The organism is Endozoicomonas sp. GU-1 (assembly GCF_027366395.1).
In the GTDB taxonomy this organism is placed as follows: Bacteria; Pseudomonadota; Gammaproteobacteria; order Pseudomonadales; family Endozoicomonadaceae; genus Endozoicomonas.
In genome coordinates this window covers 4,554,151-4,611,821 of sequence record NZ_CP114771.1, presented here as the reverse complement: position 1 = coordinate 4,611,821, position 57,671 = coordinate 4,554,151, and the positions used below count along the sequence as shown (strand labels likewise).

Below are 57,671 nucleotides of genomic sequence, written 5' to 3'. Positions count from 1 at the left end.
CTGCAGCATATTTAACGTTTGCCGGACCGGATCTTTGGATGGAACAGGCCGGGAACCCATACCCGCAGAATTCATCAGCCCTCTGAACTTGCTCCATTGTCGTCCCACCATAATCAATAATGCAGCAGTTTCATTCGGGTTCATGGAACGAAGTACGGGAATACCAAAATACAGCGACACTGTGACCAGAGCCCCTTGAATAGACTCTCGTCGTATACCCGATGAACACAACATGTCAGTAGTGCCCTCAATCAATAATACTTTGCGATAAGGGAAACAAAAATGGCTCAGTTGCCGAAATAACCGACCATCAATAATGGAGGCCGCCAGATCGGTCAGCGTTTTTCTCTCAACCAGCCAGTCGTTGTTGATTTTATAATCCCCACTATCAAGAGAGACGGTGTTCACAACAATCCCTTCCCGCCCCTGCAGTATGTCAACAATCCCTGAAGCCCTTTCCCGATAATCAATGTCAATCACGATATTATGCATGGTATGAGCGTTATTCTGATCATTAGGACAGGCAGCAGTATAGCTAATTGTGTATGCTTGCTACTGCCATGCAGAGAAATAGAGGGATAAGCAATGAAGTCAGTGGCAATCTTCTGCGGTGCCCGGTCTGGTCGTAAGGAAGCGTACCGTCAGGCTGCTGAGGCATTGGTGGACTCGCTGTTAGAGCAAGGCATCACCATCGTTTATGGCGGTGGTAATGTTGGACTGATGGGCGCTATCGCTGATCGAGCCATCGCCGGAGGTGGCACAGTGGTTGGGGTGATTCCCCACGCCCTGGTCGGCCAGGAGCAAGCCCATAAAGGCTTGAGCGAACTGATCCATGTGCAGGACATGCACCAGCGCAAGCAGACCATGGGGGAGCTGGCGGATGGCTTTATCACCTTGTCTGGTGGTGTTGGCAGCATGGATGAACTGTTTCAGGAAATTGCCCATAAGCAGGTTGGCTACCATGGTAAACCCTGCGCCATTCTGAATACGGCAGGCTATTATGATCACCTGGTGGCCTGGCTGGAGAATGCCGTGGATGAAGGCTTTATCACCCGCTATTGGTATGACCAGCTGGTGATTGACCACTCCCCGGCAGAATTGGTGAATAGATTGCTGAATAGAATGATAGGGGCAAAAATATGAAGCCGCTGCTGGTCTATCTGCATGGCCTGAACAGTTCATCCCAGTCAAGCAAGGCTATCCAAACCAGCGGGTATGTCCGGGATAACCAGCTGGATATTGAATTATGGATACCAGATCTGCCGGTGTTTCCATCGGATATTGTGCAGTGTTTACAGAGCCACCTGAAAAAGTCGCTGAACCTCAGGGATATCTACATCATTGGCAGCTCCCTTGGCGGCTTCCTGGGAACCTGGCTGCAATGCTGGCTACTGGATAATGGCCACCGGAAAAAGGCAAGACTGGTGCTGATTAACCCGGCCGTTGTTCCCCATGAACGATTCGAAGCCTTTCTCGGCCCCCAGAAAAACTTCCATACGGGAGCCGACTGGGTGATGACCGAAGAGTATGTTGAACAGCTGCTCCTTCTGGAAACAGAGCCACCAGCATCACCGGACAACACGCTGCTTATGGTACAGACGGGCGATGAAACCCTGGACTACCGCCTGGCGGTGGAAAAATATCAGCAATGCAGAGCGATCGTACAGGAAGATGGCAGCCACACCTTTGATCATTTTGAGACAATGCTGCCAGAAATCTTTGCTTTTCTGGAACAGGATTTTCCGACATCCGTTTGAACAAATCACCGTCGATTCGTTACACTCTCTATTTTCACGCTTTAAGTAGCTGGCCATATGGAATCATATATTTCTGGCTACTTGGGCAGGTGCTATGCGAGGCACAACGGAGGGAGCATAGCCGTAGCTATGTGACCGGAGTTGTAACGAAGCAGAGTACCTGAACAAGGAGTCAGAAATGTATGATTTCATATGGTTAGCTACTTACATCATAAAGCGATCAGTCAGCAAGGACTCATGGTAAAGAACGACTACAATGCCGAGGCGATTGAGGTACTCAGTGGCCTCGACCCGGTGCGCAAACGCCCCGGAATGTACACCGACACCACCCGGCCAAACCATCTTGCCCAGGAAATCATCGACAACAGTGTGGATGAGGCGCTGGCAGGGTTTGCTTCCCATATCAAGGTCACCCTGCACAAAGACCAGTCTCTGGAAGTAGTGGATGATGGCCGTGGCATGCCCACCGATATCCATCCGGAACATGGCATCTCGGGTATTGAGCTTATTCTCACCCGCCTGCATGCCGGTGGTAAATTCTCCAACAAGAACTACCAGTTCTCCGGTGGTTTGCACGGGGTGGGTGTCTCTGTGGTCAATGCGCTCTCCAGCCGTCTGGAAGTGACCGTTCGCCGTGGCGGCGTTGTTTCAGCCATCAGCTTTAAAGATGGCTACAAGGATGAAGACCTTCACGAAACCGGCACCTGCGGACGTCGCAATACCGGAACAATGGTTCGTTTCTGGCCCGATGCCAGCTACTTCGACTCCCCACGATTTTCCGTACCAAGACTAATGCATATTCTCCGGGCCAAGGCCGTCCTTTGCCCTGGCCTGCGGGTTGAATTTGATGACCGGATTTCTGAAGACGTGACCGAGTGGTACTACGAAGATGGCCTGAATGACTATCTCAAAAGTGCCACCAGAGGCTTTGCCGTGCTCCCCACTGAACCCTTTACCGGTTCCCTGAAAGGGGAAAGTGAGGCGGTAGACTGGGCCGTCCAATGGTTACCCGAGGGCGGTGAACTGCTGACGGAAAGCTATGTCAACCTGATTCCCACCCCGCTGGGCGGCACCCATGTGAATGGCCTGAGAACCGGTCTTCTGGAAGCCATCCGGGAATTCTGTGAGTTCCGGAACCTGTTGCCCCGTGGGGTGAAACTCGGTGGCGATGACCTGTGGGAAAACTGCGCCTACGTATTATCTGCCAAGCTGGCAGACCCACAATTCTCCGGCCAGACCAAAGAACGCCTCTCTTCCAGAGAGTGTGCCGCCTTTGTCTCCGGTGTGGCAAAAGATGCCTTTAGCCTCTGGCTGAACCAACACACCGCTGAAGCTGAACTGCTGGCAGAACTCTGCATCAGCAACGCACAGAAACGGATGCGCAAAGCCAAGAAGGTCGCCCGTAAAAAAGTAACCCAGGGGCCAGCACTGCCGGGCAAACTGGCGGATTGTGCCAGTCAGGACCTGAGCATGACCGAACTGTTCCTGGTGGAAGGGGACTCGGCGGGCGGCTCTGCCAAGCAGGCCCGTGACCGTGAGTACCAGGCCATCATGCCGTTGCGGGGTAAAATCCTCAACAGCTGGGAAGTGGACTCCTCAGAAGTACTGGCCTCCCAGGAAATACACGACATCTCCGTAGCCCTGGGGGTTGATCCGGCATCGGATAACCTGGATGGTTTGCGCTACGGAAAAATCTGCATCCTGGCCGATGCGGACTCCGATGGCTTGCACATCGCAACCCTGCTCTGCGCCCTGTTCGTTCAACACTTCCGCCCGCTGGTGGAACGCGGCCACATTTATGTGGCCATGCCTCCGCTCTACCGGATTGATGTGGCCAAAGACGTCTATTACGCCCTGGATGAAGCGGAGAAAGAAGGCATTCTTGAACGCATCCGTGCCGAGAAAGAGAAAGGCAAGATCAATGTGCAACGCTTTAAGGGACTGGGCGAGATGAACCCTCTGCAGCTTCGTGAAACCACCATGTCTGCTGACACTCGTCGTTTGGTTCAGTTGACTCTCGACGATGAGCAGGAGACGACTCAGCGGATGGACATGCTGCTGGCCAAGAAGCGCAGTTCAGACCGTAAGACCTGGTTGGAGTCCAGGGGGAATCTGGTTGAAATTGCTTAATGATCTTGAATTTCATCGTTAAGTTTGGCAATTCGTCATAAAGCTTGTCAATATTTTAATCAGTAAAATTGACAAGCCTTAAAAGCCTCCTATTTTTGATACTAAGGTATCTGTGTAGGGGGCTTTTTTTGTGAGTCGGAGATTTCAACCAAAAGATAAGCACGGCAGAGTAATTAAAATGTCGGCTGTGAACTCTAACTGGATGTTCGCAAGCAGAAAGAATAACAATGTGCTGTTCCTTCAGACTGAAGATGAATATAAGTTCTGTCATTTTCTGGAGTTTGATACGCGAATTCAGAGTTACATTTCACAGCCGCCAAGGATAATGTACCACATAGATCAGGAGAGTCATGAATACACAGCCGATTTTTTTGCTTATACATTTTCAGATGGAGAATGGTATTTTGAAGTGAAAACTGATTCTTTTGATATAAATACCCATAAGAGTGATAAAGAGAAATATGGATCTATTGAATACGATTTAAAGAAGCAAGGTTTTAATTTTTTAATTATTGATGAGTTTCTTGAAAAGAACCGCGTGCTTTATCAAAATATGTTGCAATTTAAAAGCTATCGAAAATCAGATATTGATGAGCAGTATATGAATCTATTTAAAAATATCTTCTCTGGGTATGAAGGAAATTTCGTAAGGTTAAAAGAACTTCTGAAAATAGCATGTAGATTGACTGGTAACGAACCAGAGGTTGTAAACTATCATGCATATACATTAATTAGCAAGGGGATTATAGAGTTTGATGTTCATAAAATGTTTTCCACAAATATGTATGTGAGGTTCGCAGATGAAGGTAACACTAACATCTGGAATGCAGTTTCATTATAATGATCGGCTGTGTGAAGTTATTTCATGGAATAGCAGAATAGTTCTAACTTTAGATGTACTCTCTAAGACAGAGATCAGGATTCCTGAAATAGAGCTTTTAGAAGGTATTGAAAATGGAAGTATTAAATTAATTAATGAAGAAACTGTTGGAAATGAAAGGCTTCAGTCTAAGAGTAAAGATTTAAATTCATATAATAAATCAGAAAAGGAAAGGGCAGAGTATCGACATAAATTTATAAAAGGTTTAGAAGAAGAAGGAGTTTTTTCTATTTCTCCTAAAACTCAAGTGATAATCGATAGCATAGCGGAGAATAATAATCTGAAGCCACCCTCTTGGAGGTCTGTGAGTCGTTGGAGAAAAGAGTATATAAAAAATGGAAGATCTATAAGGGGGTTGATTGATCATCTGGATAACTGTGGTAGCTATGAAAGAAAAAGGGGCAAACTGCAAGAGTTGATTGATGAAGTTATTAAAGAGGTTTATTTGACTAAGGAAAGGATTAGCTTGAGTGAAACTCATCGACAATTAGAAACAGCGATAAAGGAGTACAATAAACAGAATGATGATGATATTCCGGTTCCATCTTATTCAACAATGCAGAGAGAAATTAAGAAAATTCCTCCTTATGAAATAAAAGAAAAGAGGGAAGGAGTAAGACAGGCCAAAGAAGAGTTCAGGGTTACTAAATTTCATGCACCCCCAAAGCGTGTGTTACAAAGAGCGGAAGCAGATCATACAACCTTGGATTATTTTTTGCTTGATGATGAAACCCTTCTACCACTTGGGAGACCTTATATAACAGTGATTATTGATAAATACTCAAGAGTGCCACTAGGTGTCTGTATCTCATTTTATGAGGGGAGTTATCTAACTGTTGCCAAAGCGCTTAAAAGTGCACTTTTGCCAAAAACATATTTAAAATCACAGTTTCAAAATATAAAAAATAGCTTTCCATATTTCGGCAAGATGGATGAGCTTACAGTTGATAATGCCAGGGAATTTTGGTCTGAAGACTTAAAGTTTGCCTGTCTTGATCTTGATATAAATCTTCATTATGCAAGAGTGAAAAAAGGGTGGGAAAAAGGCAGTATCGAAAATTTCTTTAGACGACAAAATGCAAGACTTATTGAGAATATAAAAGGTAAAACATTTTCCAGTATTTTCAAAAAACAAGAATATGATCCTGAAAAAGAAGCAATTATGACCTTTAATGAGTTTCTTTCAGTATTCTATAAATGGCTGGTTGATATCTATCCTTATGAAGAAATTAGGATCAGTAATGGTCGAGTACTTGTTCCGCATAAAGCTTGGGTTAGTAGTATTAATGAAGTTCCCAGAGAGATTTTTTCTAAAGATAGTCTGGATATAATTCTTGGAAAAACAGAAAAGCGTATGCTGAAAGTTGGCGGTGTTCAGATAGATTATCTTAAATATGATTCAAGAGAGTTATCTGAATATAGAGCAAGATATCAAAATAATGAAAATGTACTGATTAAATACAATCCTGAAGATATGGGTTGTATATATGTGCTTAATAAGTTTAGTGGTGAATATTTTTCTGTTCCTGCAATTGATATTGAATATGCTGGAGGGTTGACTTACTGGCAGCATAAAGTGATTAGGCGTTATGCAAATGACTTTATGAAACTTTCAAATAAAGAGGGTGAGAATTTACACGCAGCAAAGGTGGAGCTAAATAAATTAGTAAAGACCCTTGTTGATGGTAAGAGTAAAAAAGCCGCTTCAAAAGCTATAGCAAAATATAGAGGAATATCAACAAAAGAAGGTGCTTCTGTCAATGAAAGTAGTCGTAGAAAAGATCATCAAGACTTGGAGTCTCTATCAACTCAGACAATGGGGAAGCGTAAGCTAAGGAACTTTGATGATGAGTAGCAAAAATAATAAAATATACGGAAAGATTTATAATGAATATTTTATTTGGCATGAATCAGCTAAAGGAGTCAAAGAGTTATTGCAATTCTGCTTCGATAGCTTTGATGGAGCTACTGAACCTACATGCTTTTTGCTTATCGGTGACAGTGGTCTAGGAAAGTCACTGGTTGCAGAATTGTTTCATAAATCTTATCCTGACTATGAAGAAGATTTAGGTGACAGAATTAATTCAATTAAACCTATTGTACGTTTTTCTCTTCCTTCCCATGCTAAAAGATACGAAGCAATTCGAGCCTTTTTAAAGGCTATAGGTGATCCTCGTTGGGATTCAAGTGATTCATTTGATCTCAAAAATGCGCGTCTTATAGATTATCTTAGAGACACCTGTAAGACTAGGATGATTATCATTGATGAGTTTCATCATTTAACACAGGCAATGAGCAGTGCTGAAATTGTTTTTACTGCTGATTGGTTGAAGCTTCTAATAAAGGAAACTAAGATCCCGATCGTTGGTATTGGTATGCCTTGGGCGCAACGTATCCAAAGTAATAATCAGCAAATGGGGACAATATTTACAATAGTCGAAGAGTTGTTTCCTTTTAAAATAAGTGATGAAGATAGTCTTGAAATATACTGCAGTTTTTTAAATACATTATCCTCAAGATTGAAAAAAGAATTTTCAATAGATGCTGGTTGTTTAATTGAGCCAGAAGTGTTGTTTCCATTATTTATATCGAGTAATGGCTGCCCCAAGCTAATCATGAAGCTAATTGCTCATGCGTCATCATTATCCGAAGTGAGGATTTTAAATGTAAAAACATTTTATAATCTATATAGGTTTCATTTTGGTTCTTCTAAGCCAAATCCATTCGTGCCTGAATATAAGGATATGAAAGCTGTTCAGATTGAATCAAGCCCAGATTGGGATAAGTCTAAGAAGAAGATAGTTCTACCAAACTCCAGAGAGTTGAGTGTACGAGACATCTTTACCTTAGGTCGATCAGCAGGTTTTTTTTGATTGTTTTTTTATGTTGGTATTTAAGTGGATAGAGAAATTGGTTGTTCGCCATTCTTAAGCAGGCCTAAAGTCTTCCCAGATGAAACACTAGAAAGCTATTTGATAAGAGTTGCAAGATCAAATAGTATTTCGCTGAGAAGTTTGATTAGATTCATATGCTTAGGTATCGATGGCGTAGCAGATAGTTCTGTCCCTGGATTTGATGAATTTAATCTGTTTCATGCTAATTTGCACCCCGAGATTCGTTATAGAGGTGTTGATCGGCTGGCAGCCAGAGTTGGCATTACAAGTCAATCGCTACGAGATATAACCTTGAGCAGATCGATAACCAAGTGCTCAAATAATCTATCAAACTTTATTTACCAAAATGTAAAAATACCAAATACTCTGTATCGAAGGTATTTCGTTCCGGTTTGCCCTGCCTGTTTGGCTGAAAGTGGATATATACGGCAGTATTGGCACGTATCTGTCAATATAATCTGTCCGACACATAAAGTTTTTTTAATTGATAAGTGTCCAAAGTGTGGGGTCTCTATTTCTTATATAAAAAGCAGGAGCATCTCTAACTGTTCGTGTGGGTTTGATTTGAAAAAAGCCACTTCAACCTCTCTATCTATAAATCTTGAATATGATTTGTTACTTGAAACCTCGAGTTTAATTGCGCACGCTTTTAATAAAGGTATTGTATTTGAATCAGAAAAATTATCCTGCCTGGGTAGTAATGTATTTCATCTGTTCTGCTTTGCGCTTTTTTACTTTCGCTATATTGATGATGGCAATTCTATTAGCGAATATGGTGTTGACTCAGATAAGATACTAGCCTTTCATGATTTTCTACGCGACTGGCCAGTTGCTTATAAAGACTTCTTGGAAAATAAAGTGATAAAAGGTTTACGGCTGTTGGTTAAGCCGGCATATAAAACAGGATTCAATAAGGTATTCGGAAGACTAATACAAGAAGTTCAAAATCTTCCAGATAATTGTTTGAAACACAACGCAGTCCTCAGAGAAACTCTAGAATTTTTTCAGAAAGTATGTGCGAGTGAGAAAGAAACTAAAAGCCGTCACGCAGTGTCAAACTTACTGCTTACAAAACAGGAGACTGCATTGATCTTGCAGGTGAGTACAAACACAGTTGCTCAACTGACGGCCCAAGGTCGCTTATTGGCTTCACAAAAAAAGCTCGAAGCCTATGTTCCTTTATATCCACTAAGTCAGGTTTTTGCAATTTTGCTAACTCGCTACAAGAACAAAGAGCTTGAGTAAACTATCATACTAGCTACCTATAAATTATCTGTAATGTTTAAATGGTATGGTTAGCAATAAAAGTGATAAATTTTTGACATCAATATTGGCTATTCCTAATGATGTAACCGGGAAAGAAAAGAAATTCTTTACTCAAATAATCAACCAGTCAGCCAAGTATAAACCCAAAACATCAGGTGCAGGCACTGCCTTACAAGCTGCAAAGAAATTGTTAAAAGACAGTCATTTCATCACTGAAACCTGCAAAGCCTTGAGGGGGTTTTTAACCCACAACCCTAAAATATTCGATGCAAAAGTAAAAGCTCGAGTATTTTTACCAGAATCCAATTTTGTAAAAGATACTCCTTACATTTACAACGACTCGGTTAAATATCACCACCAGTATGACTGGGCTGGCAATGCCAAATACATGCCAAAGAGGTACTTCCTCTGTACTGAGTTCATTCATAACGGTAGACAAACAACTCTTTATCATGAATTCATTAAGGAGTCGTCTGATCTTATTGGTATTCTGACAGGAATGGGGCTCACCAAAGCTCATCATGAGCTTATCAAAAGCTCTTGTCAGATTCATAGAGATCATGCTTTTCCAGACTCGGTGCCTCCCTATCAGGTTCAGGTGCTTATTCCTTATACTTATGAAAATGGTAACACCGATTATATTTCTCTTTCGCCTGTATCGGCATCAAAGGTTCAGGCAGCCATTCATACCTTGTGCCTTAGCGATAATGGAAGATTAATTGGCCGAGCTTTCCATAATCCAACTCGCCCAGAAAATATTGGTGCATTCGCAGTCTCTACCGGTGGCAGTATTGGAGTTTTGGCACCGGATATTAATTTACGATCAGAAGTAGCTTTAACCACATCTCAAATTATCAAAGAGCTGAGGAACAAAACGACCTGTTTGACACATCTGGTCTGGATTTTAGCGATTTCCTGAAACTTAGAAAGAGGGCGGAATTTGCCTCTAACTGGTACATTCCCTCTCCGAAGTCACCGGAAAAGGCAGCCTTCCTCAATTTGATACACAAGAACATTGCAAGAATGTTTGCCAAGCTCGATCAGCTTAGATTCACCTATCAGATTGGAGACCTTCAGAAGGAAAATATCAAGGGATTAAATGCAACCCAGGTAAGCTATGTGGTTGAGGCGAAGCTCTCTGAGCAGGCGATGCAGCATATCTGGAAACAAGCGAATGCAGTTATTCAGAAATACATATCAGGAACCCGCTACAAGCAGCTTACTTATCACCCCACGCTTACCAGGTACATCAGCGAAAGTGTCCGGAACCATCTCAAGCCTTTGTTCAGAGGAAGTATTGAGTTAGCAAAGCCGGAGATCGTAACCGGTGAGAGCCCCGTAAGTAAAAACAATGAAGAGGCTTCCTTTCATGCGTCCACCGTTTATATGCTGATACCAAAATTGACGGTTATGCATGCTCATGCCGACAACTCTCCATACACCACTGGCCTACCTGCAATTACTGCTTTGGTTGGGTTTGCAGATCGGTTGTGCAGAAACATTAAAAGCCAATTCCAGTTTGAAATTAGCAATATAAAAGTGGCTTGGTTAATTCACAGTTTTCAGCGTGTAAAGGGTATCAAAAAGCATGAGCCAGCCCGCTGGAATGGTAAAACCAAAACAGCCCTGTCCGATGTCGTGAGTCTTAAGTTTTGTCATCTTACATTTGATTTAGTTCTGGAATGTTCTTCCGATTATGAACAACTAATCTCAGTCAGACATTTACTGGCAGAATGCCTCCCTGTTAAATTTGCCTCGGGCATGGTCAGCACTGCTGAAGAGGGTTTTGCCAGTGACTACCTTGCAGAATCATTCCAGATCTATCAGTCAACGCAAGAGTTGCTTTATGGGTTGCAGGTTGAAGGAACTCCCAGATGGATGGTCCTGGATTATTCGTCAAAATTTACACGAAAGTCTGATGATATTCTTGAAGATCTGGTAGATGCTTTTTCTGCATACAAGGACCTAGCCCCTGATAGGAGACAACTCACTTTTTCTGGCATTGGTTATAAACTGCTGGAAGAGCCTGTACAGCGTCTTGGTAGTCGTCTGGAGTACCATGCATACTGTGAGCCCGTCGTTGGAGTTCAGGAGCTTAGACTGATAACGGAAATCTCCTTCGAGGAGTTCCACCTATTACCCTTATTTTGGTCTTACAAGTCGGCAGGAAAAACAATTTTGTGCCAAGCTGAATAACATTCTGTTGTTGAGGTTCACGATGGCTGTTCCCCCTATTCCGACGATTCTGACTTATGAAAAGTCATCTGCCCCCTCACTCGGCTTGATGAGTGCCAGAACGTTTAAGGGTGAAGTGCTTCCTGTAGCAGTTGACATTCTAAATGGTCGCGGTGCGCAATCTACACATAGTGCCGGGCACGGGGAAGTGGATACCGAACTAGGGGAGTGGATGCCTCTGCGGATGGATATATGTCAACTACCCCATAACGCTGATAATTTAGTCATACAATTCCCCCTCAAATACTTGCCAAGATCTCTAACTCCACATTCTTGCAACAATCCTGAATGGACAGAACTCCTAGAGGAGTTGAGTCAGGTTTATGGAGAAAAGGGGGTACTTGTATCAGGCGTACTGCCAAATAGATGCTCTTTTCCAAGGCCTGCCATTCTGGCGCAATAATCAGGAAAGTGATGCTATGACACTGAGCATCATTAATGTTAGCGACAAAGTATTCCCACCCTATGAATTCCGTGGCCTACCATGCGCAGCTGATCAGCTGACAGGGACGAATAAACTTCAGTTTGACTCACTAATTAGAAACATTGAAAAGGCTCTGATTGGTGAACGAAGATTGCTTCGCCTTTTTATAACTGCGGCACTTGAGATTGGACGACTCGAAGAGGTCCATCCAAGTGAGGAATTTATAGAAAAGTTGCCTGAAGCTAAAAAAGAGTTTCTCCATCGACGTGGTAAATACCAGAAATCTCGGCACTACGCCTTTTACAGGTTGGGTGATATTCGTCAGGCCATGTTACACCCAACAAAGATTGGCGCTGGATTGCGGTGGGATCGTTGGAACAAACTCGGGGTAGACATTCCGGTAAGTGTTTACGGCCTGGACAGTAAATCCCACAGGGCTATACGAGGGCGTGGAACCAAGCAGGACTTCTATTCGTTGATTAGTAACATAAAGGATCATATATTGACCCTTAAAAAATTTAGCGGCGATATATTCAGTAAAGAATCAATACTGGAACTAGGCGATATTCACTTTTGTATGGCTAACTTGATTAAAGGAGGTGTTTATAACCGCGAAAGTTCTAAAAAAAAGAAAAAAGATAAATCAGATAAGACTCAAATTGATTTAACTAATCCATGAGATTGTACTTTATGAATCATCTGTTGTTTAAAATTATTACTGAAGATGCTGATCCACAGTTCTTGCTGAGCTATATCTTGCAAGAATCGCATCCTGTAATTGCTCATTATGGTAACAACCAAATAGGTACTCTATTTCCTGAATGGAATGTTGATGACCCAGGCCGTTCGATTGCTTTCTATGGTGATTCGACTGTTCTTAATAAAATAATGGAACGCGAGTATTTTAGAGATATGCTTGATGGTGAGATCCTGGAATCAAAGCTTCTGGAAGTTGATCCAGAAAATGCCCAGAAAGCCATATTTTTAAGGAACCAGAGGATCACGAGTAATTCACCCAAAGGCCAGCAACGCAAGGTTAAACGTATAATACGCAGACAGATTGACCGTGGTGAAATTAGTAGCCCAGCTGAGTATAAGCCGAGGAGTGACCAGCATCAGACAGAAGTCCAAGATATTTTCTTCCATCTGTTTTTTCCAGACAGCATGAGTACGGGGCAAAATATGCCTCTTTGTATTCAAATGGTGCCGGTTGATGAGAGTGAAGAACTTGAAGGTTTGCAGACTTTCGATCATTACGGGTTTAGTACTCTTCAGGAGCACAGGGCTTCAGTGCCTCTAATCACACCAATATTTTGAGAGGGTATGCATGTGGTATTTTTCTTTATTATTTTCAATGAGTTGTTTTTTGATCAGGAACTATGAAGAAAAAGGGTATTTCTTTTAAGTTGGGGGTAAGCCTTATTCTTTCAATGGGCTATAGTTTTTTTCTCTACCTCACTGCCGCATACGCAGCTGAAAATTAACACATCACAATAAGGATGATCGATAACTGCCTCACTGCCGCATACGCAGCCATATAAGCTTCTATCCTTAAAACTAAGGAATCCAAAACAGGTCAGCATGGATGCTGCTACTTTCAAGGCCAAAATCCAACAAGCTTGAAAGTCTCCGAGGATATATTCTCCGACTTTCTCAGGCGAACAGTTACCATACAACCCAGTACGTACTGGAGATGGCCGATCTCTGGACTGGCAGAAATTATGACACGGCCAGTAAATACGTTCTGGGTGATGCGGATCTCAGCAAACTGGCAAAAATCACCAATATGCCTTTGCAGGATTTGGAGTCATTGCGCTATGGCTTGAATGATCAAAAACAGTCAATTATCCACAATCATCACATAGCCAATGAGCATTTAAGACTCGACTACCCTCGAATTTGCCCCATATGCCTTGAATCCAATAATATGGCTCTTGCAGTCTGGGATATCCCGGCTATAACTGTTTGTCCTACGCACCATATTCACCTTTTTGACCACTGCCCAGAATGCGATACCCGCCTTAGATGGAATCGTCCTGGAATTCACCGGTGTCACAATTGTGAATGCGACTATCGTCATTACACTGGTGATAAAATTCTACTAAAGGAATACCGACTTTCAAGATTCATCTATCAGCTCTGTATGAATAAAGAAGCCAACAATCGCTTAATTCCAGAAGTACTCAGGAATCATAGCTTGGCTGATGTTTTGGAACTGGTCAGTGCTTTGGCCCTTTTTGACTATCAATTACTTGATGATGTGGAAAAGACCAGAAAGTTCCTCTCATTGAAATCTGCCCCTAATCATCAGCTCCATGAGCACTACAGCAATGCCATGAGCTACCTCGATAACTGGCCTCATAACTTCTGCCAGTTGCTGAGTGACAGTCGAAAAGTACGGCGAGATAAGGGAGCAAATGACGGAATCAGCAAAGAGATAGGAGCTCCTTTTTATCTGATTAATGCAAACCAGGAAAGGGCTATTTACCAGCCTCTTTGGGAGGCATATAACGCGTACCGTAAGCAGTCTATCAGACAGACGATAGAAGACCTCAAGCAAAAACGCATCAATGCAGATCAGGTTGCAGTTAGAGTTGCAGCTAAAGAGCTTGATGTTCGGCCTGAACAGCTCCAGCGCTTCTGTAAGCGCCTGAAGATCCCTTTAAAAAGCACAAATAGCAACATAAAACTAATCTCAAGAAAGCACCTCCCAGCTCTAAAGGAGTTACTGGAAAAACTACTGACCATTTCTGAGTCATCAGAAAAGTTGGGCATAACCGTTTACCAGCTACGAGGAATGATTCGTAAAGGTGGCATTATTCCATTCCGTGGTCCGACAGTAGACAAATCTAGGGGCTGGTATTTTGAACCAGAAGCCATCGATACTCTTCTCCATGAAATTAATAAACGATGTCTGTTTAAAGAGTATAAACGAACTCATTGCCTGAGTTTACAACAGAGCATCGAACAGCTTTCATATCACAAAATAGGGTTGCCAGAAATTGTGGACGCTATTTTGAGTGACCAGTTACAGCCAGCTTCTGCCAGTAAAGCACCTGTCTTGGGAGATCTACTGTTTTCTGAGGCGGAAGTAAGAGCTTTACGTCCCTCGATTCAGTCGTCATCTGAGTATTGGCAACCGCTAGATATCCAGAAACACCTTGGCTGTAATAAAGACATCGTTTATGGGTTACTTAATGATGACCACTTGCCTATGGAAAAAATTCATCTATCTGGTAGATCTCGGCCTGTCGTAGCCTGTAAAAAATCAGCTGTGATGGCCTTCAAAAATAAGTTCTACCTTCTCCGAACCTTAAGTCAGCAGACGGGTATTGTCAGTGAAAAATTAAGGAAGCTGCTCAAAACCAAAAAAATCAACCCCGTTTCAGGGCCTACAGTTGATAATAGCTACTGCCACTTTTATCGAAAAAACAAAGCCATAAAAAAGGCTCTGAAGGAGCTGATACCTGGTTGAACTCTTCTATCGCTATGATTATGATGCTCGCAAGTCTTTATCACAGGCAAAACTGTCTGATAGCTGCATTAATGCCCAAGGCTTCAAACGAGGCTTAAGCAAGGCTGGCCGCCTTTGCAGTTAGTTACAAGGGATACCCTGTAAGGTGATAATAAATTTTAGAATGGTTCCCAGAAGGGACTATTCTGCTTGAAAACGGTGGGCCATAACCTCTTTCGGGCATTGAATTTATTAGTGTCCCTATGCCAGTTAAACATATTGTTCGCACTGCCCCTGCCCAACGTCACTATAAAGAAATCTCCTACGAATCTCAGGCCGCCAGCTGGCTTGTATCCGATGGCTGGGAAGTTTTCCTGCCAATGATCGACCACGATATGAAAACCGACTTACTGGTGGCGGATAAACACAATTTTTACCGTATTCAGGTCAAATTTCTGGATACCAATCAGGAAGATGTCATCGTTGAGAATAAGTGGGGAAGTGCTGATCTGGATTACATCATCTATTTTTCCCGGCGCTCCCCTTGGGGATATCTGGCTCGGCCATTCCAGCAAAAAAGAAAAAGACTGAACTCCAAAGACCATATTCGCTTTCATCAGGATCGAAAGCCATTCCTTAAAGCTTTTGAGCAGATTTAAAAATAAAAACCGGGCATTCTCCTCAACAGAAGAATACCCGGTTTCGCCCACCCCAATCCCTATTGGTAGAGAGCCTTTCGAAACCAGTTCTGAACACAGAACCTTCATCTAGCCAAACGATATGGCAAACTCCTGCTACCCCTTCAAATTGGCCTATTTCAAGGCGTTACCGGCGGCATAACGACGGACTGCGTCGGTCGAGCTATACGGCACGTCATTCAAGACAGGTAACAAGGGTATGTCTGAGTGCCTGTCAGACGGGTTTTGAGCCTTCAGCTCTTGGCTTTGGGTTTCTTTGAATTATATCAAAATGCTGCAAATTTTCTGACCCCTTTTATAGGAAAACCTGCTTCAATTAGAGCCTTTTTCAATAAGAACAGAACAACCTCCAAGTCATGCAGTCGGATATTGATAACTTCTTTCATCCCTTCTACGAGCTTTTCTGTCCTGGCAATCAGATCATCAGTGGTCTTCAATTCATCCAGATCAGTCAACCAACGACCCGCCTCATCATTGCTTCCACCTATTAAAATGTCAGGGAAGCTGGCAATTTTTGGGACCTCCACACCACTTTCACTGAACTGCTGCCTACGCCTGTTTTCCGTCTTAGATTGTTCACCAGAAAGCGTGCGCCGGTATTGTCTCGCCAGTATGAATCCTCCCCTACCCATGTTATGTAATAGCCAGCGATGAGTTGAAACCTTTCTGATTTTTTTATGAACAATTAACTCGCACTGAAAGGTAAATCGGAAAATGATGGGGGCATCAACCTGGAAAATTTCTTCCCTTTTTTCTGACACCAATGCGGCAGGAAGTCTTACTTCCTCTCCGGTTCCCGCCTTAATCAATGTTCTCAGCTCTATGGAAGAAATATAAGATGAATTATCAGGGAGCGGGATATCGATCTTTTTCAGATAGTTGGTCAGGTTTTGATCGACTTCATAATACTTTTCTGCATGACAGTACACATGGCAGGAGCCATTTCGTAGCCGGTCGCCATACTCATCAAGCAGAAACTGAATTTGGTTTTCTTTTGCCTTAGTCTTACCGGTAGCCCATCCACTAACCACACTTTGTGTTACACGGGCTTTTTTCGCAATCTCTGTCTGGGTCCAACCATCTTCAAGAGCCATCCGTATCAGCTTTTTGGTTTGCCGGAATGGTTTATTCTTCTCTTTAGCCTGTGTCATCGGTACTGCTCCTGAAGAAATGGCATCAGGTTATTTAACTGAGCCTGACGCCACAGGTTCCTACTTTTTCTTTTCAGTCTGATTAGGATTCATCTGCTTGCCACGATTCCCCTGATTCTTGTCATAGGTTGTGTTAGTACCAGAAGTACCTTTGTTTGCATTTACCATGTCAGCTTCGTGGTTTGCTTGCTTACTCATAACAGTTACCTGCCTTTGGTTTGTGGTGCCGGAATGGCCCGGTAAATGTTAGAGATTGCAGAAAATCACGCTACTGATATATCCATGATAAAAAGCTGATAATTACTGATATTTTGTAACTGCGCATCAGCTGATACTTATTTTTGCTCATAGAGACCCTCTAAACCTGGCAAATCGAAGAATTCTGACGGGCTACCACCCTTAACTTCATCTCTTGAGTTGAATCTCTGTAGGCTCGTCAACAAGTAGCAAGCCTTTCTGGCTCGAGTGATCCCCACGTAATGCAGATTTTTATCCTCTTCCAAATCAACATAAACAGCTGGCGTATTCCAGCCATCTTGAGGCCTTTTGAGAGGAAAAGACCACTCATAAAGGTCGAGGTGAAAGACAACATCAAACTCAAGTCCTTTGGCCTTGTGTAGAGTCATAATCTGCACTTCGTCTTTGTTGACCGGGTAGAATTTTGCAAGAAGCTCCGGGTTACCCAACACAACTTGTAAAGTATCAGCAACGCTACGGGAGATAGGCCCAGGAAACATCTCTGTGGTTACTGAGTGTATTGCAGAACATAGTTCTTCATCTTCGCAGCTCCTGACATTTTTGATCAGTTGCCTTAGGGACGTGGACTTAGCTTTGCTGGACACCTCCATCAGATTTTCTGAAATAACTCCTTCCGCGGTTAACTGTTTATCAAAGCGGTAGTGTAAAAGGTTAATGCATAACTTTGCATGCTCATCACCAATATCCGACAATGGGTCATCTTCATGGACTCGATGCAGAACAGTCATCCCTTCGGCAACTTTTCGTAAGCTTCTCTTGGCTCTGACCAGAATGGCTATATCTGAGTTATGAGTGATATCTAACCTTTCTTTTATATTCGGTATAGATTCAGAAATAGTTCTGCCGAGATCAATGACAGTACCTCTTCGGCTTGCGCGGTAAACTCGCAGATCATCAGCAGGAGCGAGTTCACATTCTGGTCGTATCACCCTTCGCGCATAGTTTGAAATAGATGGATGACAGCGATGATTTATCAAAATGGGGAAGGTTTCAAAATCATTACTATCTATCAGCCGCCTGATGAACTCTTTGTTCCCATCCCGAAACCCGTAGATAGCTTGATCCTCATCTCCAACAGCAATACCCGTTAACCCCAAAGACACCAGCTTCAGAAATAGCTCGTGCTGAGGCTGTGAAGAGTCCTGATACTCATCTATAAAAACAGTTTTATATCTTGCCGTGATATATCTGGTACACGCAGGAGAATGATCAAGAATATGACAAGCAAGGGCTCCAGTAGCAGCCATGGGAATTTTGCCTGAGTGATACCACTGTTTCAGAATATTTTCATAATCCTGAAAATGCTCAGTTGCCCAGTCCCATCCACCAAAGTCAGCTTTTTCTTCATCACTCATTTTTAGGACAGGTTTAACTTCGCACTCAGCCCTCCCCCATAGATGACTTGCAAACGGGAAAATAATCTCTTTCAGACAGAAGCTATCAATGGTGCCGAAGAAGCTTTGCCTGGTGTCGAAGGCATTTTTTTTACACCGTTTCTTTAATTCCTCGCTGGCTTTCACCGTAAAGGTTATACCGATAACTCCTTGGTAAGACTTTAGTTCTGGAACAATTCTGCGAATTTTCTCAACAACAACGGTCGTTTTACCACTTCCCGGACAGGCTGTGATAACCATGTTGCCATCATGTTCTATTGCTTCCAGCTGCTCTTCAGTGAAAGTAAGGTCACTCATCACCAGTAGCCCCCTCCATAACCTTGTTCAGACAGAACAAAAGTGGCTTTGCCAGTTCCCCACCACGGATGGTTTCCAAGGCCTCACCATACTGCCCCAGAAACTTTCTCATCCTTATTGCTTTTTGTTTCTGGAGATATTTCACAGCGGCAGAAATATCAGCCAGCTCTTTATTTGCGAATGTGCAAAGCTCGACAGGAAGTTCAAGAGAGAGATCGTACTCCAAGTCTTGTTTTGACAGGTATATACCCAAGGCGTTCACGCTTCCTGACACAGTACCCCAAGTGTCATCACTCACAAGGGAGTGAGATGTTGTCTCTTTAGGTCTATGGGGTAGCTTCTCAATCCCTGCAATTGCATAACAGCGATTAACACCAGCAAGCTGCCTTAACTCTACTTTTTCGGCTCTTCAGGGATAACTGTGGGTAGAAATCAACAAATTTGAAAAAAAAAAGCACCAGCGGCTGATTTCAGGTATGTTTTTATTTGCAGACAAAAACAAGAAGAAACGCCGCTGATGCTGATAAAAACTATCCTCAATAAAGTTCATAAACTCAAGTCATTTGTTTATCAGGATGTAAAACTCGGTCTCTATCAAGGCTCTGAAGTATTCAATGTCATCGTGGTCCCACGCAAGAACGGCCATGCTATTTGCTCAGGATGTCAGCAACCAGCTCCGGGCTATGACCGTCTTGCTGAACGTCGTTTCGAGTTTGTCCCTCTCTGGGGAATCAGGGTTTTTCTGCTCTACAAAATGCGTAGGGTTGAATGCAAGACATGTGGCGTAAAGGTTGAGCAGGTTCCATGGGCTGAAGGCAAGAAGGAACTCACCAAAGTTTACATGCAGTTTCTGGCAAACTGGGCTAGAAAGCTCTCCTGGAAGGAGGTCGCCCGTACTTTCAATACCTCGTGGGAGAAGGTCTTCCATGCTGTTGAGTATGTGGTTGAGTGGGGCAAGAAGCATCGTTCACTTGATAATATCAAGGCCATTGGTGTTGATGAGGTGGCGTATCAGATCGGCCATAAATACTTGACTGTTGTCTACCAGATTGATCGCGACTGTACACGGCTACTATGGGTTGGTCAGGAGCGTACCGAAGCTACGATTCGCAGCTTCTTCGCTTTCCTGGGTACACAGCGTAGCCAGCGGTTGGAGTATGTCTGTTCTGATATGTGGCAACCCTACGTAAAAGCGATTGCGGTGTTTGCCAGCCAAGCATTACATATTCTGGATCGCTTTCATATCGTTGCCATGCTGAATAAGGCCATTGATGAAGTCAGGACCACGGAACACAAACAGCTTCAGGCAGATGGTTATGAACCGGTGCTGAAAAAAACACGCTGGTGTCTGCTCAAGCGAAAAGAGAACCTGACCGAGAAAGAAGAGATCAAGCTGAACACAGTGCTTCAGTACAACCTCAAAAGTGTCAGAGCCTATCTTCTCAGAGAAGAGTTCCAAGTGTTCTGGGACTACATTTCACCACACTGGGCAGGAAAATACCTGGACCGGTGGTGTACAAGAGTGATGCGATCAAAGATAGAACCGATGAAGAAAGTTGCTAAAACTGTTCGACGACACAAGCCACTTATCCTGAACTGGTTCAAGGCGAAAAAGGCGTATTCCAGCGGTATCGTTGAGGGTCTGAACACCAAGATAAAACTCACTACGAGAAAATCATACGGTTTCAGAACCTACAGATGTGCGGAAATTGCGTTATATCATGCGCTTGGCAAGTTACCTGAACCGGAAATGACCCACAGATTTTACTGACGAGGCACTTTTTCTACCGTAATCTTTGAAACATCATTATCCGTCCGCATGGCCCATGGGATACCCATGGCATTCAATATTTTGGTATACACCTCAAACTGAACACCATCCACAGCAAGAATGGATATGTTGTAGAAGTCCAGATCAATATCGAGCTTTTCTGCCAGTGTACTATAGAACAGCACCTCCGATGGACCCTCAACGAGCAGAACTGCACTGGCAAAGAAAGCTTCTGCAGGAAGAATGCTCATCCGGTAACCCATATTATCCCAAGCGGTACTGATACAGTCTGAACAACCCTCACTGGCAGCCCGAGTTGCACCATCTTCATTAAGCAAGCGGATAATCGAATCCGGGCTGTATTTAGCAGTTATCTGTGGGGAGTGGGATGTAATGATAGATTGGCCAGGAAGCGAGGTGTTCAGGTACTGAGCCAGTTTACGCTGTTGGTGGGGGTGAAGATGCGCTTCAGGTTCTTCTACAACATAGAAGGTCACCTGGCTGTTATGATCATGTTCGCGTTCGCTCTTACTCTTCCAAAGTGCCAGCAAAATCTGGTTATTACGCCCGTCACCACCCAACATTACCTGCGAGCCGTTGGTATTCGCACCCAGTTCAAGTTTTTCGATGAACTGATTTACCTGGATAGCGCCGGAGTCCAGCTGAACCCTGTAATCCGCATGGTGGTGAGCAAGCTCTTTCAGCTCATCGTTAACCTGGCGGGTTGCATTGGCTACATATTTCAGTTGGCTCACATCAGCATTAATCACTCCCAGTGATCTGGTGATAGCTGCAAGCTTGTCTGTATCATGCGCCTTTTCTTCATCACTCAAGCTCTCTTGCGCAAACTTCAGCAAGTGGCGTTTTTCTCTCTGGATAAACTTCTGCAAATCTCGTTGTGAGTGAACGTATTTCAGGTTGATATGCTTCAGATAGAACCGGCTGTCTATCTCTTCCAAGTCAGCCAGTGAGTGCCCCATATAGAGTTTAAAGCTTGATCCGTTTCGTTGCCCAACGTACCGGAAAAAGGTTTCACCTTCGTCGCTGACATGCCCTTTCAGCACAGAAAGAACAGCATCCTCCTCAACCTTTGAAAAAGCGATAGTGATCTCAAAGGTATCAGCCTGATTACCATCCTTATCGATATGAAAATCCAGCTCAGTCGGCTCGATATCCATATCGGAAAGGCTTTTATCCAGCAGCATGCGCAGTGCATGCATCAGGTTGCTTTTCCCAACATCATTACCGCCAATGACCAGGGTGTTCTGGGCAAATTTGATGGTGGCATCGTTGAAATTACGGAATCCCTTCAGGATGACCTGATCAATGTTCATCGGTCTTATTGCTCGCTATTACTGACAAAAGAGTGGTGGTTTGCTTGGGGTGAGGTGGGCTAATTGCCCACCTGGTATTGGGTAAATCGGTTCAGGCTTTGGCAGTCTTTCTGCCTCGGGTTGCTTTTTTGGTGGCTTTTTCCAGCAGTTCAGCTTCGACGCGGGCCTCGGCGATTTTTTGTAGCAAAACTTCGGCGGATTCATCGCCTTCCTGCTGATCTACCAGTTCACCTCGGAAGGCTTTGGCTAAGATACTCTGTGTTATATTATCTACATGTTCTTGTGCCTTTCTCAGGCTGGCTTCAAGAACTTCAGCCATACCGAAATAGGACTGTACCTTCTCAACAATTTCTCTTTGTTCTTCAATTGGAGGAGTAACGAGATAGAACTCCTTCAATGCGGGCATATAAATCGTTTTTACAGTCGTTCCTTGTCCTCCAATTGTTAAGTCATGCTGTGCAGCCATGAAGGCATACATAAGATAAAAGTTGTTCAACGCGCTTCCACATATCCAGTTTGCAAAATGCTGAGTTGTAGACATTTCTTTACCCATTATCGTGGTAAAACCAACAGAAATGTCCCGTGAAAAGCATACAGTGCCTTTGGGAAGCATTCTTGCGCTTGAGTTATCGATACCAAGTGCTGTCGGCTTATACTTTGTATCTGTAATGACTTTACCATGTGCTGCACGGATATCCTGAAGGCAAATCCAGTACTGATCACCATTCTCCCAATATTCAGGGATAGATTTTCTGGGAGTATGGCCAGACTCAAGAGCAGTGAGTTCAGTTAGCTTTTTCCAGCTCCACGTCTCCGGAATCTTGGCTTTGGATGGTCCAACGGAAATCGGTGAAAGTCCTATTTCTGCTGACAGAGAACATCGCGAGGCTTCCGTTAAGTTACCTGTAACTGCTGCAACGAGTACTGACTGTCGAAATTGCTTGATAATGGCAGGTAATTGATCAAGGCGCGCTTGGATAGTGGCAACCTGTCCCAGCAGGTCATCCAGTTTTTCAGCAATCTGTGTCTGAGTCTCTTTAGGAGCAAGCAAAAACGGAGCGTTTACAGCATCTTTAGTGCCTAGTCTTGGCATATTTACGCCGTAACTTACCGCATCAACATAAGACAAAAACTCTTGTCCCTTGAGCCAGTAAAACAAATAACTTTTGTCCACATAACGGCTATCGGGCGAAAGCGGGATAATTTCGGAGGAGCAAATGCCGTCTTCCTGAGCAATGATTACCTTATTTAGGTATGGGCGGAGCTTGCCATAAAGAACATCACCTGCGTTAAAAATATTTTTGGCACTTTTTGATGCTCGCTCAGCGAAAGTGACCCGTTTCAGCAGCTTTGATGTATTTTTCTCAATGTCTTCCAGTTCTAGAATCCAAACGTCATCTGCAACTGAGGACATCTCTGCTTTGGTTGTTTTACCGTACTGTACAACGTCACCAAGCCTGCACCGCTCCCAACCTTCTGGCAATTTTTCCATAATCACGCCTCAACCTCTTCACCATTTTCGGTAATGGTTTCCAACTCTTCACGAGGCGCAAGATCAAACTCACTGGCTAGAGTATTGATTAGTTTGTCAGAGGCTTCTTTGGCTCCAAGTGCCAACATTAGGTTGTTGATCTCTTGTAGAGCTTCCACCATCTCTGTCATGGCTTTTTCCGCAAGGATTTCGGGCTTACCAAGGGTGGCAGCATCTATAATGGAACGGTCTTTCAGCCAAGAGATATCAAGCGAGTCTCCTTTTACCGTACTGATATACTCCCGATCAAATTTACGCCAACGAGCATTGGCTATCACTTGCTCATCTTCATTGGGTTCATGGGTTGAACCGGGCACATGATAAACACCTTCTGAACGTGGGCTATGACCGTTTTTATCCGCGCCAAACACTTCTTCAAACGGCTTCAAGTGCTGTTCTGTGAAAGGTGTTCGCTTACCATAAGAATTCATATTGGTACGCAGATCAAACACCCAGGTCTCTTTGGTGCAACCTATATCCTGATGTGGATTATCTGGTGTCCCTTTCTGGAAAAAGAGTACGTTAGTTTTTACACCAGCCGCATAGAAAATACCGGTCGGCAGTCGCAGGATGGTATGCACGTTGCATTTGTCCATCATATCTTTACGGATGGATGTACCCATCCCTCCCTCAAACAGCACGTTATCCGGCACCACCACCGCTGCTCGACCACCGGGCTCCAAATTGTTGTAGATATGCTGCATAAAGCAGAGCTGTTTGTTATTGGTCTGGTGAACAAACTTACGGGTGATATTACTGCCAGAAGCACTGCCAAAGGGTGGGTTAGTCAAAATCAGATCAGCCGCAGGTAAACTTTCACCGGTGGCACCCAGGCTGTTGCCGAGTTTGATAATACCTTCACCTTCGCCTTCAATATCGTGAAGCAGACAGTTCATCAGTGCTAAACGACGGGTTCCGGGCACTAATTCAACGCCAACAAATGCCTTGGTGCGCTGGAACTCCTGAACATCATCGTCCAGGTCTTCAAGATCATTAGTGTTGTTCTTGATGTAGCGATCCGCTTCAATCAGGAAACCTGCGGTACCCGCAGCAGGGTCCTGCACAATTTCCCGTGCTTCCGGTTGCATAAGCCGTACCATGGATTTGATCAGTGCTCGTGGCGTAAAGTACTGGCCAGCGCCAGACTTGGTTTCGTTGGCGTTTTTCTGCAACAAACCTTCATACATATCGCCGAAGTCATCACGGGCAGCGGTTTCGTCTTCGTTGTACCAGTCCAGGGCATCCATGGCGGAGACCAGCTTGGTGAGGTTTTTGGCCTGGGTAATGCTGGTATTCACATTCTGGAAGATGGCTCGTACCACGGAGTGTTCATCATCGCCCAGCTGAACCAGCATATTGCGATAGAACTGGTGTTGATCCTGCCCCTTCTTTTCCAGGAGGTTTTTCCAGCGGAAACCATCGGGAAGCAAATCCTCTTCCAGTCCGGCTTCTTCACACATTTTCAGAAATAGCAGCGTGGCCAGCTCATTCACGTAGTTCTGGTAAGAGACGCCGCCATCTCTCAAGTCATCACATAACTTCCAGAGCTTGGAGACCAAGTCGTTTTTGTTCATACAGAATTCTCAAAACGGTGAGAAAGCTGGAGTACCCAGCTTCCATGATGAAAGGATATTGGCTCTATTGTATGGGAATCAGGCCAGTTCATCCCACATATAGTCACTGAACTTATCCAGAACCTCGGTGAGCTTACCTTCGAATGCGGCATCAACCTTGCGTTTACCGCCTCTGCGACGGTAGTTACCAATCTTAAAGGTATCGTCGTCTATCACCACGGACTCTTTCAGGGTTTTCGCCAGACGGTCGAGCCACTCCTGCTGAACAGGACTCCACTGATTTTCATTCTTGATTTTGATCAGGGCATGGTCAACGCGATCATCAAAAGGTTTGAGTGCATCCCCAACGGCAGCCTGACGGATATGGCCAATCAAACGGGCGGCAATGTCCTGATCTGTTTTTGCCTTCCAGGCAACCCGTAGGCTGGACTCATCGAAGTACTCTTTGTCGAACCACTCGACCAAGTCCAGTAGCTCCCTGCGAGTGAGATCCCTTGGACGATTGGCAATGGTCTGGAGCGCAACATGTTTGTTGAGATTGCCTTTTACGAAGCTGTCAAAGGCTTCAAGAAAGTCTTCGGCTTTATCAAACAGGCCAAATTCCCGGCGGACATCAATAACCTGGTCCGGAATATCGGTGAAGATCGGTTCATCACGGAGATCGTTGATCAACTCCTTAAGGTTCTCCAGACGTTCTACCATTCCAGTGTCTTTCTCAAAGATTTCAGCGGCCAGTTGCGGGCCTTTTTCTTTCAATACCCGACCGAAACTATTGAAGTCACACCCTGCAATGCCTGTCAGCACATCATCAAAGCGTTTGATGCTCTTATCCACCTCAGGGGATTTGATCCGGTTAAACTGGGCAAGTCCAATGATACGCTGAATTTTACTGATTAGTTGCTCATGGCTGTGCTCGGCAAAACTGCGGCCATCCGCTTCCTGAACTTTGTAAGTTTCGGAATCAGTAATCTCATTGACCAGTTCTCTCAAGGATACCTTGGGCCGGATGACCACGGGCTTCATGGTATCAACCGGTTCCAGTGTTTCGTAGAGATTAACCGCATCAAAGATTCTGAACGATGTTTTTCCTATTTCTGGGCAGAGGCGGGTTGCCCGGCCTTTCATCTGCTCATAGAGAATCCTGCTTTTCACCTTGCGTAAAAAGACCAGGTTGCAGATGCTGGGCACATCGATCCCGGTGGTTAACAAATCCACTGTTACGACAATATTGGGCAGACGCTCTTTATCAAAACGGGTGAGTAGACTCTGTAACCGTTTGGGGTTATCTTCACTTTCCCCAGTGATTTTCAGGATGGCATCGCTTTCAAACTCAGGGTATTTCTTTTTGAAAGCCTCGCGCAGATCCTCAACCACCATATCGGCATGGCTGTTTTTAACGCAGAAAATCAGGGTCTTTTGAGGGCTCGTAAGGTCAATATGATTAACCAGCTCCTCACAAACGGCTTTGTTAAAACCGGGGGCGATCACCTTCCTATTAAAGTCGGCGACATCGAAGCTTTGCTCATCTTCCAGATCATCAAGAATCAGCTCACCGTTTTTGGTGATTCTTTGAACGGTTTCCCCTTTTTCGAAGCTGATACCACCTTCAGACAATGCAGTGACGATTTTTACCGGCGGTTCCTGATCGGTAAGGTAGCCATCAATAACTGCTTTTCTGTAACTGTAACGGTAAACAGGTTCACCGAAGATATCCAGCGTATGTAATGCGGGTGTTGCTGTAAGGCCTATTTTTACCGCATCAAAGTGGTCAAGAATACGACGATAGGAAGATATATAATCTTTCTGGTTGCGAAAGACCTGTTCACCCTCAGTTTGCTCTTTATCGAGAATATAACCGCGATGAGCTTCATCGACGATGATCACGTCATACCGTTCTGTTGGCATGAACTCGTCACTGAATAATGTGCGTTTAACCAGTGACTGCACTGTGGCTACATGAATGGCGGTGGAGTCGTCCGGAAATTTGTCGGTAAGTTCCTTGATGTCAAAGATGGTGTTGAATGGCTCGTCATTGATACGGGTATCATCAAAGGAATCTATGGCCTGTTCACCCAATGCCGTTCGATCAACCAGGAACAGAATGCGGTTGAATCGTCCGGATTGTATCAGACGGTACATGATGGCAATGGCTGTTCGTGTTTTGCCCGTTCCGGTAGCCATGGCAAGCAACATATTTTGTTGGCCACGCTCAATTGCTGCCTCGACCGCCAGTACCGCTTCTTCCTGAAAATACCGTAAACCTAATCGATCAAGCGTGTTGGCTTTTAGCCATTCATGTGCCTTTTTCGGGTCACTTTTCAGTTTGTTGATTAGCTCTTCTGGCTGGTGCCAGACTGGTAATGCTTTCGGATAATTGGCTTTTTTACGAACATCTCGGAACCAAATTCCGCTCTTGGTCTGCAACTGTCGTAAGTAAGGGCGACCATTTGTGGAATAGACAAAAGGAACCCGGAAATATCGACTGCCAGATGAATCAACCCAAGAAGGCTGATTATCGGAAAAGTGATCGTTAATCAGTTTTCGAACATCATTGTCTACGGCTTCATCCAGCAATGTTTGCTTCAGGAAATTGTAGTCAAAATTGAGGCTGTAATTCTCTGCCTGGTTCAACTTGCCGCTGACATCAGAATTTTTCTTCTTCGCCTCAACAACCGCAACCGGCTGCAGGCCAACAAAGAGAATGTAATCCGCCCAGCCACCGTCTACAGTAGGCCATTCAGCGATAGCACGGTTCTTGCCCGGCTCAGGCCGGACACCTTTAGCAAACGTGAATTTTTGCGTATCGGCTTCCCAGTCAGCCTGACGGAGTTGGTCATCAATCAAGAAGCGGGTTTCTTTTTCACTCAGATCCAGGCTGCGTTTTGCTGCCCGTTCCGTCATCTCTTTCTTGTATTCTTTTCGCTGGCGCTCAGTTTTCTTGGCCAGTTCTTCGTCTTTTTGCTTTAACTGGGCTTCCAGTGCCTCAATACGAGCCTTGGTTTGTTCTTCAGTTTCTTCCTGCTTGCTTTCCAGAATGGAAATATAGCCCTGCAAAGCAACCAGCTGATTTTCTTTGGAGGCCAGCTCTTCAGCCGTTACGGTTTTGAATCCCTGAGCTTTGCGCAGCTCTTCTTTAAGACTCAACACTTCTTTTTGTAGCACTTCACCTGATTGGCTTGTAGGTACAACAAATACAGGTGCGACAAAGTCGGTCTCTTTTTTCAGCAGCCGGTAATACCAGACCGCCAAGCGATAAGCGAGACGCAGACAGTTCTCAGCATCACCCAGATCATCATGAAACTTATGAACTGCCTCGTTGCCCAGCTTACGGAGTTTATGAAATACCGAGATAATGGACTCATCGACCCAGGCAATCTTTGCCAGCTCTCGAAGCAGCTCATGCTGGTTATCGGGAATATCAACACAGAGTAACTTTGCCAGATGTTTGGCACTCGCCTCCCCAAACATGCGCAGTTTGACCATGGTTGTGTTTGGATCGTCGGGGTAATTTCGTTCTGCGGCTAAAGCAAGCCGGTAGAGAATGTCGTTGACGCCTATCAAGAACTGAAAGTTACTGGTTTCCATGGACAACGCTTTCATGTGGCAAATGGGCTGATAAACGACGAGTATTTCATATTGATGTGGCGTTTAGAAGTTGTGATTTAAGCGGGGAAAGTGTGGCTTTGGTAGCTTCTACCTCTTTAACCTTGATATATTGGCTCGGTCTGATTGCGTTTATGGAGAGCCTCGCGAATGGCAGTGACGAGTACCCTTCAACAGGGAAGTGCAGACAGTACCTCTCAGAAAATCTATTGGAGTGAAGAACTTCAACGGCTGGAAATTGACTGGACAGAAACCCTTGGTTACCCCTGCAAGCTGATTGTGAGTAGCTGGGAAAATGGTATTGAGTGGTGGTCAGAACTGGAAGATGAAACTCATCGTCCCGTATTGTTTGCGGAACCAGGCTTGAACTTTCTGGCAGAGACCGACAGCCCGGCGATCAAGCAGTGGCAATCGACTGTCCTAGAGCATTTACTCCGCGCTTTACAGCCTTTTCGCCTGTGGAACTTTTCATTATTGCAAATGGCCTTTCAGTGGCAGGAAATGAAGGACTTGCTTGTTTCCAACCCTGCACTGGTTTGGTTGGCAAGAGAGTATATGGATTCCCATGAGGTGTCTTTTGGAAAGTTTCGAGAGCTATTAAATTGCAAGCAGCATCAAATACTGGAGGCTATCGGGTTAACGGGAACAAAATCGGCAATACGTTCTCTTCGCCGCCTGCAGGTTGAGAGTTATAGCCCGCGCATGGCAGAGCTGGTGAGACAGCTTTGGCGTCAACCATCACTGGTTGCGCGATTTAATCATCAACAGAAAATTGACCGCCCATTTATGCGACTGGTACAGAGATTACCTTGGGTTGCCGGCAGGCCTCTGGCTAAAACTCTGGATACCATTGACTGTCGATGGCAATACGAGGAACTGATTCAACTGGCCATGGATGCCTGCAGTATGTCCCGGCACGATCCGGATATAGAGGAAAGACTGGCCTGTGCCCGGAGTTTTGCGGCCGTCGAAAACATTCATAATCAGGTAGTAGAAGTATTCAATGCGGATCATCAGGGACACTTAGCCAGAAGCATGGCCCTTACCGACGACAATGGTGAGCTGCTACCATTTCACTCTCCACCTCACCCCGGTACGGCAGATATTCAGCCAATACTCACGCCTCAGGCTTTGTCGAATGAAGGGAAGAGAATGAACCACTGCGTTGGCAGCTATATCCGCCAGGTTCAGGATGGTGAGTATTTTGTCTATCACATGGAGTCACCGCAGCCACTGACTATTGGGGTTCGGGTCAGGTTGGGGCGCATTATTAGTTATGACCAGATTAAAGGGATTTGTAATGTGCAGCCAGATGTGGTGGCCAAGGATAAGGTTCTGGCCTGGGTAAAGGATGCGGTAACCGTAAGTAATGCTTTATTCAAGGAAAATAGTGGCTGACTTACGTACATTTTTATGAGGGCTAAAAGTGATTTTTGCCCTTTGTCAATAAAAGCTGAAAGGCTGTCTTGAAAAACTACCAACAAATTAGAATTACGATAGATTATCCATTATGCATCTTGATTTCAGGAGTTAGTTGTAACGTATCATGGAAGCAGGTCAAAAAGTCAGGTTAAAGCAGAATCCAGGTAAAGTAGGCATCCTCACAGGCAAGGAAAAGAAGCTGGGTGGGCGGCTAAGGCTTCAGGTGAGGTTTGCTGAGAGCAATGAATGGTGCCCGGAGCGTAGTCTCGAAATTGTAGAGAGTGATGATCGGCCAGATGTGGTTGATTTACTTGAAAAATCTCGCTTTGGTCGAGCTCAAGATCTCCGCGGAGCCCTTACCCATAGCCGATTGTCTGGTAGGCTTGCTGATCTGATCTATAGCATGCATACAACCAATACTGATTTTTATCCCTATCAGTTTAAGCCTGTACTGAACTTTTTGGATTCTCCCTGTCGAGGCCTCTTAATTGCCGATGAAGTCGGCCTTGGTAAAACTATTGAAGCTGGACTGATTTGGACGGAGCTAAGGGCCCGAATTGATGCCCGAAGGTTGTTAGTACTCTGCCCTGCAATGCTCAGGGAAAAATGGCGGGATGAGTTGGCGCTTCGCTTTGGTATAGCTGCTGAAACTTGCAACGCTGGTGAGCTGTTGGATAAGCTTAACCGGTTTCGCCGTGGGGAAATTGATGAGTTTGTTCTTGTTGGAAGCACACAGGGGTTAAGGCCTCCGCGCGGATGGGATAGCGATGAAACCATTAGCAATGACAGGGCAAAGTTGGCCAGTCTTCTTGACTCGTGTGCGCTCAGTGAAAGCCTTTTTGATGCAGTCATTGTTGATGAAGCGCACTATCTTCGGAATCCAAATAGTCAGACTGCAGCACTGGGGCATTTATTAAGAAATGTGACTGATCATTTAGTCCTGCTCTCTGCCACTCCGATTCAGCTCAGCAGTGCTGATCTTTTCCATCTTTTAACTCTATTGGATGAAGATAGCTTCCATTACAAGCAGGCGTTTGGGGATATTCTGCAAGCTAATGAGCCAATCCTGAGACTGCGAGACAGCATACTCAGTCAGAAGATCAATCGAGCAGAGGCAGTACAAATCTTACAAAATGCCCAAAGCCATCCGCTTTTGAAAAGTAACCGACAGCTGCAGTTATTAATCGATTCATTTCCTGCTAGCCAGGAACTTAAGACCACTGAAACAAGGAGCCAGATTGCGGAACGGCTTGAACGGATCAATTTGTTGGGCAGGGTTGTATCCCGAACCAGAAAATCAGAAGTTCATGAATGGCGGGTAGTTAGAACACCGGTTGCTGAAAAAGTTGAAATGTCTTCACTGGAACGGCGAGTCTATGATGAGGTAACTGCCTGCGTCAGATCATATTGTGAACAGTATGATTTATCACAAGGCTTTATGTTAACTATTCCTCAAAGGCAGTTAAGCAGCTCTATGCCTGCGGCCATAAGAGCCTGGAGGAAGAAGTTGGATCAGGTGACTCTAGAAGAGCTTGCTTATGAGTCAGTTGGTGACGATCTCTCCGAGACCAAAAATACTGCGAATACCGTAGGCCCTCTTGTTTCTGAGCTGATGAAAATAACCCGTAATTTGGGTTTGGGTAGTTTCGATGATTTTAAGAAACACGATAGTAAGTACATAAAACTGATTGAAAACCTACGTCAATATTGGAACGATTACCCAAATAAAAAAGTCGTGCTTTTCTCTTACTACAGGGGCACTCTCGAGTATCTTGAAGAGAGGCTCCGTGAAGATGGCATTAAACCTATCCGGCTGGTTGGCGGCATGAAGCAAAGTAAGTATGAGATCATTGAACACTTTAGAACTTCTGATGAGGCTCAAATACTTCTGTCTTCTGAGGTTGCCAGTGAAGGTGTTGATCTCCAGTTTTCCAGCCTGTTAATAAATTATGACTTGCCTTGGAACCCCATGCGGGTTGAGCAACGGATTGGTCGTATTGATCGCTTGGGTCAAAAAGAGCAGAGAATAAATATCTGGAACCTGTTCTATAAAGATACAATTGATGATCGTGTGTATAGTCGGCTGCTCAAAAGGCTGGATATCTTTACAAGAGCCTTGGGGAATATGGAGTCCGTTCTGGGAGACTCTATTCTTCACATGACCTATGATCTGCTGAGGCATAATCTCAGTAAAGAGCAAGAAAAAGAGAGGATTGACCAGACTGCCCAGGCTATTGCCAACCTTAGTCGCCAAGAGGAAAGACTAGAGGAGGAAGCCGCCCATCTGGTTGCTCACGGTGACTATATTCTTAATCAGGTAAAAGCCGCTCAGGAACTCAATCGTTTTGTGAGCAGTCAGGATCTTTGGGTTTATTTTAAAGATTTCTTTAGTGAAGCCTATCCTGGATGCCAGTTCTCAAAAGTACAGGATGATGTTCTTTTATTTGAAATCGAGCTATCTACAGATGCCAAAGTGGATTTGGATCATCATTTGACCAGTCTGCGACTGAAGGGTAAAACCCGGTTAACAGGTGCTTCCGGTAGCAAGATTCGCTATCTGTTCAAAAATAAAACAGGTTTGGCTAAAGCCGGAACCGAGATTGTTAATCAGTACCATCCGGTATTCAGGTTTATCAGTTCCAGCATTCGAGCGGGTAAAACACATTATTTTCCCTTGGTTGCTCTGCAGATCGCCTCTTCAAAAATCCCTTCAGTCCAAAAGGGACGGTATCAGTTTGTCGTTCAACGATGGTCAGTCAGTGGGGAGCGAGATATTGAGAAGCTTGTCTTTAGAGCAATGCCATTGGCCGTTGGTGCTCAAATAATGAGCTCTGAAGAAGCGGAAGCTTTGGTTGCACTTACCGCATCTGAAGGGAGTGAGTGGCATGGTGCAAATAATGAAATTCCGAATGATGTGGCTGAAGAGTGCTATGGAATTTGTCTTGGTGCATTGGAAGATGCAGAAGCCCAATACCGGTTACAAATCACCAGTGAAAATGATGACCGTATTGACTTACAAATATCAACGTTAAAAAGTCATATTGCCAAGCAAATAGAAACAATTCAGCAAGTCATAGACAAATATCGGGACTCGGAAAAGCAGCAGATGATTCCTGCCAACCTCGGTCGGATCCGGAAGCTTGAGGAACAGCGAGATACCCGGTTAAGCCAACTAGAGAAAAAGAGAAATTTAGCTCTAGAGTCTCATCATGTGTGCTCAGGGGTGATAGACGTTTTCTAGCTTATGGGGAAGTAGCATGGACTGGATAAGGGCAAATAATAAGGAAAGGGAAAAGTTAGAACTGATAAAACACGTTATCCGAAGGGGAGAAGTATCTGCTATCCCCTGGTCACGCGCAGCTCATTTGCTTGACATAGATGTTAAAGGGCTGAGCAAGCTGGCTATAAAAAATCGTGTAAAATCAACACTGACATCAGCCTTGGAGCGATACCATAAAGCTTGTGAAAAGAGAGATGTCGCAAATAAAGCAAAGCATTGTTCATCTTTCACTCAAATACATACGAGGGCTGCTGAAGCCACCCAACAGGTTAAAGTCCGTCTGCCAAAAGCTTTAAATCGAGCTGAAGAGTTTTCACCTAACAGTAGTCGGTCAGAGTTTGTACTACAACCCCTGCAGTCTAATGGTATTACAACGCAGATTAATGCTGATGGAGAAAATGATAATGAAATTACTATTGGCTTGGACTTTGGAACATCAAGCATAAAGGCAGTAGTCCGAGACTTGTCTGGAAATACATTTTTGGTGCCATTTGGAAATAACAATTCTACTAAAAAATTTCTGTTACCCACTCGACTGTATGAAACTGATAATATTTACTCGTTACACAAAGGAGAGCAGGCTCATCGGGATCTGAAATTGGCCTTAATGCTATCTTCGGATGATTCTTCTCAGGAAAAGGCGACGGCATTTATTTCATTAGTGCTTCGTTATATTAGATCCTGGCTCTTTGAAAATTATAAAAGCTTGTATCAGTCCGATTATATTATCTGGGGTATCAACCTTGGGCTTCCAGCGAAATCTTATGATGATAAAAATATGGTCAGCCTTTTTCATAAGGTAGGGTTGGCGGCGGCAAACCTATCTGCTGATGAAAGCAGTGAGATTACTCCTGAGCTGGTCCAGAGATATTTATCATGGGCAAAAAATGAACAAAAAAGTCTCGAAGAAGGGAGTGAACCGTCTGATACGCCGATCATGTCTGATATGGTGCATGTGGTCCCGGAAATCGCTGCTCAAGTAGCTGGTTACATCCGCTCAGAAAGTTGGGATGCTCACCATAATATGATGATGCTGGTTGATATAGGTGCGGGTACCGTCGATGCATCCGTTTTTACGGTGACAAAACCTGAAGAGCATCAGTTTGCCTTCTTGAGTTCATCTGTTTGTCCTTTTGGGGTTATGAACCTGCATAGAAAAAGAGTTGATTGGTTGAAATCACTCATTGGCTCACGGAAAAATGCAGACAAGCTTTTGCCCTATCTGGATGAAATCTACGCTCCCACTGATAGAGTGGATGCGATTCCTGCTTCGTGGAAATCTTACATTAAAGGACTGTATGTAAGTGGCAAACGCTCACCAGATGATGAATTTTATGAGGCGTATAGAACTCAACTTTATGACGATACTATTTGTCATGGTAGAGAATCGAATCCGGACTCTCCAGAGTGGACAGAGCTGCCGTTCTTCCTTTGCGGTGGTGGTAGCAATATGGAGCTATACGAGCAATTCATTGATCTGGTAAATGCGGGCAAAAGCTGCTCTTCGTTGAGGCTAAAGCCATTACGGATGAATATGCCGAAAGGGTTTGAGGCAAAAGGGTTGAGAGATCATGATTATCATCGGTTTTCAGTTGCCTATGGTTTGAGTTATGCCCGTGATGAGATTGGCCGGTGTATTCCTGAGGCGGAAATTCCACCTCTGGATCGTAGTTTAAATCGCAGGGCTGAGATTGTGAGTGTAAGCAAGGATATGATTTGAGGCACAGGCAGAGTGGATTTTGTCTGCCAGGAGAGTTGCCTGTTCATTGATTGTTTATTTCAGGTTCTCAAAAATAATTTTTATTAAAAACAATGAGTTGTTTTCGATATTAATTTTTTGCCAAACTTACCAATAAAAAGTAAATTTTTTGCCACACTTAAAGGTTATTTTTGCCAAACTTTAAAACTGATAATTTTTATTAACTCTTTGATTTTTGTTGGAATTCAGGTTGTCATACTTTGCCACGCTTAACGATGACATTCATGATCTTTTGGGAACCATCAACGTCATGTGGCATGAAACCCATGAGAATGATTTCGACAAAGAAACCGGGTGATTAGCAGATTAGTCATCAGATTTGGGGGCAAGAACCCCCGGATTATTTACTGCTGTTTTTCTTGCTTGCCTTGTTCAGGGTCTGCAAAGCTCACATCAATAATATTAATTTGACCACTGGTGCCAAATCGGTAGGGCATTTGCCATGGCCCAACGATTTTCCACCAACCCACGCCAACACCAGCGCTGACGATAGTATGTAGCCCGTCGATAACTTTATGGCCAACGACGTTCGGGTACATTCGACGCAAGATCAGATTATAAGGGAAGAACTGGCCAGCATGAGTGTGACCGGAAACCTGTAGATCGGCCTTGTTCTCAATGCTTTCAGGTATCGAGACGGGATTATGGTCAAAGACAATGATCGGATCACTGGCTTGAACATTGTCGCGCTGATAAATTTCTTTCAGACTCATCCGATTGGTAACGGCAAACTTATTGCCGATGTCATCGCGGCCAATTAAGCGAATACCATCAATCGTAAGTACCTCATCGTGCAGAATATCAATTCCTGAATTCTTGATAAAGGCAACATTACCATCCACATCGTTACCGTAGTATTCATGATTACCAAGAATCGCATAGACACCATGTTTTGCTGTTAATTCAGCAAAAACTTTTTTGTATCCCTCATTAACGTTGGTATGGCTGTCCTGAAAAATATCGCCACCAAACACAATGATGTCGGGATTTTCAGCGTTAATCTTCGCTACCATATCCACAAATAGCTGTTTGTTGGACGTCGGCATAAGATGGAGGTCACTTATAAAGGCGATACGCAGCTGCTCTCTATCTGCGATTTTGTTAACAGTGATTTGGGTATGAACGACATCGGTATAACGATAGTTGATATAACCGATGACAGCCACTGTGCATAGCGAAGCGGCAATAATCCATTTTCCAAGGTAGACTGGGACAGGCTTTATCAGATAATGAACGATCAGCAGTATCAGTACAGTAAACAGCAAGTAGTGTGCAAGATAGACATAATTACCAAAAAACAGGCCATACAACTCGTTTTCAACAATGAGATTCTTTCTGATATACGCCAGTGGCAAGATGCCAAAAAACAGCAGCACGCTGGTCAAAAACAGCTTAAACAACCGATAACCCTCGGAGAGTGGTGAATTTTCAGTGCTAATAAAAGCAGCCAAACGCAGATAATGTCAACAGAGTAATCGCCTTCTCAAGGGTTATCTCACAGTTGTTGCGTAAATATTGACTGGCAGTATTAACGGCAAACCCGGTTAACATGATAACGAATAAAATAACAGCCAGAATAGGCAGTGCAGTATCAGTACTTTTACTTGGGATAGGCATTAGGCTGACTCCTCCATTATGAAAGTTTCTCCCTAACCCATCCCATTCAACAGTTATTTCAACCAGACATAAAGATTTACTATGGCTATTAACATTAACGACCAATACCTTACTGCTACTGACTTATCAGACTGCTTGAAAAGCAGGCAGGAGTGGAGGGACAGAGCTTGATTCAAGCTCATTTTCTTTTTGCTTTAGTCGACTCTCTTATAGGGGCAGTAGCTTGCTTACCAGCGATTTTTGCCTGTTCTTTATCACCGGTATCCCATAAAACTTTGTGGTAAGCCTTTTGGTAAATCTTCTGGTAAGCCTTCTGGTAAGCTCTCCCTCTTTCGGACTGCGCCCAGGCTCGCTTGGAAACCCTCCCTTTTTCAGACTGAGCGTAAGCCTTCCCTCTTTCGGATTGCACACAGGCTCGTCTGGAAGCTCTCTCTTTCTCAGACTGAGCGTAAGCCTTCCGTTTATCGGACTGTTCATAAGCCTTCTGGGAAGCCCTCCGTTTCTCGGTCTGCGCGTAAGTCTCATCATGAGGGATGGTCAGAGATTCGCCAGCTCCTGAAGCAGAAGCTTCAACATCCAACTCATTTCCTGCAGTTTTTTCCAACGTTGAGGCAAGTGGAGGATGATCAGTATTTAAAAGGTATGAGTGAGAACTCGCCTCATCGGCAATACTCCAAACCCGATCAATTCTTATTTCTGATTGATTAGAAAGAATTCTGTAATTTTGTTCGACCTCCCGATACACCCCGGGTTTATGTGATATGTCTAACAGCTCACTTTGTTCAGATTCTTGAGAATAAATAACCCTGACCGGCATTGTTTTAAAATGGGAATCACTTAATGGGTTATGGAAGCTGTTTCCATATGGAATCCAGGAGTTCACATAATTAGTCGGTACAGTTTGATCCACCCGCAGCCCGAATACCAAACCACTTTGTTGCGGCCAGTCTTTAACATCTAATACACTGTTCGACATAACAGACTCATACGCTTTCTGGAATACCGAATGCAGGAATTGTGAATTAAAATATGGAGCAGACATTGAATTATTGAGTTATTGAATTAATGATTAGGACCATACTTTTTTATAAAAGTTCCTCCCTCAAAAATACCATTCCATATTTATTCCAACCAAGCATAAAGACATGCTATGGCTATTAACTATTAAGTAGTTGGCCAAATGAAATCGTATATTTCTGGCTTAGTGGACAGTTACTATGCCAGGCACAACGCAAGGAGCATAGCCGTAGCTATGTGACCGGAGTTGTAACGCCACACGACTGCATGGATGCAGGAGCAGTTGCCGGGAGTGACTGTGCAATTAGTCAGAAAACATGATTTCGTTTGGTTAACTGCTTAATAACAGAGATGTTAAGCGCTGGAGTCAAGCAATAACGGCGAATGTATTCCTTGCTACTACCAAAGCAAAGTATGAGGCTGACAAAGGCCGCTTTAAGTGTGAAGAATGGGCAGCTGTTCATTGCCAAAAGCAAAGAACCGTTGAATATCCGCTGGAGCCGATGGTCAGGCAACGCGAGCCTGGAGCTGCCTTCTGAGCCTTCCAGTATCACCATCAGCAAAGATCGGGCTGGCCACTTTGTTTCCATGCTCTGCGAATTTGAAGCTAAACGGGGGCGCTTTAGCCCAATGTCTGTTTCCCACAAGCCTGTTTCCCACAAGACAGCAGGCATTGATTTAGGTTTAAACGATCTGTTCATCACATCAGACGATGATAAATCTGGCAATCCTCGTCATTCCCGGCGCTACGAGAAAAAGCTCGTCTACCTTCAGTGTCAACTGGCCAACAAGCAGAAAGGCAGTAATAACCGAGCCAAAGCATGACTGAATGGGCTGATCGTATGTGGCTGAGATAGACCGATTCTTCCCCAGTTCCAGGCGTTTTTACGGTTGCGAGTTTGTCCATGAAAGTCTGCCGTTGTCTATCCGGGAGTAGGATTGCCCCTGAATGCAAAACTCATCACGATAGGGATATCAATGCAGCATTGAATATCAAAACCGCCGGACTGGCGAAGTGAGTTTCATAGTGATTCATTACAATGGACATTCATCGTGCAAGATTTCATTGTATTCCCAAGGCCTGATAAGTATTGTTAAGTAGCTGGCTATATGGAATCACATATTTCTGTCTACTTGGGCAGGTGCTATGCGAGGCACAACGGAGGGAGCATAGCCGTAGCTATGTGTCCGGAGTTGTAACGAAGCACGACTGCATGGATGCAGGAGCAGTTGCCGGGAGTGCCTGAACAAGGAGTCAGAAATATATGATTTCATATGGTTAGCTACTTACATATTGAGCTTTTGCATATGCCTTACGAATAACTTATGCGAGAGTTTGACTCAAATTAGAATGATCATCAGGGAAGCTTATCAATGTTAAAATTTCCAGTCATTGCCTCTGCACTCCTGTGCTTAGCCACATCTGTAAGCGCTGCCGACAAGCCGGTTGGATCCGGTCCTAACCCATATTCAGACTGCGGTATTGGAGCCGCTCTGTTTTCCGAAGGTCCTGTATGGGCTGCGGTAACCTCAAATGTCATCTGGGATATTGGAACAACGGCTGTTACATCTGCAACCATGAGCCCTGAAACATGTAATGGCAGCAAAGTAAAAACGGCACAATTCATTATTGATAATTACGACAATCTGGCCGAAGAAACGGCACTTGGACAAGGTGAGCATTTGACCGCAATGTTGACTGTGCGGGGGTGTCAGGCATCGGCTCACCCGACGATTGTTCAGTCTATCCGCAAAGACATGGTGGGTAACGTGACAGCTGCCAGCTATTCAACCCTGTCTGATGTGGAAAAAGCCACTCAATATTATCAGGCGATGGATGCAAGTGTTGCCAGTGTAGCGGATAGCTGCTCCGCCTGATCTGATGTTTGGCGTTGTCAGCAGTCAGCGCCAGTCCATATCTCAGTCAAACCATAAGACCTGTAAGCAGTGACTAAACCTATTTTCTCTCTTTGCCTGTTGCTTTTATCGCTGTCTTCTTTTGCTGTTGAGCCTGACACCTCCTCTGTTAATCCTTTCCATCTTGCTACCATCCAAAAGCTATCAAAAACCGATACATGGAAAAAACTGCTGGTTTATGAGCCATCCGGCTTATTGGGTGCAGAAGTTGAAAGTGCAATTCAGACCAAAGAATTCTTTCTGGCTCCCGATGGTCGAACCAACCCGGAAGCTGAACTACTGGCAACACTACAGGCATTCTCACAGCCAGTGGGCAGTGACCCTGAGTCTCACGCACAATGTCGTTTTCCTGCAAGGTATCAGTGGCTCAAGTCTGAACTTGGTTTAACAGATGAGTCAGTGACGCCTGTTCACTGCCCTGAATTTTCTGAATGGTCCGAGTACGGTGATGCGAAATCATTAAGCATTATTTTTGCCTCGGGGTACCTGGGTAACCCGGCATCTTATTATGGCCACACCCTGCTGAAGCTGAACTCAAAAGACAAGGACCGTACTCAGCTATTGGATACCAGTGTCAATTTTGGAGCCATTGTAGAAGATGGTGAAGACCCGGTCAGTTACATTGTCAAGGGCTTGTTTGGTGGATATAAAGGAGGCTTCAGCCATGCTGAATACTATTTTCATAATCAGAATTACGGGGAGCTGGAACTGCGTGATCTCTGGGAGTATGAACTGGATTTAACACCTGAACAGGTCGATTTTGTCCTCGCCCATACATGGGAAGTCATGGGTAAGGAATACCAATACTTTTTCCTGAATAAAAATTGCTCATTTCGTCTTGGGGAATTGCTTGAGATTATCGATGGAGTGAAAGCCAACCCCGATAATGATTTTTGGGTGATACCGCAATCTCAAATTCTGGAACTGGACAAAGCCACATTAAACGGCAAACCCCTGGTAAAAGCGATTACTTTTCAGCCATCAAGGCAGTTCCGTCTCTATAGTCGTTTTCGTACGCTTCAGGACCGACATAAAAGCATGGTTGCAGAAGCTATTGCCAACCCGCACATACTCGATACGGATATTTTCCAGTCAGAACGCATGGACGACAGGTTTTTAATACTGGATACCCTGCTTGATTATTATCAGTTCCTTGGTCAGACCGCTTCAGAGGACGATCAACACGCCATTGAGCAGGCCTATCACAATGTATTGGCGCACCGCTACACCCTTCCTCCCGGTGGCAGTAATCCCGCCTATGAAAAGCCTGTTTCGCCCGATGAAGGGCGCGAGCCAAGCCTTATTCAACTTGGGCTACGTTACGATGACGAGCTTGGCGGTGGTATGACGGTGAATATTCGTCCTGCCTATTATGACAGTCTGGATGGAGGAGCTGAACATGCTGAGTTTGGTGAGCTGATTATGGGCCAGGTTGAACTGTCCATGTTTGACGACAAAGTCATTGTGGATGGTGTGGACTTTGTCAGTATTCAGAGCCTCGCAACAGAAGCGACCGGGCTTCCCGGTGATGGGTATGATTCGTGGAGACTGAAAGCGGGTTTACAGCCTGCCCGGCCCGACTGTTCAGAAACCTGTCTAACACTTCAGCTAGAGGGCGACAGGGGATACACGGCAATGGCTACTGATCACCTGGCTCTCTCCGGATTTGTTGGTGCCGCCGTTCGTGACAACAAACAAGGGGCCGGAAATCTGGAAGGTCGCATCACTGTCAATGCCGTGGCCAACATCTCTGAACGGATAAATGCGCTTTTTGAATACCAGCATAAGAAGCAAATTGATGGCTCCAGATCAGACCTCAATAGCTTCCGCTTTGATACCCGATACCAGATTAGCAAAAACCGGGAGTTAAGGTTTTCCTATGAACACGACGAAAGTGATGAATTTACCGTGCTTTTTGGACATTATTGGTAGTGACAGCTAACAGAAAGAGCGGGCTCAAGACAACCGCTGCCGATATTCAGAACTTCGCCTTTCTTCGTTTTTAAGGCAGGTAAATGGCGTATTCCTTTATAAATAGCGGTTTTTATATCATCCCTGCTGAGGATAAAAAACCGCATCATCAATAGCATTAAATCACTGCTTCGCTAATGGCCTCACGATAACAGTCTACATTGCGCAGACCTGTGTCAGCATCAAACCAGTGCCAATGATCCCGGTTGATTTCCAGTGGCAACTCATGCCCTTCATCAATCTGGGCAGATTTATCAAGGCGAACACTAAGCCTCTCGTTAGAGCCTTTTACAACACCGACCGCCAGTAACTCAGAGCCTAACCGCTCAACAAGTTCCACAGACAGTATCAGGTCCGCATCCTCTTTTGGGCACAGCTGTAAATCTTCAGCACGGATGCCCAAAATAGCCGAGTCACCACCGAGTTTGCCCGACAGTGTGGCAATTTGGCTATGTCCCAATGCAATTCCGTCAGCTAACTGAGTTGCTTTCAACAAATTAATCGAGGGAGAGCCAAGAAAGCCGGCGACAAAAAGCGACGATGGATTATTATAGAGTTCGTCCGGTGTACCAATCTGTTCGGGTATACCATTGTTCATAACAATCAATCGGTCGGCTAACGTCATGGCTTCGATCTGATCATGGGTCACATAGATGGCAGTTGTTTTAAGCCGACGCTGCAACTTCTTGATCTCAAGTCGCATCTGGCCTCTCAGCCTTGCATCCAGATTGGATAAAGGTTCATCAAAGAGAAAGACCTCAGGCTTACGCACAATTGCGCGCCCCATGGCCACACGCTGACGTTGTCCACCTGAGAGCTGGCCTGGTTTCCGATCCAGCAGTTGAGAAAGCTCAAGCGTTTTTGCAGCCTCTTTAACCCGCTTGTCAATTTCAGCCTTTGCCAGCTTTCGATTTTTCAGGGCGTATGCCATGTTGTCAAACACCGTCATATGTGGGTAGAGCGCATAGTTCTGAAACACCATGGCAATATCCCTGTACGCCGGCTCCCTGGTATTCACCCGCTGATCTTTTATCCACAAGTCACCACTGGTGATGGATTCCAGGCCTGCAATCATTCGCAGAAGCGTTGATTTACCACAACCGGACGGGCCAACGACAACCACCAGCTCGCCATCGGCAATATCGATGCTGATGTTTTTTACGGCTGCAACACCATTGGCATAGATCTTTCCAAGGCCGTCTATTACCACTCGAGACATATTGATATCCTGTTATTTTTCGGTTTCCACCAACCCCTTGATAAACATTCGCTGGAAGATCACCACAACCAGCACCGGGGGAATTGTCGCCAGAATGGTTAAGCCAAAGGCAATATTAAACTGAGGTAAGTCACCACCTTCGTTGATGGTTTGAAACATCTGTCGTATGCCAATGACGACCGTGTAGTAGTCAGTATCTGTTGTCATCAGTAATGGCCAAAGATACTGGTTCCAACCAACCACAAACATGATGATGAAAATTGCAGCCAGTATGGTGGACGACAAAGGCAGAAGAATATCGATAAAGAACCGCACCGGCCCGGCACCATCCATACGGGCAGCTTCCATTAATTCACCTGGTACTGAGCGATAGAACTGCCGGAAGAAAAAAGTGCCCGTCGCTGATGCGATCAAGGGAACAATCAATCCGGCATAGCTATTGAGCAGCTCCAGCTGGGCAACCACTTCATAGGAAGGAATAATCCTGACCTCCAGAGGTAGCAGCAGTGTTGCAAAAATCATCCAGAACAATGGTGTTGCCAGGGGAAACCGAAAATAAACCAGGGCATAGGCAGCAATGGTGGAGATAATGATCTTGCCAATAGCAAAGCCCAGACCCAGCACAAGACTGTTCAACAACATGCGCCAGGCGGGTGTTGATAAATCATCATTACCGCCAATAATAGCCTTGTACGTTTCCCATCCATGCCCTCCGGGGAAAAATTGCAGCCCTTCCTTAAACAATGTCTCCGGCGTATGGGTGGATGACATGAGCGCAATCCATAAAGGCAACACCATAATCAGGGTGCCCATTATTAAAATACCGTGACGTATGACGGTGCGAGTCCATGGTTTACTCATCAGTAATGCACCTTTTTGTCAACATAACGGAACTGGATAATCGTCAGGCAAATAACAAACAGCATCAGAATAACCGACTGCGCGGCGCTACCTCCCAAATCAGCGCCAAGAAAACCATCCTGATAAATCTTGTACACCAATGTCGTAGTTGAGCCTGCGGGGCCGCCACGAGTGGTCAGATCGATCACACCAAAGGTTTCGAAGAAGGCATAAGTCGTATTGATAACCAACAGGAAGAACGTGGTTGGAGCCAGAAGTGGAAAGGTAACTGTCCAGAATCGTTTAATTGAGCCCGGGCAATCAATTCTTGCAGCTTCCTGAACAGAGGCAGGTATCCCCTGCAAACCGGATAAGAAGAAAATAAAGTTGATGCTTAACTGCTTCCATACAGAAATTAAAACGACAACGAAGATCGCATCACTTCCATCCCGGGTATGGTTAAAGTCAAAGCCCAGTGCGTTGATACCATTGTAAAGATCCCCCATCAAAGGGCTGAACAATAAACTGCCAACCAGGCCAGCCGCTGGAGGCGCAATGGCATAGGCCCACATCAGAAAGGTTTTATAAACCCCGGCACCGGTCAACACTTCATTTACCTGAACCGCCAGTAGTAATGCCAGTGATAGAGAAAAAAGGGTAACCATCACTGAAAAAAACAGGGTAAACAACACCGTGCTGACATACTCCGGATCTTCCAGAACATCAGTAAAATTTCGCAACCCGACAAATTCGCTGGAAAGCCCGAAAGCATCTTCCATATAAAATGACTGCTGAATAGCCTGGCCAGATGGCCAGAGAAAAAACACCAGGATGATAAGTACCTGGGGTAATATCAAGAAATACGGCAGTGCACTGTGTTGAAACTGATTTTTCTGCACAACAATTTATAACCCGCTATAACCTGAAAAATGTTACCTGTGATAAGAAGCACCGCAGCCACTGACTAACTACGGTAATAAATGAACAATTAACCACTTAGTTATAAGTGTCGTTAAAGCGGGACAGCAGTTTGTTGGATTCACGCTCAATAGAATTGAAGGCATCGTCCACACTGGTCTGTCCGGAGAGAATCTTTTCATAATTTTTGTAGAGGCTTTCACGAATCTGAACGTAGTAGCCCAGACGATAGCCTTTGGTCCACTCGCCACCAGCAAGGCTCAACTGCAGCATACCAACCTCGGCATCCGGTGCTTCCTGGTAATAGCCACTCTCTTTGGCCAGTGAATAGGCATCGTTGGTGATGGCCACATAGCCAGTTTCCTTGTGCCATAACAACTGAGTCTCAGCCTGTGTCAGGAACTTGTAGAATTCAGCAATGCCCTTGTATTCATCCGCATCGTGCCCGGTAAAACTGAACAGTGCTGCACCACCAATAAAGGTGCTTTTGGGCTCTTCGATCAGGCTGCTCCAGTAGGGCAGATAGGTTGTGCCAAATTCAAAGTCAGCCGTCTTTTGCAAGTTTCCGAAAGAACCGGATGAGCCCAGCCACATTGCCACCTGACCTTTGGTAAAGGCATCCTGATTGTCGCCCCAGGCTCTGCCGTAATAGCCATAGTAGCCATCATCCATCCACTCTTTGACTTTGCCCCAGTGCATTTTCAGGGCATCGTTGTTATAGAGAATTTTTACATCAGTGCTGTCGTAACCGTTGTTGCCAGTTGCCATGGGCAGGTTATGGCGGGAATGGAAGTTCTCGGAAAAGATCCATGGGCTGTGAGACTGAGCCAATGCCAGATAACCAGCGGCTTTCAGTTTGGGCGCGGCCTGCTCAAACTCTTCCCAGGTTTTGGGTGGAGTTACACCGGCTTTGGCAAGGGCTTCTTTGTTGAAATAAAGAAGAGGTGTGGAACTGTTGAAGGGCATTCCGATCATTTTGCCGGCAGAGTCTGCATAAAAGTGTCGAACACCGGGAATATAATCGTTGCTATCAAAGGCAATACCATTATCTTCCAGCAGATCCTGCACTGGATAGACGGCACCCTTCGCATTGATAACAGTTGCAGCACCGGCATCAAAAACCTGTATGATATGCGGCGCTTTTCTTGCCCTGAAAGCTGCAATACCGGCAGTCATCGTGTCTTCATAACCGCCTTTGTTTACCGCTGTCAGCCTGTATTCATCCTGACTCTGGTTAAAGCGGTCTACTAATATTTCAACCACTTCACCATTTCTTCCACCCATGGCATGCCACAGGGTTAATTCGGTTGCACCCTGTGCAATTGATGCCGCAAAAGAGGAGACACTCAAGCCAGCAAACACGATCAATTTTCTGATGTTCATTTATAACGATCCATTTCTGATTTTATTAGTCAACAGAACACATCCTAAGAATTCAAAATGACAGTTTTGTTAAAATCTAAAACTCGACTTGCCGGTTTCTAATGGACGTTTGTTTGATTCAGGTTAAAACTTTAGCTCATTGACCCGTTTTCCTGTGTCGGGGTAAGGTAGAGCTTTAACGCAGTTATTATCAGACGATGGCTAATCCAGGGAGGATTAATGCCTCATAAACTTATCCTCAAGCTGTTGCTTGCCTGCTCTGTAATGCTGAACATCTCTTCAGTTAAGGCTCAAACCCCTGCTGAGATTGATGAACCCCTCTATAAGCCGTTCATTGAGCGCTATATTCTTGATGAGCTCAAGAATCTCCGTCAGGATCAGCAGTTTATGCGGGCTGAACTGATCAATAAAGTTGCTGAGGCCCGGCTGGATGCCTCAGATCGAGCAGTTCGCTATACAACGGATACCGTTAACAATATCTTTTTCATCATTACTGGCGCGGCTTCAATTCTGGTTTTGCTTGGGTGGCGTTCATTGCGAGAGGTTCGTGAAACCATTAAGGCACAGGTCGAAAGCCAGGTTTCTCAGATGACACTGGAATATGAGAAAAGACTGAATGAGCTTGAGACGAAGCTGGTCGTGCGTTCGGAGCAGATTATTTCTGCCCAGGAAAAGATATCACAAACCAATCAGGTTCATTCATTATGGATGCGTGCAGGGCTTGAGACGAACCTCCATGAGCAGATCAACATCTATGACCAGATTCTTGAAATCAAGCCAGATGATGTTGAGGCACTGACCTATAAGGCTGACTCGTTGCTGGATCTTGGTGAGGCCCGATGGGCGCTATCACTGACCAATCAGGCGATTGATCATGATCACGAATATGCGCTTGCCTACTGGCAAAGGGCCTGTGCAGAAGCGGCACTTGGGCAGCATGATGAAGCAGTACGGGACCTTGAAACCGCCATACTGCAATCTCCCGCATTAAAGGATGAAGTCGTCAGTGAGACGGCTTTTGAGGTTCTGCACGGCCATCTGTCGTTTAAGAAGTTGTTACAGTCAGATATGTCGGATGTAGAAATGAGTTAGTTCTCGTCCAAAAAACCAACCAGCTGAGGACATGAGTATTTTATTCTGAAAAATAAGAGAAGCCCTGCTATTTTTCCATATCAAGTAGGAAAGGCTTCATGTAAAACATGAAACCCTATTCGAACCGTACTATTTTGGCCTTAACTGACCTATATCATGAGGCTTACCTGTTGCCATATCGATATCATTCAAGAAAGCCTTTACCCGCAATCGGATATAAGCAATATGACTTTTATCCGTTGTCATAAAGCCAAACGGAATAGGTATGGGAGAAGTATCCGGTGCTGATAAATGATATATAACGACAGCAAATAAATCGCTGTTAACAATCACCTCAACGTTGCCGTTGCAGAAGTCTCCTGTGTAGCCAAACAGGCTATCTTTATCGAAATCCTCAAACTCTATTCCACAAACCCGCCGTAGCCGGTCATGATTTTCTGTAAGCGGCAAATACAATTTTGGCTGGTACAGCTTTTTGGCTTTTTTCCCCGTGACTTTTGCGCTATCCCGTACATATTGTAAGCAACTAAGAACTTTTTCGGATTTTCCCCAGAAAGGATTATTGGGTGCCAGCCATATTAACTCGTCAGCCTCATGCCCAGTTCTCTTTGGTTGCTTTACATTTTTTTCCAGTATCCCGGTAATCAAACGCCAGTTTTCAAGGGTATAAATGATACCCAGAAAGGGGGTGAGATCAGCCCCGCTAGACTCTGCATATTGCCGGTCCGATAGTATTTTAGGAATATCCAGGCCATCATCGTTGATGTAAGCCTTGCTCTTAGTATCATCAAACTCATCAATAACCTTAAAAATCTCAAGAAAATTATGCGGTTGTCTCTGGAGGCCAATTGCATCCGTGATCAAGGATGTAGCTTCTGTTGCATCCTTAAGTTCTTCTATATCGCCTCGTTCCAGAAACTCTCCTGAGTGGCTTACGGAGAAGCTGTGGCTTATACGCAATGGCTTCTCTATAACTTTTCTGACATCTCCGATGTTGTATAAATTCACCCGGTTATCATCATTATCTTTGACTCCCTTTACATCGCCTCTATCAGCAATATCCTGGAAATGTTGCTGGAAAGCTTTTCTGGCAAGAGCTTCGCTCTTTGCTTTACGCTCGTTATCAATATTCAGGCGGAGCGCAAACTTCCAGTTTTTGTTAATTTTCTTTGCTCCAAGGTAGTTCAGACCGGCCAGCTCAAAGTTAAAATGGCCAGTGGTTTCATCAATTTTTTCGATCTTGGGAATTGCTTCCATTCCTGAAAAATATGAACGACTCTGGTTAGTTAATTCGACAGTACCGTCATCGCGATATTTAAGATCTCCACTCCGAACAAGATCCGACAGAGCCTCATCCAGCTCTCGCTTGCTCAGTGAGAAAAACTGAGCAAGGCTGGCAGGTGTAAGAGGGTTGATATTCACGATTCTGAGAACAAATTCCCTTATAAAAGACAGCCGCTGAGCATCAGTATAGGAAAAGCTGATATGAAATCTGTGCACAGGAAGGACGAAATCCAGCTCATGGAAACAGATTGGCTTACTCTTATCCATCATTTACCCCTCCGTTGTGGATTTTTTCCCTTCGCATTAACTACCTGGTACTCTTTGCCACCGCTTTCAATGTGACTTAAGACTCTGCCAAATGGCATCTTCTTGTTTTTCCCTCGCCACATCCTTGTCGAGCCGACAATGATAAGTCGATCCATTGCTCTTGAAAGCGCCACGTTAATTCGATTAGAAGAGTGAAGGAAACCGGTTGACTGCTTCTTATCTGAACGGGTTATCGACAAAATGATAATTCGGTTTTCCTTACCCTGATAACTGTCAACAGTGTCAATTTTGACCATGCTCTTAAAGTCATCACTCCAGGAGGCTTCGTTGAATTTCTGATTGATCAGGCGTTTCTGCTCTCCGTACATACAGATCACACCAATGCCAAACTCACCCTCTTTCAGAAGTTGGCCAAGTCCTTCAAGGAGCTCTGTGCTTTTTTCTATCTCTCTCAGCAGGGAGATAATCTGGTCTGCTTCGGTTCTATTGTAAATACTGACACCCTTATCATCATTGTGATAGGAGTTGGGCAAGGCCGCAGTATCCAGCCAGGAGACGGGCGTTTTCAAAATTGATGGCACCCGATGATAAATATCTGGTATTGCGCGTTTACCGGTAACCAATTTTCCATCATAAAAACAGTCCGACACCATCCGGCCAATAGGCTCAATCATTCGATATTGAGTTAGGAGCTGAGCCTGAACCTGTTTACCATAATCGGATTCAAAGGCTCTTTCGAAATCACTCTTGAGAATACCATCAAGGTCGTCTGTAGCGGCGGTTATACCCAGCTTTTTGGCAATGGCTTTTTGATGGGGTGTTGAATACATCGGCGGCAACTGCTTATGGTCTCCCACCAATAGAATTCGTTTGCCCACTTGCATGGCTATCGCCAACTCACTGGATATGGAGCGTGCAGCCTCATCAATAATTACCCAATCGTACTGCTGCTCACCAATACCCATATGAAACTGCCCAATACCTACACAGGTGCCCGTCACCAGCTGTCTGGATCTTGCAAGGAACTCATCGTAATTCACGCGATCCATGGCCAGAGCATCCAGCATATCTCTGTATATTTTTACCAGGGATTTTGCTTTGATGGTTTCATTAGGTTGCAAGTCAAACTGGTATTCCAGTTTTTGATAAACCTTTGTCTTTACATCCTCCACAGAGTCTTTTGTATTCCAACTGACAGCAAAATCTTCCTGCAACTTCTCAGTAATCGTTGCAATCAGTTCTTTTTTTGATCTTTTCAGGTTGTCAGACTGGTCTTGCTCATCATCATCTGTCAGATGGTCATCCAGCGCCTTTAACGCATCCATCTTGCTGAATAAATTGAACTCTGCTGTCGTAAGATCTTTCAGATACGCTTTCTCAACACCAAGCGCTGCACTCATAGCCATTATTTTGTGGCTGGCTTCTACCCTGAATAGTTCTCTTTTGACATTGACGATTGAACCGGCATAGACATCTTTCAAAGAGTCAGAAACCGTCGATTCTCGGTTACTGAAACGAACCACTTCCAGCGGTGTCTTAAGTTTGCGACAGTGTTTACGGATTCGCTCTGCCGCATTATTAACCGCTTCATGAGACTGGCTGACCAGCAAAATATTATTTACTTTCTCTTTTTCCACGAGGAAGTGAACAAAAGCAGCAATAAACTCGGTTTTACCGGTCCCAGGCGGGCCTTGCAAAAGCGATAGCGGTCCATAACGCACCAGTTTTTGAAAAGCGACTCGTTGTTGCTCATTCAAGCTGATGGTGTTGCCATGATCATCAAGCCTATCGTATTTCTTGAAATCTTCCTCAGTAACTTCAATGTCATACCCTGTTGCCTGCAGCTGGCATGAAGGATCAAAGTAATCAGTAAGATTCGGGATAACACTGCTTTTATCAAGAATGGGTATTCCGGAAGCATTCGGCCACTGATTCCGGAAACATTCGGCCACCTATTCCGGTAACATCCGGCCACTGATTCCGGAAACATTCGGCCACCCATTCCGGTAACATCCGGCCACCCTTTTCCTGCCAGCGGCGCAGTCTATTTCAATAACCGTTACCCTCGTTCTTGGGCCCCTTTCAAGGATGACGGGATAGCACCATGAAGAGACTGACCATGCGCAAAATTCGTGAAGTTTTCAGACTCAAATTTGAGCACAACCTCAGTGAGCGAAAAATTGCCCAAAGCTGCAATATCTCCCGCTCAACCGTTAAAGATTATCTGGCCCGATTTTCGGTTTCTGAGCTGTCCTGGCCACTGCCTGACTCCATTGATGAGCACATGCTGGAGCAGCAATTGTTCCCCGCCAAACCATCACCACGCAGCAACAGGCAGGCACAGCCTGACTGGAGTCAAATTCATCAGGAGCTGCGACATCCCGGTGTGACCCTGATACTGCTCTGGCAGAACTACAAAGCCTGTCACCCGGATGGTTATCAGTACAGCTGGTTCAGTGACCAATATCGTTCATGGAAGAACCAGGTAGATGTGGTCATGCGGCAAAACCATATTGCCGGAGATAAGCTCTTTATTGACTATGCCGGTCAAACGATGCCTGTCGTTGATCAGTACACTGGCGAAGTACGACAGACACAGATTTTTATCGCCACACTGGGAGCCTCCAGCTACACCTATGCTGAAGCCACCTGGAGCCAATCGCTTCCGGACTGGGTGGGCTCACATGTTCGTGCCTTTGACTATTTTGGAGGTACTCCCAACACACTGGTTCCCGATAATTTAAAATCAGGTGTGAAACAGCCCCATCGGTATGAACCGGTGATCAACCCTACCTATCAGGACCTGGCCGAGCATTACCGGGTAGCCGTTGTACCCGCCCGGGTCAGAAAACCACAGGATAAGGCCAAGGTTGAATCTGCCGTACAGGTGGTCGAACGCTGGATACTGGCCAGACTGCGTGACCAGACATTCTTTACCCTGTCGGCACTGAACAAGGCGATTCGCAGCCTGCTGGATGACCTGAACAGCAAACCGTTCCAGAAATTACAGGGTAGTCGTCGTTCACTATTTGAGGAGCTGGACAAACCGGCACTCAAGCCTTTACCTGCAGAGCGTTATCAATACGCTGATTGGAAAGAGGTCCGGGTACACATTGACTATCATGTGGCAGTAGAGGGCCATTATTACTCCGTGCCTTACCAGCTGGCCAAAAAGCAACTCTCTGTGCGCTTCACCCAGAATACGGTTGAGTGCTTTTATCAGGGTAAACGGGTCGCCAGTCATCAGCGGTTGTACCAAAAAGGCCGGTATAGCACTCAGCCTGAACACATGCCGGAAAAGCACAGACAACATGCCGAGTGGACACCGGAAAGACTCCAGAACTGGGCCGCCCAAACAGGTCCTGAAACAGAAGCAGTGATACGACGAATCCTCTCAGACCGCCGCTATCCGCAACAAGGCTATCGCAGCTGCCTTGGCATCATGAGGCTGGGAAAAAGTTATGGTGGTAACCGGCTTGAAAACGCCTGTCGTCGTGCATTGTATACTGATGCCTGTTCCTACCGCAGTCTTGAATCAATCCTGAAGCACAACCTGGATCAACAGCCGCTGCCGCAACTGGAACCGGAAACTGCATTGCCGGATAATCATGAGAACCTCCGTGGCTCTGACTACTTCAACTAATCCATCACGAATAATAGAGAAAGGAACCAGAACCATGTTATTGAATCCAACATTAGAAAAACTGCAAACGCTGAAACTATCCGGCATGTATGAAGCACTTAATGAGCAATTGAACAGTCCAGACATAGAACAAATGTCGTTTGAAGAACGGTTTGGGCTAATGGTTGATCGGGAAATAACTTTTCGTGATGACCGTCGCTTGAAAACCCGTTTAAAAAATGCACGACTAAGACAGCATGCCTGCATGGAAGATATTGACTTCCGCCACCCTCGCGGTCTCAAGCGAGAGCAGTTCCAACAGTTACTGGGCAGTAGCTGGATAAAGGATCATCAAAACGTCATTATCACCGGACCAACCGGGGTTGGTAAAACCTGGTTGGCCTGTGCCCTGGCTCAGAAAGCCTGCCGTGATGGTTATACAGTCCAGTACCAGAGACTGCCAAGACTGCTTCAGGACCTGAGCCTTGCCCGTGCTGATGGTCGTTACCTGAAGATCATGACGACGCTGGCCAAAACCGACTTACTCCTTCTGGATGACTGGGGGCTGGCCCCCTTAAACGAGAGTCAGAGGCGAGACTTGCTGGAGCTGGTTGAAGACCGGCACAACCTCAAGAGCACCTTGATTACCAGCCAGATGCCGGTTGATCACTGGCATGAACTGATCGGTGATCCGACACTGGCAGATGCGATTCTGGACCGGCTGATTCATAACGCTCACCGCATCCCTTTAAAGGGTGAGTCACTGCGCAAGAAACAAGCAAAACTGGCGAAGTCCGAACCTACGTCCTAAGCTGCAAACCGATGCGTCGCTGCGCTACGATGGGGGTGGCCGAATGTTTCCGGAATGGGTGGCCGGATACTTCCGGAATCGGTGGCCGAATGTTAGTGGAATGGGTGGCCGAATACTCCGGAATGCGCAATCAAGAATACGTTTTAGCGCATTTTTCCTCTTTTTGTAGGAAGACCTGTCCATTTTTGTCCGGAAATAGACAGTATCCCCATCACTGAGCGCTTTAGCTTTAGGAGTGGCTTTTTTGAGATGAACTTCACTGCTCTTGGATTTTTTCAGATTGACGTCACCAATCCATATATCCTCATGCTCTTCATTGAGGATCAGGGCTTCAACTTCATCACCATTTCTGAATTTTTCCAACCCCTCTGACACTTCCGGTACATATGGCAAGGCAAGTTTAGAGCCATCGCTCTTAGGTTCAAAGGTGTCTCCTGACACTTCAATGAATGGCAACGCCATTGTTTCAGTATCAAGGACGGCCTTCCATAAATCGGAGGTGTGGAATGTCGTGCTTTCTGGATCTGAATCATCAAAACGGCTGCTGCCGTGTTCTTGGTCATATTCTGAACTGTTCAGATCGGATAAAAACAACTCTGCCAGACCACCTTTGACAATATCGCTGGTATCGTCAAAATCTTCTGGCTCAGCATCAGGCTTCAGTTTTGCAGAAACAATCTTGGCAAAACCTTCAAAGTCCCCGATCCTTTTGTTGAGGTCTGCCAGATCATATCGGTAGCTATCGACAACTCGTACAGCAAACGGCAGTTCTATATCACTGGTATCGATATCCTTTCTACTGATCGAATCTCTGTTTCTTGGCGGAAAACCTACAACAAACGCCTCTTCTTGGGGTTTATAAATCAAAGAAACTGAGCCGCCTATTCCCGTCAGCAACACACGGGCATCATTTGGATCTTTATTGCTTGGTTCAATGTTAACGAAGAGTTGACCGTTATCCGGATAGATGGTGATGTCTTCGCTGACCTTTTTCAGGCCGATTTCAATGATTTCAATATTTTCATCTACTGAAGATGCATCAGGATGCAATGCCTCAACAAAGCGCTCAAGGCTCTTGAAACCAGCATCTAAATCTTCGTTTTCTCTGTAAACAGCAGCACTGATCTCAGAAAATAACTCTGACTCCTGCCCCCATTCAATGCCCAGCAGTTCACAGGTCATCCTCATTACTGCGAAATTATCTCGCACCTGTGCGGTACAACCGTCAATATTTTCAGGGCTGTAACGATGATTAAAGGATTCTTCTCCAAAGACGCTGAAGTCGGGAAGATCAAGAAGCTTAACCTGAGGGTTTTCAGGGTTTGTGATCAACAGGTTCTCGGGGTGAAGATCGCCGTGGTACAGGTTTAACCCGTGCAGATGAGTTATGGCTGAGATTAGGTTATTGATCAGTAATTTTTTCTGCTCTTCAGAGTAAATTGCTGCTGCAATTTCCCAGGTATCGCCTTCTATAAATTCAGTCACTAAAAACAGACTGCCAGAACGTGCCGACAGGCCAAAGTCATAGATCTCAGGTAAATATTCTGGAGAGAGGCTTTTGAGAGAAGTGAGAGTATTGCAAAAATGCAGGGAACGATAACCTTGTTCAGGGTCTTTGCTAGTAGGTCTAACATTTGTCCAGGCTTTCACCAGTTGATGATCCGACCGGTAAATCTCCTTGGTATCAGTCTCCTTCAGAAGCTCATCTTCTTGATATTGTCGCTCCAATTTGAATGGTTTCTGAAAAGGTTCCAATTCAGAAATATCGAATTCAAATTCACTCGTGTCGTAGGGCTCCTGCTCTTTCAACAAAGCAAAAAGTTCACCGGCATCCTTACAGCTCTGGTGACACAGTACATCCAGAAATATATCCTTATACCAGGCTTCAGACGCTTTGACTGTCTTATCCAATTCTTTAAGGCTTTCAGGAGATATTCGACGACCTTCAAGAATGCAAGTCTGCAAACTTGGCAACCAGTAGCTTAACAATGCTGAATCGGGCATTTTCAGATAGTGGCTCAGAAAACCTTCCTATAAACTCATTCAACCGTTGATGGCTTGGCGGAAGCTCATACAACTCACAATACTCAGAAGGGATATTGCCTTCATGGGAGGAGCCGGGCAGCGCACGGAGACAATAGTTATACAGCTCAGGTTTTTGGTGTTTGATCAGACTCAGAACATCTCGTTCACGACGGACAATATGTTGCCTGCCTTCTGGCGTTTTTGCTGCCTGATTGTCTATCTTGTTAAAATCCCAAACTCGCAGTAGAGCCTCTTCCTCCTTTCTGTCCTCTAAGACAGATCGGTATTCTTTATAAATTGCAGACGGATGTTTGAATATACTCTCAACAGCTTTGTAGCCGTTGACATACAGGTGCTTGGGAGCAATATTTCCTTCGCTGAAAATCTTGTCAAAAACAGCGGTGTCCGCACGAAGCTCTGCATCAGGGTGTGGCCTGAAACGTTTATTAAATTTCCCCCTGTCCTTGTAAGAGAGAAACTCTTCCAGTGACAACGTATGTTGTAGTTCTGCTTCAGGGAGCTGTGAAAAGTCTGCGTCTCCCGTCATTACAACAAGGTGGTGCATGATCGGTATGCGACCCGATGAAAATTTATTTTTATATTTTCTCAGTTTATTTTGCAGCAAGTAGAGCTTACGCTGTGTGACATCTACCGGCGAGTTAGCTATTTCTTGACCGTTTTTACTCCACTTCCCTTTATTGGCTGTAATTTTGCCATGATTCCAATCCTTTAATTCGATAACCAGAACATTACAGTGAGTGACGATAACCAGATCAAACTCGCCATCCTTTCCTTTGGAGCCAGTAAACCGGAATCCTGCGTATCCCTTCCATGGGAACATACTATCTGGTGAAACACCCAATTTTGACCCTAGCTGCTGGGCGGCTATGTTGTGCTTAAGGGTTGAAAGCGATTTATTGGGATAATCGTATGAATTAAATAGCTTACTGGAGTGCAAGAAGGGCATGAAAATGAGCATTTTAGACTCTTAACAGCCTAATAGTGTTGTTTTTAATGACCAGAACCAACAGCTAATTGGTACCATATTATCTTCAACCTTTAAGCACAACATAGCCCTGCTGGGCTATGGAGCCACCTGATTGCCCCTTGCTTTGCTTTTTTCCTGCTTTTTTGGGTTGAAAATGCTTTTGTATTTTTTCAATGGCAGCAATTTCTTGCTGCTGAAGGCCTTCATGCCAGAGTATTACTTCCATTAATTTTCTTTCTCTTTCTATTCAAAAATAGGCTCTTTCGGGGTAACTGTGGGTAGAAATATACAAATCTGAAGAGAAAAGCACCAGCAGCTGATTTCTGATAAGTTTTGATTTTCAGATAAAACAAGAAGAAACGCCGCTGATGCTGATAAAAACTATCCTCAATAAAGTCTGTAAACTCAAGTCATTTGGTTACCAGGATGTAAAACTCGGCCTCTATCTTCTCTGGGAAGAGTTTCAAGTATTCTGGGACTATATTTCACCCAATTGGGCAGGAAAATATCTGGACCGATGGTGCACTCGAGTAATGCGATCAAAGATAGAGCCAATGAAGAAAGTTGCCAAAACAGTTCGACGACATAAGCCACTTATCCTGAATTGGTTCAAAGCAAAAAAAGCATTTTCCAGCGGCATTGTTGAAGGGCTGAATACCAAGATAAAACTTACTACGAGAAAATTGTACGGTTTCAGAACTTACAGGTGTGCTGAAATCGCTTTATATCATGTACCTGGCAGGCTACCCGAACCAGAATTAGCTCACAGATTTTACTGACGAGGCTCATTTAATAGCCCTCTGAGCCATTGCAGTGAGGGCGATGCACTTCTGATGGAGTACCAGTAAAGATAGGCACTGACCGATGGCAGTTCATAGGGCAGTGGAAGAATTTGCAGTCCCATATCCTGAGACAATTGTTGAGCGTAATCCTGCGGCAGGGTCAGCAATAAGTCTGAGCAGGAAGCCACCTGACAGCCTACCTGGTAGTTCCTCAAACGAAGGGCAATTGAGCGTCGTTTTTCCAGGCTGGCTAATTGCTGGTCTTCATAACCAGGCCCATCGCGACGGGATGACACCAGAATGTGTTTCTCTTTCAAATACTCTTCCATGGTCAGCTGATTGGTGATGCGGCTGTGATTTTTTCGGGCAACGACAACCATCGGGGTTTTCTGCAGCAAGGTATATTCGATTTGGCGGCCCACCGGCAGAAGCACGTCAATGGCAAGGTCAATACTGCCTGCTCTTAACTCCTTTTCCACATGGTGACGATCAAGTTTCACACTATGGATCGAGATGCCTGGAGCCTGCTGCTGTAATGCCATCATTAATGGTGGCAGCACAACGGTTTCCATGGCCTTATGAATGGCCAGAGTAAATGACAACTTACTGGTGGCTGGAACAAAGTCATCTCTCGGTGCCAGCACGCGCTCCAGGTTGCCAAGGACAGTGCGCAATTCCGGTAAAATTTCCCGGGTGTATGAAGAAGGCTGAAGGCCCCGTCCTTCACGGATAAACAGTGGATCGTCCAACTGGTCCCGAAGCCGGTTTAAGGCGTGGCTGACGGCAGGTTGAGTAAGGTTGAGCCG

General features: G+C 44.9%; 45 protein-coding genes and 1 pseudogene (2 of these 46 only partly in view). 25 read left to right on the top strand and 21 right to left on the bottom strand.

Going from position 1 to position 57,671, the window contains the following annotated elements; all coding sequences use genetic code 11:
• Window positions 1-492, bottom strand: partial view of an ERCC4 domain-containing protein gene (locus O3276_RS19040; RefSeq protein WP_269672729.1) — the 5' portion only. Its footprint begins 183 nt before the window's first position; only the first 492 of its 675 coding nucleotides appear in the window; its start codon is at window positions 490-492; its stop codon lies off the left edge, out of view.
• Window positions 493-585: 93 nt separating this feature from the next.
• Here O3276_RS19040 and O3276_RS19035 point away from each other — a divergent pair, with 93 nt between their 5' ends.
• The 14 genes from O3276_RS19035 (at window position 586) to O3276_RS18975 (ending at window position 15,699) form a co-directional block, all read left to right on the top strand.
• Complete coding sequence (locus O3276_RS19035; RefSeq protein ID WP_269672728.1) at window positions 586-1,143, top strand: LOG family protein; 558 nt, start codon at window positions 586-588, stop codon at window positions 1,141-1,143.
• Window positions 1,140-1,757: a YqiA/YcfP family alpha/beta fold hydrolase gene (locus tag O3276_RS19030; RefSeq protein ID WP_269672727.1), complete on the top strand. Its 618-nt coding sequence runs from the start codon at window positions 1,140-1,142 to the stop codon at window positions 1,755-1,757. The genes O3276_RS19035 and O3276_RS19030 overlap by 4 nt, the downstream gene beginning before the upstream one ends.
• Before the next feature lie 237 nt (window positions 1,758-1,994).
• Window positions 1,995-3,887 (top strand): DNA topoisomerase IV subunit B, encoded by a 1,893-nt coding sequence (gene parE, locus O3276_RS19025; RefSeq protein ID WP_269676018.1) that lies wholly within the window; start codon window positions 1,995-1,997, stop codon window positions 3,885-3,887.
• 178 nt (window positions 3,888-4,065) lie between these two features.
• Entirely contained in the window at window positions 4,066-4,728 is a 663-nt protein-coding gene (locus O3276_RS19020) for a hypothetical protein (protein ID WP_269672726.1), read from the top strand.
• Window positions 4,688-6,622, top strand: coding sequence for a TnsB C-terminal domain-containing protein (locus O3276_RS19015; RefSeq protein WP_269672725.1), 1,935 nt, complete (start codon window positions 4,688-4,690; stop codon window positions 6,620-6,622). Before O3276_RS19020 ends, O3276_RS19015 begins: the two co-directional genes overlap by 41 nt.
• Window positions 6,612-7,640: a TniB family NTP-binding protein gene (locus O3276_RS19010; RefSeq protein WP_269672724.1), complete on the top strand. Its 1,029-nt coding sequence runs from the start codon at window positions 6,612-6,614 to the stop codon at window positions 7,638-7,640. The genes O3276_RS19015 and O3276_RS19010 overlap by 11 nt, the downstream gene beginning before the upstream one ends.
• A 24-nt stretch (window positions 7,641-7,664) precedes the next feature.
• Entirely contained in the window at window positions 7,665-8,906 is a 1,242-nt protein-coding gene (locus O3276_RS19005; protein WP_269672723.1) for a TniQ family protein, read from the top strand.
• A gap of 46 nt (window positions 8,907-8,952) precedes the next feature.
• Window positions 8,953-9,846, top strand: a complete 894-nt coding sequence (locus O3276_RS19000) for a hypothetical protein (RefSeq protein ID WP_269672722.1) — start codon at window positions 8,953-8,955, stop codon at window positions 9,844-9,846.
• A gap of 104 nt (window positions 9,847-9,950) precedes the next feature.
• Complete coding sequence (locus O3276_RS18995; protein WP_269672721.1) at window positions 9,951-11,123, top strand: type I-F CRISPR-associated protein Csy2; 1,173 nt, start codon at window positions 9,951-9,953, stop codon at window positions 11,121-11,123.
• Between the two features lie 22 nt (window positions 11,124-11,145).
• A complete protein-coding gene (locus tag O3276_RS25890; RefSeq protein ID WP_442876536.1) occupies window positions 11,146-11,565 on the top strand; it encodes a type I-F CRISPR-associated protein Cas7f/Csy3 in 420 nt (139 codons plus the stop codon).
• Window positions 11,486-12,265, top strand: a complete 780-nt coding sequence (locus O3276_RS18990) for a type I-F CRISPR-associated protein Cas7f/Csy3 (protein WP_269672720.1) — start codon at window positions 11,486-11,488, stop codon at window positions 12,263-12,265. The genes O3276_RS25890 and O3276_RS18990 overlap by 80 nt, the downstream gene beginning before the upstream one ends.
• A gap of 11 nt (window positions 12,266-12,276) precedes the next feature.
• A complete protein-coding gene (cas6f, locus tag O3276_RS18985) occupies window positions 12,277-12,903 on the top strand; it encodes a type I-F CRISPR-associated endoribonuclease Cas6/Csy4 (RefSeq protein ID WP_269672719.1) in 627 nt (208 codons plus the stop codon).
• A gap of 268 nt (window positions 12,904-13,171) precedes the next feature.
• Entirely contained in the window at window positions 13,172-15,061 is a 1,890-nt protein-coding gene (locus O3276_RS18980; RefSeq protein WP_269672718.1) for a TniQ family protein, read from the top strand.
• A gap of 242 nt (window positions 15,062-15,303) precedes the next feature.
• A complete protein-coding gene (locus O3276_RS18975) occupies window positions 15,304-15,699 on the top strand; it encodes a group I intron-associated PD-(D/E)XK endonuclease (protein WP_269672717.1) in 396 nt (131 codons plus the stop codon).
• A 305-nt stretch (window positions 15,700-16,004) separates the two neighbouring features.
• Here the strand turns inward: O3276_RS18975 and O3276_RS18970 are convergent, their stop codons facing one another.
• The 4 genes from O3276_RS18970 to O3276_RS18955 form a co-directional block, all read right to left on the bottom strand.
• Window positions 16,005-16,889, bottom strand: a complete 885-nt coding sequence (locus O3276_RS18970; protein WP_269672716.1) for a helix-turn-helix domain-containing protein — start codon at window positions 16,887-16,889, stop codon at window positions 16,005-16,007.
• 60 nt (window positions 16,890-16,949) lie between these two features.
• The gene (locus O3276_RS18965; protein WP_269672715.1) at window positions 16,950-17,087 is read right to left on the bottom strand and encodes an alpha-amylase; all 138 of its coding nucleotides are present in this window, start codon (window positions 17,085-17,087) and stop codon (window positions 16,950-16,952) included.
• A 137-nt stretch (window positions 17,088-17,224) separates the two neighbouring features.
• Window positions 17,225-18,838, bottom strand: a complete 1,614-nt coding sequence (locus O3276_RS18960; RefSeq protein ID WP_269672714.1) for a UvrD-helicase domain-containing protein — start codon at window positions 18,836-18,838, stop codon at window positions 17,225-17,227.
• A complete protein-coding gene (locus tag O3276_RS18955) occupies window positions 18,831-19,112 on the bottom strand; it encodes a hypothetical protein (RefSeq protein ID WP_269672713.1) in 282 nt (93 codons plus the stop codon). Before O3276_RS18955 ends, O3276_RS18960 begins: the two co-directional genes overlap by 8 nt.
• Before the next feature lie 243 nt (window positions 19,113-19,355).
• Here O3276_RS18955 and O3276_RS18950 point away from each other — a divergent pair, with 243 nt between their 5' ends.
• Window positions 19,356-20,609, top strand: a complete 1,254-nt coding sequence (locus tag O3276_RS18950; RefSeq protein WP_269671896.1) for an ISL3 family transposase — start codon at window positions 19,356-19,358, stop codon at window positions 20,607-20,609.
• Here O3276_RS18950 and O3276_RS18945 read toward each other — a convergent pair.
• The 4 genes from O3276_RS18945 to hsdR form a co-directional block, all read right to left on the bottom strand.
• Window positions 20,603-21,943 carry an ATP-dependent nuclease gene (locus tag O3276_RS18945; protein WP_269672712.1) on the bottom strand — a complete coding sequence of 447 codons (1,341 nt, stop codon included), beginning with the start codon at window positions 21,941-21,943 and terminating at the stop codon, window positions 20,603-20,605. The genes O3276_RS18950 and O3276_RS18945 overlap by 7 nt on opposite strands.
• Window positions 21,944-22,034: 91 nt before the next feature.
• Window positions 22,035-23,435, bottom strand: coding sequence for a restriction endonuclease subunit S (locus O3276_RS18940; RefSeq protein ID WP_269672711.1), 1,401 nt, complete (start codon window positions 23,433-23,435; stop codon window positions 22,035-22,037).
• A 2-nt stretch (window positions 23,436-23,437) separates the two neighbouring features.
• Entirely contained in the window at window positions 23,438-25,048 is a 1,611-nt protein-coding gene (locus tag O3276_RS18935) for an N-6 DNA methylase (protein WP_269672710.1), read from the bottom strand.
• Between the two features lie 78 nt (window positions 25,049-25,126).
• Window positions 25,127-28,633, bottom strand: coding sequence for a type I restriction-modification system endonuclease (gene hsdR, locus O3276_RS18930; protein WP_269672709.1), 3,507 nt, complete (start codon window positions 28,631-28,633; stop codon window positions 25,127-25,129).
• A gap of 168 nt (window positions 28,634-28,801) precedes the next feature.
• Between hsdR and O3276_RS18925 the strand changes: the two genes are divergently transcribed.
• The 3 genes from O3276_RS18925 (at window position 28,802) to O3276_RS18915 (ending at window position 35,073) form a co-directional block, all read left to right on the top strand.
• The gene (locus O3276_RS18925; RefSeq protein WP_269672708.1) at window positions 28,802-30,049 is read left to right on the top strand and encodes a PcfJ domain-containing protein; all 1,248 of its coding nucleotides are present in this window, start codon (window positions 28,802-28,804) and stop codon (window positions 30,047-30,049) included.
• A 148-nt stretch (window positions 30,050-30,197) separates the two neighbouring features.
• Entirely contained in the window at window positions 30,198-33,314 is a 3,117-nt protein-coding gene (locus tag O3276_RS18920) for an SNF2-related protein (protein WP_269672707.1), read from the top strand.
• A 16-nt stretch (window positions 33,315-33,330) separates the two neighbouring features.
• Window positions 33,331-35,073, top strand: coding sequence for a hypothetical protein (locus O3276_RS18915; protein WP_269672706.1), 1,743 nt, complete (start codon window positions 33,331-33,333; stop codon window positions 35,071-35,073).
• Between the two features lie 383 nt (window positions 35,074-35,456).
• On the opposite strand, the gene O3276_RS18910 is transcribed toward O3276_RS18915, so the two are convergent.
• Window positions 35,457-36,563 carry a metallophosphoesterase gene (locus O3276_RS18910; RefSeq protein WP_269672705.1) on the bottom strand — a complete coding sequence of 369 codons (1,107 nt, stop codon included), beginning with the start codon at window positions 36,561-36,563 and terminating at the stop codon, window positions 35,457-35,459.
• 344 nt (window positions 36,564-36,907) lie between these two features.
• The gene (locus O3276_RS18905; protein ID WP_269672704.1) at window positions 36,908-37,771 is read right to left on the bottom strand and encodes a hypothetical protein; all 864 of its coding nucleotides are present in this window, start codon (window positions 37,769-37,771) and stop codon (window positions 36,908-36,910) included.
• Between the two features lie 389 nt (window positions 37,772-38,160).
• Here O3276_RS18905 and O3276_RS18900 point away from each other — a divergent pair, with 389 nt between their 5' ends.
• The 3 genes from O3276_RS18900 (at window position 38,161) to O3276_RS18890 (ending at window position 41,595) form a co-directional block, all read left to right on the top strand.
• Window positions 38,161-38,571 carry a transposase gene (locus O3276_RS18900; protein WP_269672703.1) on the top strand — a complete coding sequence of 137 codons (411 nt, stop codon included), beginning with the start codon at window positions 38,161-38,163 and terminating at the stop codon, window positions 38,569-38,571.
• A 549-nt stretch (window positions 38,572-39,120) separates the two neighbouring features.
• Window positions 39,121-39,624 carry a DUF3015 family protein gene (locus O3276_RS18895; protein ID WP_269672702.1) on the top strand — a complete coding sequence of 168 codons (504 nt, stop codon included), beginning with the start codon at window positions 39,121-39,123 and terminating at the stop codon, window positions 39,622-39,624.
• A 69-nt stretch (window positions 39,625-39,693) separates the two neighbouring features.
• Entirely contained in the window at window positions 39,694-41,595 is a 1,902-nt protein-coding gene (locus O3276_RS18890) for an Lnb N-terminal periplasmic domain-containing protein (RefSeq protein ID WP_269672701.1), read from the top strand.
• Window positions 41,596-41,752: 157 nt separating this feature from the next.
• On the opposite strand, the gene O3276_RS18885 is transcribed toward O3276_RS18890, so the two are convergent.
• The 4 genes from O3276_RS18885 to O3276_RS18870 form a co-directional block, all read right to left on the bottom strand.
• Window positions 41,753-42,853 carry an ABC transporter ATP-binding protein gene (locus tag O3276_RS18885; protein WP_269672700.1) on the bottom strand — a complete coding sequence of 367 codons (1,101 nt, stop codon included), beginning with the start codon at window positions 42,851-42,853 and terminating at the stop codon, window positions 41,753-41,755.
• A 12-nt stretch (window positions 42,854-42,865) separates the two neighbouring features.
• The gene (gene ugpE / locus O3276_RS18880; RefSeq protein ID WP_269672699.1) at window positions 42,866-43,714 is read right to left on the bottom strand and encodes a sn-glycerol-3-phosphate ABC transporter permease UgpE; all 849 of its coding nucleotides are present in this window, start codon (window positions 43,712-43,714) and stop codon (window positions 42,866-42,868) included.
• Window positions 43,714-44,472: an ABC transporter permease subunit gene (locus O3276_RS18875; protein ID WP_269672698.1), complete on the bottom strand. Its 759-nt coding sequence runs from the start codon at window positions 44,470-44,472 to the stop codon at window positions 43,714-43,716. The genes ugpE and O3276_RS18875 overlap by 1 nt, the downstream gene beginning before the upstream one ends.
• Window positions 44,473-44,689: 217 nt before the next feature.
• Window positions 44,690-45,994, bottom strand: a complete 1,305-nt coding sequence (locus O3276_RS18870; protein ID WP_269672697.1) for an extracellular solute-binding protein — start codon at window positions 45,992-45,994, stop codon at window positions 44,690-44,692.
• Window positions 45,995-46,213: 219 nt separating this feature from the next.
• Between O3276_RS18870 and O3276_RS18865 the strand changes: the two genes are divergently transcribed.
• The gene (locus O3276_RS18865) at window positions 46,214-47,086 is read left to right on the top strand and encodes a tetratricopeptide repeat protein (protein ID WP_269672696.1); all 873 of its coding nucleotides are present in this window, start codon (window positions 46,214-46,216) and stop codon (window positions 47,084-47,086) included.
• A gap of 129 nt (window positions 47,087-47,215) precedes the next feature.
• Here the strand turns inward: O3276_RS18865 and O3276_RS18860 are convergent, their stop codons facing one another.
• Both O3276_RS18860 and O3276_RS18855 read right to left on the bottom strand, forming a co-directional pair.
• Window positions 47,216-48,640 (bottom strand): hypothetical protein, encoded by a 1,425-nt coding sequence (locus tag O3276_RS18860; protein ID WP_269672695.1) that lies wholly within the window; start codon window positions 48,638-48,640, stop codon window positions 47,216-47,218.
• The gene (locus O3276_RS18855) at window positions 48,637-50,589 is read right to left on the bottom strand and encodes a DEAD/DEAH box helicase (RefSeq protein ID WP_269672694.1); all 1,953 of its coding nucleotides are present in this window, start codon (window positions 50,587-50,589) and stop codon (window positions 48,637-48,639) included. Before O3276_RS18855 ends, O3276_RS18860 begins: the two co-directional genes overlap by 4 nt.
• 152 nt (window positions 50,590-50,741) lie before the next feature.
• Between O3276_RS18855 and istA the strand changes: the two genes are divergently transcribed.
• Both istA and istB read left to right on the top strand, forming a co-directional pair.
• Complete coding sequence (gene istA / locus O3276_RS18850; RefSeq protein WP_269672693.1) at window positions 50,742-52,280, top strand: IS21 family transposase; 1,539 nt, start codon at window positions 50,742-50,744, stop codon at window positions 52,278-52,280.
• Window positions 52,281-52,314: 34 nt separating this feature from the next.
• Window positions 52,315-53,070 carry an IS21-like element helper ATPase IstB gene (gene istB / locus O3276_RS18845; RefSeq protein ID WP_269672692.1) on the top strand — a complete coding sequence of 252 codons (756 nt, stop codon included), beginning with the start codon at window positions 52,315-52,317 and terminating at the stop codon, window positions 53,068-53,070.
• Between the two features lie 24 nt (window positions 53,071-53,094).
• Here the strand turns inward: istB and O3276_RS18840 are convergent, their stop codons facing one another.
• The 3 genes from O3276_RS18840 to O3276_RS18830 all read right to left on the bottom strand — a co-directional run bounded on the left by O3276_RS18840 (window position 53,095) and on the right by O3276_RS18830 (window position 56,309).
• A complete protein-coding gene (locus tag O3276_RS18840) occupies window positions 53,095-55,074 on the bottom strand; it encodes a protein kinase domain-containing protein (RefSeq protein WP_269672691.1) in 1,980 nt (659 codons plus the stop codon).
• Window positions 55,016-56,074 (bottom strand): nuclease-related domain-containing protein, encoded by a 1,059-nt coding sequence (locus O3276_RS18835; protein WP_269672690.1) that lies wholly within the window; start codon window positions 56,072-56,074, stop codon window positions 55,016-55,018. Before O3276_RS18835 ends, O3276_RS18840 begins: the two co-directional genes overlap by 59 nt.
• A 73-nt stretch (window positions 56,075-56,147) precedes the next feature.
• A complete protein-coding gene (locus tag O3276_RS18830; protein WP_269672689.1) occupies window positions 56,148-56,309 on the bottom strand; it encodes a hypothetical protein in 162 nt (53 codons plus the stop codon).
• Between the two features lie 217 nt (window positions 56,310-56,526).
• Here O3276_RS18830 and O3276_RS18825 point away from each other — a divergent pair.
• Window positions 56,527-56,862 (top strand): annotated as a pseudogene (locus tag O3276_RS18825) (transposase); the annotation flags it as partial.
• Here O3276_RS18825 and O3276_RS18820 read toward each other — a convergent pair.
• On the bottom strand, window positions 56,856-57,671 hold the 3' portion of the coding sequence (locus tag O3276_RS18820) for a LysR family transcriptional regulator (protein WP_269672688.1). 84 nt of this gene lie beyond the right edge of the window; 816 of the gene's 900 nt are visible here — the last part of the coding sequence; its start codon lies off the right edge, out of view; its stop codon occupies window positions 56,856-56,858. The pseudogene O3276_RS18825 and the gene O3276_RS18820 sit on opposite strands and share 7 nt — an antisense overlap.

Coding starts and splice junctions, on each gene's coding strand:
- O3276_RS19035 (WP_269672728.1), top strand. CDS start 586: ATGAAGTCAGTGGCAATCTTCTGCGGTGCCCGGTCTGGTCGTAAGGAA.
- O3276_RS19030 (WP_269672727.1), top strand. CDS start 1,140: ATGAAGCCGCTGCTGGTCTATCTGCATGGCCTGAACAGTTCATCCCAG.
- parE (WP_269676018.1), top strand. CDS start 1,995: ATGGTAAAGAACGACTACAATGCCGAGGCGATTGAGGTACTCAGTGGC.
- O3276_RS19020 (WP_269672726.1), top strand. CDS start 4,066: ATGTCGGCTGTGAACTCTAACTGGATGTTCGCAAGCAGAAAGAATAAC.
- O3276_RS19015 (WP_269672725.1), top strand. CDS start 4,688: ATGAAGGTAACACTAACATCTGGAATGCAGTTTCATTATAATGATCGG.
- O3276_RS19010 (WP_269672724.1), top strand. CDS start 6,612: ATGATGAGTAGCAAAAATAATAAAATATACGGAAAGATTTATAATGAA.
- O3276_RS19000 (WP_269672722.1), top strand. CDS start 8,953: ATGGTTAGCAATAAAAGTGATAAATTTTTGACATCAATATTGGCTATT.
- O3276_RS18995 (WP_269672721.1), top strand. CDS start 9,951: ATGTTTGCCAAGCTCGATCAGCTTAGATTCACCTATCAGATTGGAGAC.
- O3276_RS25890 (WP_442876536.1), top strand. CDS start 11,146: ATGGCTGTTCCCCCTATTCCGACGATTCTGACTTATGAAAAGTCATCT.
- O3276_RS18990 (WP_269672720.1), top strand. CDS start 11,486: ATGGAGAAAAGGGGGTACTTGTATCAGGCGTACTGCCAAATAGATGCT.
- cas6f (WP_269672719.1), top strand. CDS start 12,277: ATGAATCATCTGTTGTTTAAAATTATTACTGAAGATGCTGATCCACAG.
- O3276_RS18980 (WP_269672718.1), top strand. CDS start 13,172: ATGCTGCTACTTTCAAGGCCAAAATCCAACAAGCTTGAAAGTCTCCGA.
- O3276_RS18975 (WP_269672717.1), top strand. CDS start 15,304: ATGCCAGTTAAACATATTGTTCGCACTGCCCCTGCCCAACGTCACTAT.
- O3276_RS18970 (WP_269672716.1), bottom strand. CDS start 16,889: ATGACACAGGCTAAAGAGAAGAATAAACCATTCCGGCAAACCAAAAAG.
- O3276_RS18965 (WP_269672715.1), bottom strand. CDS start 17,087: ATGAGTAAGCAAGCAAACCACGAAGCTGACATGGTAAATGCAAACAAA.
- O3276_RS18960 (WP_269672714.1), bottom strand. CDS start 18,838: ATGAGTGACCTTACTTTCACTGAAGAGCAGCTGGAAGCAATAGAACAT.
- O3276_RS18950 (WP_269671896.1), top strand. CDS start 19,356: ATGCTGATAAAAACTATCCTCAATAAAGTTCATAAACTCAAGTCATTT.
- O3276_RS18945 (WP_269672712.1), bottom strand. CDS start 21,943: ATGAACATTGATCAGGTCATCCTGAAGGGATTCCGTAATTTCAACGAT.
- O3276_RS18940 (WP_269672711.1), bottom strand. CDS start 23,435: ATGGAAAAATTGCCAGAAGGTTGGGAGCGGTGCAGGCTTGGTGACGTT.
- O3276_RS18935 (WP_269672710.1), bottom strand. CDS start 25,048: ATGAACAAAAACGACTTGGTCTCCAAGCTCTGGAAGTTATGTGATGAC.
- hsdR (WP_269672709.1), bottom strand. CDS start 28,633: ATGGAAACCAGTAACTTTCAGTTCTTGATAGGCGTCAACGACATTCTC.
- O3276_RS18925 (WP_269672708.1), top strand. CDS start 28,802: ATGGCAGTGACGAGTACCCTTCAACAGGGAAGTGCAGACAGTACCTCT.
- O3276_RS18920 (WP_269672707.1), top strand. CDS start 30,198: ATGGAAGCAGGTCAAAAAGTCAGGTTAAAGCAGAATCCAGGTAAAGTA.
- O3276_RS18915 (WP_269672706.1), top strand. CDS start 33,331: ATGGACTGGATAAGGGCAAATAATAAGGAAAGGGAAAAGTTAGAACTG.
- O3276_RS18905 (WP_269672704.1), bottom strand. CDS start 37,771: ATGTCTGCTCCATATTTTAATTCACAATTCCTGCATTCGGTATTCCAG.
- O3276_RS18900 (WP_269672703.1), top strand. CDS start 38,161: ATGAGGCTGACAAAGGCCGCTTTAAGTGTGAAGAATGGGCAGCTGTTC.
- O3276_RS18895 (WP_269672702.1), top strand. CDS start 39,121: ATGTTAAAATTTCCAGTCATTGCCTCTGCACTCCTGTGCTTAGCCACA.
- O3276_RS18885 (WP_269672700.1), bottom strand. CDS start 42,853: ATGTCTCGAGTGGTAATAGACGGCCTTGGAAAGATCTATGCCAATGGT.
- ugpE (WP_269672699.1), bottom strand. CDS start 43,714: ATGAGTAAACCATGGACTCGCACCGTCATACGTCACGGTATTTTAATA.
- O3276_RS18875 (WP_269672698.1), bottom strand. CDS start 44,472: ATGGAAGATGCTTTCGGGCTTTCCAGCGAATTTGTCGGGTTGCGAAAT.
- O3276_RS18870 (WP_269672697.1), bottom strand. CDS start 45,994: ATGAACATCAGAAAATTGATCGTGTTTGCTGGCTTGAGTGTCTCCTCT.
- O3276_RS18865 (WP_269672696.1), top strand. CDS start 46,214: ATGCCTCATAAACTTATCCTCAAGCTGTTGCTTGCCTGCTCTGTAATG.
- O3276_RS18860 (WP_269672695.1), bottom strand. CDS start 48,640: ATGATGGATAAGAGTAAGCCAATCTGTTTCCATGAGCTGGATTTCGTC.
- istA (WP_269672693.1), top strand. CDS start 50,742: ATGAAGAGACTGACCATGCGCAAAATTCGTGAAGTTTTCAGACTCAAA.
- istB (WP_269672692.1), top strand. CDS start 52,315: ATGTTATTGAATCCAACATTAGAAAAACTGCAAACGCTGAAACTATCC.
- O3276_RS18840 (WP_269672691.1), bottom strand. CDS start 55,074: ATGCCCGATTCAGCATTGTTAAGCTACTGGTTGCCAAGTTTGCAGACT.
- O3276_RS18835 (WP_269672690.1), bottom strand. CDS start 56,074: ATGCTCATTTTCATGCCCTTCTTGCACTCCAGTAAGCTATTTAATTCA.
- O3276_RS18830 (WP_269672689.1), bottom strand. CDS start 56,309: ATGGAAGTAATACTCTGGCATGAAGGCCTTCAGCAGCAAGAAATTGCT.